The sequence below is a fragment of the Exiguobacterium alkaliphilum 12/1 genome (genome assembly GCF_000714435.1).
In the GTDB taxonomy this organism is placed as follows: Bacteria; Bacillota; Bacilli; order Exiguobacteriales; family Exiguobacteriaceae; genus Exiguobacterium; species Exiguobacterium alkaliphilum.
On sequence record NZ_JJMW01000041.1, the window covers coordinates 229,517 to 286,628 of the forward strand.

The 57,112-nt window shown below is 51.7% G+C and carries 59 protein-coding genes (1 of these 59 only partly in view); 16 read left to right on the forward strand and 43 right to left on the reverse strand.

The window, feature by feature from the left end; translation table 11 throughout:
• Positions 1 to 28 precede the first annotated feature (28 nt).
• Entirely contained in the window at positions 29 to 772 is a 744-nt protein-coding gene (locus RT52_RS09665) for a hypothetical protein (protein WP_051690332.1), read from the reverse strand.
• A gap of 129 nt (positions 773 to 901) precedes the next feature.
• On the opposite strand from RT52_RS09665, the gene RT52_RS09670 reads away from it, so the two are divergent.
• The gene (locus tag RT52_RS09670; protein WP_034816977.1) at positions 902 to 1,333 is read left to right on the forward strand and encodes a MarR family winged helix-turn-helix transcriptional regulator; all 432 of its coding nucleotides are present in this window, start codon (positions 902 to 904) and stop codon (positions 1,331 to 1,333) included.
• Positions 1,334 to 1,439: 106 nt separating this feature from the next.
• Positions 1,440 to 1,964, forward strand: a complete 525-nt coding sequence (locus RT52_RS09675; protein ID WP_081825769.1) for a CarD family transcriptional regulator — start codon at positions 1,440 to 1,442, stop codon at positions 1,962 to 1,964.
• A gap of 88 nt (positions 1,965 to 2,052) precedes the next feature.
• On the opposite strand, the gene mqo is transcribed toward RT52_RS09675, so the two are convergent.
• Positions 2,053 to 3,552 carry a malate dehydrogenase (quinone) gene (gene mqo / locus RT52_RS09680; RefSeq protein WP_034816979.1) on the reverse strand — a complete coding sequence of 500 codons (1,500 nt, stop codon included), beginning with the start codon at positions 3,550 to 3,552 and terminating at the stop codon, positions 2,053 to 2,055.
• A 223-nt stretch (positions 3,553 to 3,775) separates the two neighbouring features.
• Here mqo and RT52_RS09685 point away from each other — a divergent pair, with 223 nt between their 5' ends.
• On the forward strand, positions 3,776 to 4,186 hold the full coding sequence (locus RT52_RS09685; RefSeq protein ID WP_034816981.1) for a (deoxy)nucleoside triphosphate pyrophosphohydrolase: 411 nt from the start codon (positions 3,776 to 3,778) through the stop codon (positions 4,184 to 4,186).
• Between the two features lie 22 nt (positions 4,187 to 4,208).
• Here RT52_RS09685 and RT52_RS09690 read toward each other — a convergent pair whose 3' ends face one another.
• A complete protein-coding gene (locus tag RT52_RS09690; protein WP_034816983.1) occupies positions 4,209 to 7,088 on the reverse strand; it encodes a DEAD/DEAH box helicase in 2,880 nt (959 codons plus the stop codon).
• Between the two features lie 111 nt (positions 7,089 to 7,199).
• Between RT52_RS09690 and RT52_RS09695 the strand changes: the two genes are divergently transcribed.
• Complete coding sequence (locus RT52_RS09695) at positions 7,200 to 7,751, forward strand: histidine phosphatase family protein (RefSeq protein WP_034816984.1); 552 nt, start codon at positions 7,200 to 7,202, stop codon at positions 7,749 to 7,751.
• 46 nt (positions 7,752 to 7,797) lie between these two features.
• On the opposite strand, the gene RT52_RS09700 is transcribed toward RT52_RS09695, so the two are convergent.
• The 4 genes from RT52_RS09700 to RT52_RS09715 form a co-directional block, all read right to left on the reverse strand.
• A complete protein-coding gene (locus tag RT52_RS09700; protein ID WP_034806293.1) occupies positions 7,798 to 8,661 on the reverse strand; it encodes a DegV family protein in 864 nt (287 codons plus the stop codon).
• A 117-nt stretch (positions 8,662 to 8,778) separates the two neighbouring features.
• Entirely contained in the window at positions 8,779 to 9,261 is a 483-nt protein-coding gene (locus RT52_RS09705) for a methylated-DNA--[protein]-cysteine S-methyltransferase (RefSeq protein WP_034816986.1), read from the reverse strand.
• The gene (locus tag RT52_RS09710) at positions 9,248 to 10,147 is read right to left on the reverse strand and encodes a DNA-3-methyladenine glycosylase family protein (protein ID WP_034816988.1); all 900 of its coding nucleotides are present in this window, start codon (positions 10,145 to 10,147) and stop codon (positions 9,248 to 9,250) included. The genes RT52_RS09705 and RT52_RS09710 overlap by 14 nt, the downstream gene beginning before the upstream one ends.
• Complete coding sequence (locus RT52_RS09715; protein WP_034816990.1) at positions 10,134 to 10,691, reverse strand: bifunctional transcriptional activator/DNA repair enzyme AdaA; 558 nt, start codon at positions 10,689 to 10,691, stop codon at positions 10,134 to 10,136. The genes RT52_RS09710 and RT52_RS09715 overlap by 14 nt, the downstream gene beginning before the upstream one ends.
• A gap of 158 nt (positions 10,692 to 10,849) precedes the next feature.
• On the opposite strand from RT52_RS09715, the gene RT52_RS09720 reads away from it, so the two are divergent.
• Complete coding sequence (locus RT52_RS09720) at positions 10,850 to 11,101, forward strand: hypothetical protein (protein WP_034816992.1); 252 nt, start codon at positions 10,850 to 10,852, stop codon at positions 11,099 to 11,101.
• A gap of 44 nt (positions 11,102 to 11,145) precedes the next feature.
• On the opposite strand, the gene RT52_RS09725 is transcribed toward RT52_RS09720, so the two are convergent.
• The 4 genes from RT52_RS09725 to RT52_RS09740 all read right to left on the reverse strand — a co-directional run bounded on the left by RT52_RS09725 (position 11,146) and on the right by RT52_RS09740 (position 15,319).
• Complete coding sequence (locus RT52_RS09725; protein ID WP_034816994.1) at positions 11,146 to 13,536, reverse strand: carbohydrate binding domain-containing protein; 2,391 nt, start codon at positions 13,534 to 13,536, stop codon at positions 11,146 to 11,148.
• Positions 13,537 to 13,730: 194 nt separating this feature from the next.
• Positions 13,731 to 14,297, reverse strand: a complete 567-nt coding sequence (locus RT52_RS09730; protein WP_051690333.1) for a DUF1349 domain-containing protein — start codon at positions 14,295 to 14,297, stop codon at positions 13,731 to 13,733.
• Entirely contained in the window at positions 14,281 to 14,811 is a 531-nt protein-coding gene (locus tag RT52_RS09735) for an NUDIX hydrolase (RefSeq protein WP_034816998.1), read from the reverse strand. The genes RT52_RS09730 and RT52_RS09735 overlap by 17 nt, the downstream gene beginning before the upstream one ends.
• Before the next feature lie 13 nt (positions 14,812 to 14,824).
• Positions 14,825 to 15,319 (reverse strand): LURP-one-related/scramblase family protein, encoded by a 495-nt coding sequence (locus RT52_RS09740; protein ID WP_034817000.1) that lies wholly within the window; start codon positions 15,317 to 15,319, stop codon positions 14,825 to 14,827.
• A gap of 135 nt (positions 15,320 to 15,454) precedes the next feature.
• On the opposite strand from RT52_RS09740, the gene mntA reads away from it, so the two are divergent.
• Positions 15,455 to 15,862 (forward strand): type VII toxin-antitoxin system MntA family adenylyltransferase antitoxin, encoded by a 408-nt coding sequence (gene mntA, locus RT52_RS09745; RefSeq protein ID WP_034817001.1) that lies wholly within the window; start codon positions 15,455 to 15,457, stop codon positions 15,860 to 15,862.
• On the forward strand, positions 15,855 to 16,262 hold the full coding sequence (gene hepT / locus RT52_RS09750) for a type VII toxin-antitoxin system HepT family RNase toxin (RefSeq protein ID WP_081852692.1): 408 nt from the start codon (positions 15,855 to 15,857) through the stop codon (positions 16,260 to 16,262). The genes mntA and hepT overlap by 8 nt, the downstream gene beginning before the upstream one ends.
• Positions 16,263 to 16,417: 155 nt before the next feature.
• On the opposite strand, the gene RT52_RS09755 is transcribed toward hepT, so the two are convergent.
• Positions 16,418 to 19,192: a glycoside hydrolase family 3 C-terminal domain-containing protein gene (locus tag RT52_RS09755; protein ID WP_034817005.1), complete on the reverse strand. Its 2,775-nt coding sequence runs from the start codon at positions 19,190 to 19,192 to the stop codon at positions 16,418 to 16,420.
• The gene (locus RT52_RS09760) at positions 19,189 to 20,268 is read right to left on the reverse strand and encodes an alpha/beta hydrolase (protein ID WP_034817007.1); all 1,080 of its coding nucleotides are present in this window, start codon (positions 20,266 to 20,268) and stop codon (positions 19,189 to 19,191) included. Before RT52_RS09760 ends, RT52_RS09755 begins: the two co-directional genes overlap by 4 nt.
• 194 nt (positions 20,269 to 20,462) lie before the next feature.
• Between RT52_RS09760 and RT52_RS09765 the strand changes: the two genes are divergently transcribed.
• Positions 20,463 to 21,908 (forward strand): DEAD/DEAH box helicase, encoded by a 1,446-nt coding sequence (locus RT52_RS09765; RefSeq protein WP_034817008.1) that lies wholly within the window; start codon positions 20,463 to 20,465, stop codon positions 21,906 to 21,908.
• A 237-nt stretch (positions 21,909 to 22,145) separates the two neighbouring features.
• Here RT52_RS09765 and RT52_RS09770 read toward each other — a convergent pair whose 3' ends face one another.
• Positions 22,146 to 23,339: a DUF4317 domain-containing protein gene (locus RT52_RS09770; protein WP_034817010.1), complete on the reverse strand. Its 1,194-nt coding sequence runs from the start codon at positions 23,337 to 23,339 to the stop codon at positions 22,146 to 22,148.
• Positions 23,340 to 23,590: 251 nt separating this feature from the next.
• On the opposite strand from RT52_RS09770, the gene RT52_RS09775 reads away from it, so the two are divergent.
• The gene (locus tag RT52_RS09775; protein WP_034817012.1) at positions 23,591 to 24,223 is read left to right on the forward strand and encodes an HNH endonuclease family protein; all 633 of its coding nucleotides are present in this window, start codon (positions 23,591 to 23,593) and stop codon (positions 24,221 to 24,223) included.
• A gap of 18 nt (positions 24,224 to 24,241) precedes the next feature.
• Entirely contained in the window at positions 24,242 to 24,484 is a 243-nt protein-coding gene (locus tag RT52_RS09780) for a hypothetical protein (RefSeq protein ID WP_034817014.1), read from the forward strand.
• Between the two features lie 29 nt (positions 24,485 to 24,513).
• On the opposite strand, the gene RT52_RS09785 is transcribed toward RT52_RS09780, so the two are convergent.
• Entirely contained in the window at positions 24,514 to 24,987 is a 474-nt protein-coding gene (locus RT52_RS09785) for a peptide-methionine (S)-S-oxide reductase (RefSeq protein ID WP_034817090.1), read from the reverse strand.
• 95 nt (positions 24,988 to 25,082) lie between these two features.
• Here RT52_RS09785 and RT52_RS09790 point away from each other — a divergent pair, with 95 nt between their 5' ends.
• Both RT52_RS09790 and RT52_RS09795 read left to right on the forward strand, forming a co-directional pair.
• On the forward strand, positions 25,083 to 25,346 hold the full coding sequence (locus tag RT52_RS09790) for a hypothetical protein (protein ID WP_034817016.1): 264 nt from the start codon (positions 25,083 to 25,085) through the stop codon (positions 25,344 to 25,346).
• Between the two features lie 66 nt (positions 25,347 to 25,412).
• Positions 25,413 to 25,787, forward strand: a complete 375-nt coding sequence (locus RT52_RS09795; protein WP_034817018.1) for a VOC family protein — start codon at positions 25,413 to 25,415, stop codon at positions 25,785 to 25,787.
• 82 nt (positions 25,788 to 25,869) lie between these two features.
• Here RT52_RS09795 and RT52_RS09800 read toward each other — a convergent pair whose 3' ends face one another.
• The 19 genes from RT52_RS09800 to RT52_RS09885 all read right to left on the reverse strand — a co-directional run bounded on the left by RT52_RS09800 (position 25,870) and on the right by RT52_RS09885 (position 43,891).
• On the reverse strand, positions 25,870 to 26,823 hold the full coding sequence (locus RT52_RS09800) for a hypothetical protein (RefSeq protein WP_034817020.1): 954 nt from the start codon (positions 26,821 to 26,823) through the stop codon (positions 25,870 to 25,872).
• A gap of 226 nt (positions 26,824 to 27,049) precedes the next feature.
• Positions 27,050 to 27,529: a 23S rRNA (pseudouridine(1915)-N(3))-methyltransferase RlmH gene (gene rlmH, locus RT52_RS09805; RefSeq protein ID WP_034806255.1), complete on the reverse strand. Its 480-nt coding sequence runs from the start codon at positions 27,527 to 27,529 to the stop codon at positions 27,050 to 27,052.
• Positions 27,530 to 27,612: 83 nt separating this feature from the next.
• Positions 27,613 to 27,774, reverse strand: a complete 162-nt coding sequence (locus RT52_RS16205; protein WP_081825821.1) for a CxxH/CxxC protein — start codon at positions 27,772 to 27,774, stop codon at positions 27,613 to 27,615.
• A 37-nt stretch (positions 27,775 to 27,811) separates the two neighbouring features.
• Complete coding sequence (locus RT52_RS09810) at positions 27,812 to 29,077, reverse strand: S1C family serine protease (RefSeq protein ID WP_034817022.1); 1,266 nt, start codon at positions 29,075 to 29,077, stop codon at positions 27,812 to 27,814.
• Between the two features lie 51 nt (positions 29,078 to 29,128).
• Positions 29,129 to 29,920 (reverse strand): MBL fold metallo-hydrolase, encoded by a 792-nt coding sequence (locus tag RT52_RS09815; RefSeq protein WP_034817024.1) that lies wholly within the window; start codon positions 29,918 to 29,920, stop codon positions 29,129 to 29,131.
• 17 nt (positions 29,921 to 29,937) lie between these two features.
• Positions 29,938 to 30,762, reverse strand: coding sequence for a two-component system regulatory protein YycI (locus RT52_RS09820; protein ID WP_034817026.1), 825 nt, complete (start codon positions 30,760 to 30,762; stop codon positions 29,938 to 29,940).
• Positions 30,749 to 32,134, reverse strand: coding sequence for a two-component system activity regulator YycH (yycH, locus tag RT52_RS09825; RefSeq protein WP_034817028.1), 1,386 nt, complete (start codon positions 32,132 to 32,134; stop codon positions 30,749 to 30,751). The genes RT52_RS09820 and yycH overlap by 14 nt, the downstream gene beginning before the upstream one ends.
• Complete coding sequence (walK, locus tag RT52_RS09830; RefSeq protein ID WP_034806241.1) at positions 32,134 to 33,975, reverse strand: cell wall metabolism sensor histidine kinase WalK; 1,842 nt, start codon at positions 33,973 to 33,975, stop codon at positions 32,134 to 32,136. Before walK ends, yycH begins: the two co-directional genes overlap by 1 nt.
• A 3-nt stretch (positions 33,976 to 33,978) precedes the next feature.
• A complete protein-coding gene (yycF, locus tag RT52_RS09835) occupies positions 33,979 to 34,689 on the reverse strand; it encodes a response regulator YycF (RefSeq protein WP_034806238.1) in 711 nt (236 codons plus the stop codon).
• Between the two features lie 120 nt (positions 34,690 to 34,809).
• Positions 34,810 to 36,099 (reverse strand): adenylosuccinate synthase, encoded by a 1,290-nt coding sequence (locus RT52_RS09840; RefSeq protein ID WP_034817032.1) that lies wholly within the window; start codon positions 36,097 to 36,099, stop codon positions 34,810 to 34,812.
• Between the two features lie 228 nt (positions 36,100 to 36,327).
• Positions 36,328 to 37,680: a replicative DNA helicase gene (dnaB, locus tag RT52_RS09845; RefSeq protein WP_034806231.1), complete on the reverse strand. Its 1,353-nt coding sequence runs from the start codon at positions 37,678 to 37,680 to the stop codon at positions 36,328 to 36,330.
• 17 nt (positions 37,681 to 37,697) lie between these two features.
• The gene (rplI, locus tag RT52_RS09850; protein WP_034817034.1) at positions 37,698 to 38,141 is read right to left on the reverse strand and encodes a 50S ribosomal protein L9; all 444 of its coding nucleotides are present in this window, start codon (positions 38,139 to 38,141) and stop codon (positions 37,698 to 37,700) included.
• Positions 38,138 to 40,126, reverse strand: coding sequence for a DHH family phosphoesterase (locus RT52_RS09855; RefSeq protein ID WP_051690334.1), 1,989 nt, complete (start codon positions 40,124 to 40,126; stop codon positions 38,138 to 38,140). The genes rplI and RT52_RS09855 overlap by 4 nt, the downstream gene beginning before the upstream one ends.
• Positions 40,127 to 40,266: 140 nt before the next feature.
• A complete protein-coding gene (rpsR, locus tag RT52_RS09860; protein WP_015880232.1) occupies positions 40,267 to 40,497 on the reverse strand; it encodes a 30S ribosomal protein S18 in 231 nt (76 codons plus the stop codon).
• Between the two features lie 41 nt (positions 40,498 to 40,538).
• Positions 40,539 to 41,048: a single-stranded DNA-binding protein gene (gene ssb, locus RT52_RS09865; protein WP_034806221.1), complete on the reverse strand. Its 510-nt coding sequence runs from the start codon at positions 41,046 to 41,048 to the stop codon at positions 40,539 to 40,541.
• 37 nt (positions 41,049 to 41,085) lie between these two features.
• Positions 41,086 to 41,373, reverse strand: coding sequence for a 30S ribosomal protein S6 (gene rpsF / locus RT52_RS09870; RefSeq protein WP_034817037.1), 288 nt, complete (start codon positions 41,371 to 41,373; stop codon positions 41,086 to 41,088).
• A 130-nt stretch (positions 41,374 to 41,503) separates the two neighbouring features.
• Complete coding sequence (gene ychF / locus RT52_RS09875; protein WP_034817039.1) at positions 41,504 to 42,604, reverse strand: redox-regulated ATPase YchF; 1,101 nt, start codon at positions 42,602 to 42,604, stop codon at positions 41,504 to 41,506.
• Positions 42,605 to 42,756: 152 nt separating this feature from the next.
• Positions 42,757 to 42,960: a DUF951 domain-containing protein gene (locus tag RT52_RS09880; protein ID WP_024371080.1), complete on the reverse strand. Its 204-nt coding sequence runs from the start codon at positions 42,958 to 42,960 to the stop codon at positions 42,757 to 42,759.
• Positions 42,950 to 43,891: a mechanosensitive ion channel family protein gene (locus RT52_RS09885; protein WP_051690335.1), complete on the reverse strand. Its 942-nt coding sequence runs from the start codon at positions 43,889 to 43,891 to the stop codon at positions 42,950 to 42,952. Before RT52_RS09885 ends, RT52_RS09880 begins: the two co-directional genes overlap by 11 nt.
• A gap of 171 nt (positions 43,892 to 44,062) precedes the next feature.
• On the opposite strand from RT52_RS09885, the gene yyaC reads away from it, so the two are divergent.
• On the forward strand, positions 44,063 to 44,689 hold the full coding sequence (yyaC, locus tag RT52_RS09890; RefSeq protein ID WP_034817041.1) for a spore protease YyaC: 627 nt from the start codon (positions 44,063 to 44,065) through the stop codon (positions 44,687 to 44,689).
• On the opposite strand, the gene RT52_RS09895 is transcribed toward yyaC, so the two are convergent.
• The 5 genes from RT52_RS09895 to mnmE form a co-directional block, all read right to left on the reverse strand.
• Positions 44,662 to 45,444 (reverse strand): ParB/RepB/Spo0J family partition protein, encoded by a 783-nt coding sequence (locus tag RT52_RS09895; RefSeq protein ID WP_051622583.1) that lies wholly within the window; start codon positions 45,442 to 45,444, stop codon positions 44,662 to 44,664. The genes yyaC and RT52_RS09895 overlap by 28 nt on opposite strands.
• Before the next feature lie 43 nt (positions 45,445 to 45,487).
• Positions 45,488 to 46,366 (reverse strand): nucleoid occlusion protein, encoded by an 879-nt coding sequence (gene noc / locus RT52_RS09900; protein ID WP_034817042.1) that lies wholly within the window; start codon positions 46,364 to 46,366, stop codon positions 45,488 to 45,490.
• A gap of 77 nt (positions 46,367 to 46,443) precedes the next feature.
• The gene (rsmG, locus tag RT52_RS09905) at positions 46,444 to 47,160 is read right to left on the reverse strand and encodes a 16S rRNA (guanine(527)-N(7))-methyltransferase RsmG (RefSeq protein WP_034806205.1); all 717 of its coding nucleotides are present in this window, start codon (positions 47,158 to 47,160) and stop codon (positions 46,444 to 46,446) included.
• Positions 47,161 to 47,164: 4 nt separating this feature from the next.
• Positions 47,165 to 49,051: a tRNA uridine-5-carboxymethylaminomethyl(34) synthesis enzyme MnmG gene (gene mnmG / locus RT52_RS09910; RefSeq protein WP_034817044.1), complete on the reverse strand. Its 1,887-nt coding sequence runs from the start codon at positions 49,049 to 49,051 to the stop codon at positions 47,165 to 47,167.
• Positions 49,052 to 49,066: 15 nt separating this feature from the next.
• Complete coding sequence (mnmE, locus tag RT52_RS09915; RefSeq protein WP_034817046.1) at positions 49,067 to 50,446, reverse strand: tRNA uridine-5-carboxymethylaminomethyl(34) synthesis GTPase MnmE; 1,380 nt, start codon at positions 50,444 to 50,446, stop codon at positions 49,067 to 49,069.
• 169 nt (positions 50,447 to 50,615) lie between these two features.
• On the opposite strand from mnmE, the gene RT52_RS09920 reads away from it, so the two are divergent.
• On the forward strand, positions 50,616 to 51,371 hold the full coding sequence (locus RT52_RS09920; RefSeq protein WP_034817048.1) for a nucleotidyltransferase domain-containing protein: 756 nt from the start codon (positions 50,616 to 50,618) through the stop codon (positions 51,369 to 51,371).
• A gap of 9 nt (positions 51,372 to 51,380) precedes the next feature.
• On the opposite strand, the gene RT52_RS09925 is transcribed toward RT52_RS09920, so the two are convergent.
• The 4 genes from RT52_RS09925 to rpmH all read right to left on the reverse strand — a co-directional run bounded on the left by RT52_RS09925 (position 51,381) and on the right by rpmH (position 53,645).
• Positions 51,381 to 51,923, reverse strand: coding sequence for an HdeD family acid-resistance protein (locus RT52_RS09925; RefSeq protein WP_034817051.1), 543 nt, complete (start codon positions 51,921 to 51,923; stop codon positions 51,381 to 51,383).
• A gap of 116 nt (positions 51,924 to 52,039) precedes the next feature.
• Entirely contained in the window at positions 52,040 to 52,900 is an 861-nt protein-coding gene (yidC, locus tag RT52_RS09930; RefSeq protein ID WP_034817053.1) for a membrane protein insertase YidC, read from the reverse strand.
• A 119-nt stretch (positions 52,901 to 53,019) separates the two neighbouring features.
• Positions 53,020 to 53,358, reverse strand: coding sequence for a ribonuclease P protein component (rnpA, locus tag RT52_RS09935; RefSeq protein ID WP_034806193.1), 339 nt, complete (start codon positions 53,356 to 53,358; stop codon positions 53,020 to 53,022).
• 152 nt (positions 53,359 to 53,510) lie between these two features.
• A complete protein-coding gene (gene rpmH / locus RT52_RS09940; RefSeq protein WP_015880216.1) occupies positions 53,511 to 53,645 on the reverse strand; it encodes a 50S ribosomal protein L34 in 135 nt (44 codons plus the stop codon).
• A gap of 781 nt (positions 53,646 to 54,426) precedes the next feature.
• Here rpmH and dnaA point away from each other — a divergent pair.
• Both dnaA and dnaN read left to right on the forward strand, forming a co-directional pair.
• On the forward strand, positions 54,427 to 55,803 hold the full coding sequence (gene dnaA, locus RT52_RS09945; protein ID WP_034806190.1) for a chromosomal replication initiator protein DnaA: 1,377 nt from the start codon (positions 54,427 to 54,429) through the stop codon (positions 55,801 to 55,803).
• 208 nt (positions 55,804 to 56,011) lie between these two features.
• Positions 56,012 to 57,112: the 5' portion of a DNA polymerase III subunit beta gene (gene dnaN / locus RT52_RS09950; protein ID WP_034806188.1), read on the forward strand. Its footprint extends 39 nt past the window's final position; 1,101 of the gene's 1,140 nt are visible here — the first part of the coding sequence; it begins with the start codon at positions 56,012 to 56,014; the stop codon falls past the right edge of the window.

Below are 57,112 nucleotides of genomic sequence, written 5' to 3' on the forward strand. Positions count from 1 at the left end.
TCCGCAGATTCTTCCTTTTTTGATGCGCTTAAATCGGATGACGTTTGAAGTGTTCGGCGATGTGGGCGCGCATCGCCTCCCGATTCTCAGCAAAGATGCGATGCCGGTGTCCGTTCCCCCCGGAAGGGTGCGGAAACCCGCTCACGACACGTGCTGGATCGATCACATCGCGGTCGACGAGCGTCTCGACGGCGCGGCGCACGTTGATACCCATCGGCAAGATCAGCGCGTCTTTCAGTAAAGCCATCTCGTCCGCGAACATCCCGTCGATATAGGAGCGGAACAGATCCGTCTTCAACAGGTCCGGGCTCGCCCCATTATAGTTTTTCCCTTTATAGAACACCGGGTACGGCAAGACGGCCGTGTTTTGGACGAGGTGGTTCGCAGGCCCGAACAAGTCGAGCGTCGTCTCGATGCCGAGGTGACGATGTAAGTCCAAGTCGTCGAGCATCGTCACCAAGTTTTTTCGAATCGGCCCTGAGAAACTCCCTCGTTGTTTGACGGACCGGAGCGCCTCCTCCTCCGGGGCATTTGCCAAATCACGAATCGCCTCGAACGACTGACGCATCTGGTACAGGCCCGGCGTGATGCCGGCGATGACGACTTTCGCATCCGGATTGACGTATTCGAACGGCGCGTAATAAATCTCGAGCGGTTTGACCGGGTCTGCTTCGAACAAGAACGTCTCACTCTTCAACGTCGCTTCTTCTAAGTCCGCCAAATCGAGAATCTTTTGTTTATAGGCTTGAAAGTGGTCGGTTCTCATCGGCATGGTCATCCCTCCTTTATTGTCTGTTCTCAATAGTGACTGTATTGAAACGCCGACCGTCGCCTCAGTTTGACGCTTACGCCTTGCTTTTGTATAGTTAGGAACGACAAAAACGAATGGAGGAGTGCCATTTTGACTCCAAACGAAACGAGCTCGACCCGGCTGCTTGATTTGCTCGCCGCACGCCACGATCAAATCCGACGCATCAGCGAGCAGGCTTGGAACGACAAGCACGACATCTATATCTCGAACTCGGAATGGTACGTGCTCGCCCGGATTTATCAAAAGAAACCGACCATCGCCGAGGTGACACGAGGCGTCCACGTCTCCCGCCAGGCCATCCATAAACTCATTAAAAACTTGGACACGAAAGGGCTCGTCCTCGTGACCGACCATCCGACGAGCCGAAAAGATAAATGCATCGAACTGACCGCGCTCGGCGTGACGTGTTACGAACAGAACGAGGCGCTCAAGGCGAGCCTCGAGCGAGACATCGCCAACGCCCTTGGTGACGAGGCGTTCCAACAACTGCAGACGTTGCTTCAAGCCGATTGGAAACTGTAGACCCTTCAACGGAAAGGGTCTTTTTTTCACGGACCACATCTTCCTCTGAATGTCAACCGAGTTGACATTTTACATCATGAACTACTATACTTGATGAAAGGGAGAGGTGATCGATTTGTTCAAAAAAGGTGATTTAATGATTTATTCGACCCACGGCGTCTGTCAAATCGACGACATTTCCGATAAGACAATCGCAGGTGAGACCAAGTCGTACTACACGCTTCATCCAATCAACAACACGCAGAAGCTTCAAATCAGCATCCCGGTCGACAGCGACAAAGTGATGATGTTGACGCTTCTTGAAGCGACGGAGGCAAAATCGATTCTCGAGTCGTTTCGTTCCCCTGGCGTCGAGTGGAATCCCCACCCGAACAACCGGAACCGTGAATTTTTGAACGTCGTCCATTCAGGCAATCGCCAAGAGATTGCACAAGTAATCAACACACTGGCACGTCGGAAGGCAGAGGCCGATTTGTTGAACAAGAAACTGTACGAGCAAGACCGTAAAATCTTAGAGAACGCTAAAACGATTCTCGTCAAAGAGTTGTCGCTCGCGCTCAAGCAGTCAGAAACTGAAATCGAACAACAGATTGCCTCGTATTTAAGCGAAGAAGCCATCGCTTCCGTTTGATTGGACCCTTCCGTGCGAAGCGGTCTTTTTTTATTTGAAAATGTAAAAGAAAAAGCGAGAATCTTTTCGTATTCTCGCTTTTGCTCATTTAATTGTGGACGACGCCTTTCTCTTTCAAACCGAGCACCATCGCCGTCGATTCGTGAATCGTCTTGAACAGCTCCGGATGCTCCGAGAGCGAGACACCGTAAGACGGCACCATCTCTTTGATTTTCGGCTCCCATTCCGGCATACGTGTCGGGAAGCACTGTTCGAGCACTTTCAACATGACGTGAACGGCCGTCGACGCACCCGGTGACGCGCCGAGGAGTGCCGCGACCGATCCGTCTTCGGCGCTGACGACTTCCGTGCCGAACTGTAGCGTCCCTTTGCCTTGTGGTGTGTCTTTAATGACTTGGACACGCTGTCCGGCGACGACGATCTCCCAGTCCTCGTTCTTCGCGGTCGGGATGAACTCGCGGAGCTCGTCCATTCGTTTGTTGTGCGACAAGAGCACCTGCTCGATCAAATATTTCGTGAGCGGCATCTCTTTCGCCCCAGCCGCGAGCATCGTCATGAGATTATACGGCTTGACCGATTGAATCAGGTCGAGGTTCGATCCCTTTTTCAAAAACTTCGGCGTGAAACCGGCGAACGGTCCAAACAACAGCTCTTTTTGATTGTTGATGTAGCGTGTATCGAGGTGTGGCACCGACATCGGAGGTGCCCCGACCTTCGCTTTGCCGTACACTTTCGCGTGATGTTGTTCGATGACGTCACGGTTCTTACAGACGAGGAATAAGCCGCTCACCGGGAACCCGCCGATATGCTTCGATTCCGGAATACCCGTCTTTTGAAGGAGGTGCAAGCTACCGCCACCACCGCCGATGAAGAGGAACGGTGCCGTATGTGTCTCGATCGTGTTCCCTTTCACGTCTTTGACTTTCACTTCCCAGAGCCCGTTCGCGAGCCGTTTGACGTCCTCAACGCTATGGCTGTAGTTGACCTCGACGCCTTGGTCCGTCAAATGATCGAACAGCATGCGCGTGAGCGCGCCGAAGTTGACGTCTGTCCCCGTATCGATTTTCGTCGCTGCGATCGGCTCGTCGACGGGACGTCCTTCCATGACGATCGGCATCCAGTCACGAAGCTGTTCCGGATCGTCCGATAAGACCATCCCTTCGAACAACGGATTCTTTGTGAGCGCTTCCAAACGTTTTTTCAAGAAGCGGATATCTTTCTCGCCTTGCACCATGCTCATATGTGGAATCGAGCGGATGAAGTCTTCCGGTTGTTGAATCAGTCCTTTGTTGACGAGATGCGCCCAAAACTGACGCGAGATTTGGAACTGTTCATTGACGCTGATCGCTTTTGCGATGTCGAGCGTGCCGTCCGGCTTCTCGGTCGTATAGTTCAACTCGCAAAGGGCAGCGTGGCCCGTCCCGGCGTTGTTCCATTCATTCGAACTCTCTTCCCCTGCACTTTCGAGCTTCTCGAACACTTTGATTTCCCACTCCGGTATAAGCTCTTTAAAGAGCGACCCGAGCGTCGCGCTCATCACTCCTGCACCAATCAAAATGACGTCTGTTTTCTTTTGGACACTGCTCATGAAAACCCCATCCTTCTCCCCTGAATTTGTGCGGGAGACCGCCGTTTAAATCCCCATTCATCGGCAGTCCCGTTTATAATCGTTATACTGATTATAACGCTTTTGTGATGAATGATAAGAGTTAAGTACGGAATTCTTTAATTTGATTCCTGCTTAATTCTACATGACGAATAGGAATGATATGATTGACGTAATTGAAGAATAAATAGAGTGGGGCGATTTGATGAAAAAGACGGTAAAAGTTGTGGCAGCGGTGATTGAAAATCAAAATAAAGAAATCCTTTGCGCCCTTCGCTCAACAAATATGTTGATCCCGAACATGTGGGAGTTTCCTGGTGGAAAAGTTGAAGACGGCGAAAATTTGCAAGAAGCACTTGAACGCGAGATTTTCGAAGAATTAGCATGTGAAATCAAGGCGCACGAAGTGATTAATGAACATGTACATGAATATGACACGTTCATCATTCAATTGATTTCATTGCGTGCCGAGTTGCAATCAGGAACGCCTGTTGCGACAGAACACGATGCGTTAATTTGGCTGAAACGTGAAAACTTGCATTCACTTGTTTGGGCTCCTGCAGACATCCCAGCGGTCAATGATGTCATCAACCAAAAAACGAAAGCCGAGACGTGAGTTTACACGTACTCGGCTTTCATTAATGTGTCTGTTCGTGTAAGTAGTCGTAGATTTGTTGATCAACACGTTCTTGGAGAAGTAGATTCATCGTAACAACAGACAATTCTTGTCTGTCTTGACTCATCATAGTCGTATCTCGTACGGATTCAAGATCCGGTGTAACTTCTCCTAAATAGTAGAAGTCTCCACCTTCATCGTCATCTTTTTTCACAAAAAGATGAATATCGATGTTTCTTTCCTTCGATTTTATAATCTTTTGTACTTCCTCCGATTTAGTTGTTCTTCTGCTTCGTGTGTACCAATGAAATACTTCAGGATTAATAAACGCATCGCCATAATTCACACTGGCCTCCACATCTTCGCCTTTATGGTAAGTTACAAAGATTGGACATGTTTGATGCTTAATCTTATAGCCATACATCGTTGACTGTTCTTCTTTGTCCCAATTTAGTAAGCGACAAGCGTCTTTCCTCGTGTATTTTTCAAGTCTCGTTAATGGTTTTGTCTGATCATATCGTTGACCTCTAGCTAAGGAAGCTGTTAACACATCATTAAACAGTTGAGTGAACCATTCATCTTTTAATAAAAACTGCATATGAGATGAAAATCTATACTCTTCATTTTCCCAAGAAATTAGGGAATGCCCTCCATATTTTAATTGATCCGCGTCTTTAAAAAAGTTTAGTGATAGTACGTTTTCTAAAGATTGAATGGTAGCTTTATCACTTCTTATTCCCTGCTCACGCAAGCGATAAATAAAGTCCTCTTTGCTTAAACTTTCTTGCTCCAACAGAAGTTCCATTAACAACACTTCATGTACTCGTTTTCCTGACAATAACTCTTGAGTCACCATCAACAGAACTTTTGAGTGCGCGGAAGAAAGGTCAGGAAGATCGTGCTCCACTATATTTAAAAAGGCACCGTAATGACCCTTCTTTGTTCCAATAACAATGGGATCCATTGAATAATGTGCCACAAAATCGCTTAACATCGGAGGTCGTCCTAAACGGTTTTTTAAATTGTGATAGGCTTCTTTTAAAACCTTTAAGTCAGTTAGTTTTGCTTGATTAATCGATTCGTAAATTCGTTCTTTTGCGATGGCTTCAAAGTTAATGGTCGACGTGCCAGAAATATAGCTACGATCAATTACTTTTCTCCGAATCGAATCTTTGTTTTGAGAGCGGTCTCCGGATAAAGCGATTGGAATCAAATAGTTATTTTTGTAGTTAGCGATGAAATCGATAACGGTCACGTATTGTTTTGAGCTGTGTTTTCTTAATCCTCGTCCTAGTTGTTGAATAAAAATAATGCTTGATTCTGTCTGTCGCAACATGACGACTTGATTAATGCTTGGAATATCAATTCCTTCGTTGAATATATCAACTGTTAAAATGTAATCTAGACGACCCTCTTCCAAATTAGTCACTTCAACTCGTCTCTTTTCTTGCGAATCATCCCCCGTTAAAGCACATGTCCGAAAACCTCGATGATTCAATTCCTCAGAAAGTCGTTTCGCTTCTCGTTTTGAACTACAGAACATCAAACCACATAAACGCTCTCCAGAAAAACCATAGTAATCAATCTTCTCGATAATTCGTTCTACACGTTCCTCTGACACGAGCTGAGTGAATACATCAAATTCAACTTGATTTCCACTCACTTCAAGATCTGTCACTCCAAAATAGTGAAACGGGCATAACATATCTTCTTCAAGCGCTTCTTGTAACCGAATCTCATATGCAATGTTGTAATTAAACAACTTAAATAAATCATATCCGTCTGAACGTTCAGGAGTTGCTGTCATTCCTAATAAAAATTGTGGTTTAAAATGTTCTATAATTCGTTGATATGTAACCGCTCCTGCTCGATGACTCTCATCAATCAATACGTAGTCAAATGCGCCTCGGTCAAACTGATCTAATGTTTCTTGTTTAGAAATTGTTTGGATCGTTGCAAAGACATATCTAGCCCCCATTGCTCGACTCGAACCTGAAAGGATACCAAAATCAGCTTCATCCCCACCAATGACTCGATGAAAATCATTCTTTGCTTTTTGCAAAATCTGTTCGCGATGCACTACGAATAGCATTCGCTTCGGTCGATAACGACGAACGTCAAACGCGGCTAAATATGTTTTTCCGGTGCCCGTCGCTGATACGACAAGCGCTCTTGTATTTCCGTGCGCACGAACGGCCTCAATTCCACTTAAAGCTGCTAGTTGCATCGAATTAGGTTCTACTTGTAACGCTTCTTTTAATCGATTTACTCCATACGAGTCTGGAAACTCAGCTACACGTTCTCCAAAGACTGGACGATACGAACGTTCGTAAGCTGAAATCCATTCAAGTGTCAATGGAACTGAAACACTCCACATTTCTTCAAACTGATCGAGGAAGTGTCCGACAATTTCTCCATTCTCGTGAGAGGTCAACTTCAGATTCCACTCGTAATTTGTCTTTAACGCTCCAGACGTCAAATTAGAGCTTCCAACAATTAATGAGTAGTACTCTTCGTGTTGAAAAATGTATCCCTTAGAGTGGAATGCCTCAACTTCTGAAATGCGAATATCTACATTCTTCAGTTTTAATAGTTCTTTAAAGACTTTAGGTTGATTAAAGTATTGGTACGTTGAGGTCATGATTTTTCCACGGATACCTTTGTCATGTAAGTCGGAAAGCGTAGATTTTAACGTAGCTAAGCCAGCTTCCGTAATAAACGCAACAGAAAATAAGAAAGATTGGCATCCCTTTAGTTCGTCTAGAAGCGAAGTGAGTACATCTTGTCGTTTATGTTTTTCATTCATTAATAACTCAGGTTTAAATGGACTCACGTGATGATGATGCTTATCAATAAATCCCTTTTCTAACGAATTTTTGAGTTGTTCTGTAAAATGAGTCATATGTACCTCCAACATGATTTATACTAAATTCAAATAATTTCAATACCAGTATTTTATTTTACATATATTTCATTATTATCTTCTGCATAAAAATGATCAAGGAGGAACTCCATGTCTACGTTCTATCTCATCCGCCATTGCTCGGCCACCGGTCAAGAACCGGACGCCCGACTCACCGAGGCCGGCGCACAACAAGCCCTCGCTCTCGCTGACTTCTTTCAAGACATCCCTGTCGACCGCATCATCTCGAGCGATTATACGCGAGCTACTGCCTCGATCGCACCACTCGCCACATCCAAGCAACTGACCATCGAGACGGAGCCGAAGTTGCGCGAACGCATCCTCTCGCTCGAACCGCGCGACGATTGGTTTGACTTGCTCCGTCACTCGTTCGAGGATGCCTCATTCGCCTTACCCGGTGCCGAGTCAGGTCAAGATGCGACGGAGCGGATTTTGAGTGTCATCGATTCACTCGACGACGTAAACGGCACGACCGTCCTCGTGACGCATGGCAATCTGCTCGCGCTCCTCCTCCAACATGTGGATAACCGCTTCGACTTCGACACGTGGCACACGCTCAGCAATCCTGACGTCTATTTTCTAAAAATTGTGGATAACTCTTGGGCGGTCGAACGCGTCTGGTCCGTCCGTAGCTGTGGATAACGTTATCCACAGAAAAAGCCGCCTCGACTGAGACGGCTTGCGTATCTTACTTTTCCACGAAGAACATCGAGATGGCGCCGAGCCCGACGTGCGTCCCGACCGAGACACCCATCTGCATGAGGTAAATCTCCCCATCAAAGTCTGTCTCCGCCTCGATTTTCGCTTTTAAATTCTCGGCAATCTTCTGATCTGACGTATAGCCGATGATGATGAAATTCGTGATGTCGCGATCACAACGTTTCACGAACTGTTCGGTGTAATGCTTGAGCACTTTGCGCGTGCCGCGTTCTTTGGCGACGACGGCACCTTTGCCGTCCTTCATGCTCATAATCGGCTTGACCATGAGTAGCTTGCCGATGATGGCGCCCGCGTTCGAGATGCGACCGCTCTTAATCAAGTGATCTAAGTCGTCGACCGACAAGAAGTGCTTCACTTTCATCTTATATGCTTCATTGAACGCCACGAGCTCTTCGAACGTGGCCCCTGCTTCGCGCATTTGGGCACTCTTCATCAAGAGCCAACCGCTCCCGTGGCTCATCGAACGGGAGTCGACGATATGAATCTTCACCGGTGAGTCCGGATGCGCCTCCTCGAAATACTCTTTCCCGAGCACGGCCGATTGATACGATCCGCTCGTTCCGCTCGACATACAGATGCACAAAATCTCATCGTGTCCCGCCTCGACGGCGTCTTCCATCAATTTCATGAACGTGGCCGGACTCGGCATCGCCGTCGTCGGGAACTCCGGTAGCGCTTCCAACATTCCGTAAAACTCATCGGGCTGGATGTCGACGCGGTCCTCGTACGATTTGTTCTCAATCGTCACGATGAGCGGGGCGACCCCAATCTCGTATTTCGCTAAAATCTCATCTGATAAATCGCATGTTGAGTCTGCTAGTAGTTTAATCATAGTACCTCCAAAAATCTTTCCTCAGTGACGGGAATCATCCTAGACCACTTCGTCGATTCAGACGTCACGATAGGATTCCTCTATTGTATCAGAAATAGGAGGCGAGATGTTTTTTTGCTAGGCTCGAACGTGCGATTCCTGCTCGTGACGCAGCAGCCATTCTTTGCGCCATAATCCCCCTGCATAGCCGGTCAACGTCCCGTTCGAACCAATGACGCGGTGACACGGAACGACAATCGTTAAGCGGTTGCGACCGTTCGCACTGCCGACGGCACGCATGGCTCGCTCCCGTCCGATGTGTCGGGCTAATTCTCGATACGACATCGTCTCGGCATAAGGGATGATCGTCAGCGCCTGCCAGACGTCACGTTGAAACGTTGTACCTGCCATCGTGACGGGGAATGTGAACGTCCGTCTGTCCTTTTTGAAATAGTCATCGATTTCGCGATAACACCACTTCAACACGTCCGGTGTGTGAGCATTCACTTCGAACAACACCTCGTCCCGCTCGACGAAGAGGATGGACTCGACCGCGGCTTGTGTCGCCACCAGCTCCATCATCCCGATTGGACTCATGTAGTCCAGTTTATACATTTCCATACAACGACCTCCATAGATAGAACGTCGCGTACGCTTCCCAACCTGAAAATCGTACACGCATCTCCTGCATCTGTTCTGCCGTCAGCTTGTCGGTACGTTCGAGATGGAACTTGAGCGCTTGATGCAATCCAGCGTCCGTAGCAGGGAAGGCCTGCCTGTCTTGAAGACATTTCATCCGGACGTACTCGGCCGTCCACTCCCCGACCCCACGAATCGACAGCAGGCGAGCATGAACGACCTCCCGGGATTGTTGCCGCAACGCTTGTTTGGACAGCGTTCCGTTCGCTATTTCCCGGGCAATCCCGATTATATACTCGGCTTTCCGCGTACTGAACTGCATGGCCCGTAAATCGGCCGGCACGAGTAAAGCGATGTCTTCAGGGCGCGGGAACGCCCAGTACGTCACGCCGCCCGCTTCTCGAGCATACCCGTATCGTTCGACGAAGCGCCGCTTCAACGTATAGGCGAACGATAACGTGATCTGTTGACCGATGACCGCCCAAGCGAGCGCCTCGAACAAGTCCGGGAACCCGATTAGCCGGAGCCCCGTGTAACGCTGGACGATCGGACGCAACAAGTCATCGTTTAAGGCGAAGCGTTCGAACGCGGCGACATCTTGATCGAGATCGAACCATTCGCGCACGTACCGTTCCACGACTAATTGTTCTCCGGTTGTCACTTCTTCGTCGTGAAGCGTGACGATGAGGCCTTGTCCATGTGCTTTGATTTCACCCAACCATAGCCGGCCATCGATGTCGAACAGTTTCCATAAAGCGTCTTCTGTCGCGACGTGCATCACTTCGTCGTCCGAGCGCCGCAAAAACGTTAAACACTGCTCGAAATCGAACGGGCGGGCGACTGGAAGGATGAGACTATTCGGTGGCATCGTCTCGCTCCTTTCGATAGGCGTTCGGGGAGGCGCCTTTCCAGCGTTTGAAGACGCGATAAAAATTGGACGGCGTGCTCAATCCGACAGCAGCCCCGACTTTTTCATTTTTCCAATCGGTCGTTTTCAATAGATAGGCCGCTTGATCGATTCGGATTCGTTCTAACCGTTGCCGCGGCGTCTCGCCGGTCGTTTCCGTGAAGGTACGTTCGACATAGAATGGGCTCATGTTGACGTGGGCCGCGATGTCGTCTAATTTCAACGGTCGCATATACGCCTCGAGCAAGAACGTCGTCACGTCATGCACGAGCGCACTTGACGGGCTGCGTGCGATGTCAGGCTGGCATCGTTTGCACGCTCGGTATCCGGACGTCTCTGCTTCTTGTCTCGTCTTATAAAATTCGACGTTTTCCCGTTTCGGCTTTCGTGACCGACACGACGGCCGACAATAGATTTTTGTCGTCTTCACGGCCGTGTAAAACTGACCGTCATATGCCGCGTCACAGGCGAGTACTCTTTCCCACATCATCTCAAACGTCAGCATCGCTTCGCCTCCTCTCTTCTACTGTACCAAATTCAGTTCTCCTCTTTCTTGCGCTTACGGTCTAACAACTTTTGAAACGGTTCCGATATATATCTCGTAATAGGATTACCACGTTTCATCCGGTACAATGCGAGCATGACGAATAAGGAGAACATCAGATGCACAAGCGAATGTCGTGGAAACAACTGAAATGGTTGATTCCTTTTCTATTGATTGGACTCATTCTTTATCAAAGCGGTCAAGAGTTGAGGCAATTCTCTTTAGCGGCCGCCTTTCGGACACTCGAATCGCTGACCGGGCTTGAACAGTTCAGCCCGACGTGGGACGCCCGTTATTTGGCCATCCGTAAACGAAGGAAACTACTCCCGTCCTTGCTTCGGACGGCCCGATTGATTAGCCGGAAAAAATGACCACAGCAAAAAGGGCGACGCTCATCATCAGCGTCGCCCTCGTTTTATTTCACTGCGAGTTCTACGTTATCAATCGTCACATCATGCGCACCGAGCGGTGAACCGTCCGTGCGACCGAGGAGGAACTTGAGCGCCGTCATGTCTTTTTGTGGCATGACGAGCTCGAACTCGAACGTCTTCGCATCCGGTCCGAGCGCGACGACCTCGCTCAAGTAACGCGTGTACGACGCGTTCTCGACCGTCACTTCCATGTTGCGCGCGGTCGTTGACGAAGCGTCGAAACGGACGACATACGTCTGGCCTGGATGCAACTCGAGGCCGCCCTGCTCCATGAGCACGCTCCACGGCTCTTGGCCTTCGTTCGCAATCGCAAGGCGGGCCGCTTCATTCACAGCCTCGACCGAAGCTTGCGCGTCATAGTGGACGTATGACCCCCAATGCGTCAACCCTTCTGTAAACGTGCCGTTCTTGAGCGGCGCCGGGTCGAACTCGATTGGCGTCACGTCGAGCAACTTGACGTCATCAATCGAAATCTCGCCTTTCGCCGAACCGAGAACGAAGCGCAATTGGCTCAACAAATCTGTTTCCGCGTTCATCGTGAACGGGATTTCAAACGTCTCAAACTCGCGTGTCAACGCAACGTCTTGGAGCGGTACATAGGCTGCGCCGTCTAGACCTGTGAATCCGACTTGGAGTGTGTTGATGCGTTCTGCTTTCGCTTTGAAGCTGAGTACATACTCGTGTCCTTCTTGCAATTGAATCCCGTTTTGAACGAGCGTTGCCGGCTCACCTTTTTTCGGGTTCGCCTTGAACAAGAAATGGCGGAGTTCCGCATCGACCGTTCCGGTCCCTTTCGTCGCACCGGCGTCGAACTGCCAGAACGTCATCCGGTCCATCGCACCTTGGTCGAACGTGCCGTTGTAGACGTGGTTGCCGTCACCGAGCGCCGGCTTCGTCGCGTTCGGGTCAAGCGCCTGACGTTCGGCTTGCTCGACACGGACGTTCCCGATTTGGACACCTGCCGTGCTGAGGCCGACGTTGAACTCGAGGCGTGCCGCGAGGTCCGTGTCTTCCGTCATATCGAACGTCATCGAATACGTCTGGACGCCCGTCGTCAAATCGAACGAGCCTTCATCCGAATATTTCGCGTAGCCACGGTCTGGCCCGCCGCCGACTTTCACCGCAATCGAGCGGGCCGAATCGGCGCTCGCGTCGAACGTCACCTTATAATGACCGCCTTTGCCGAGCGAGACGTTTTGAATCAATTGATGTGAGTAAGGCTGGCTGCCGGCTTGACTGATCGAGATGTCCGCGAAGCGCGCGCCTGCCTTCTCGATGACGTCAACCGTTCCGACACCGCCAAAGTCGGGAAGCGCCACGTAGTTCCAGTACGTCGGATCCAGTGCTTGCGCCCCGTTCGTCACCGTCGTAATCGGTTTTTCGTAAGCTTGGTCGTAGACGAGGTTGCCGTCTTCAGACGGTTGTTTCGCTCCGTCCGGAAGTACGATTTCTTCATCTGTGTAGACCGGTTCGACCGCTTGACGATAGTCGCGGTTTTTCAAATCGTAGACGCGAACGTAGTCGACTTCCATATCGGCCGGGAACGGTGTCGTCTCGTCCGGGTCACCATCGAACCAACCACCGACGGCCAAGTTCATGATCAAGTAGAAGTTCTGGTCGAACGGCGCCGGATAGCTGAACTTCGTTGCCTGATTCAACCCTTTTGTATACCAATCGTTCTGTGTTTGATAGAGCTTCCCGTCAACATACCAACGCAACTCGCCTGGCTCCCATTCGACCGCATATGTATGCCACTTGTCGATGCCGTCGCCTTCAGCGAAGTGATAGTCTTTGCCTGTATATTTGTTGTTCGGCCACGTCTCACCGTAGTGGATCGTCCCGGCCACTTGATCCGGACGACTGCCCCAGGCTTCCATGATGTCAATCTCACCAGAAGCGGCCCAGCCGCCGTAACGATCCTGTTCTGGCATCATCCAAAACGCCGGCCATAATCCTTTGCCGAGCGGAAGTTTCGCGCGCATCTCGTAGCGGCCGTATGTTTTGCTGAACGTCCCTTTCGTCGTCAACTTCGCCGACGTGTAGTCATACGAGCCGAGCGCATCGGTCGTCTGCTCCTTTTTCGCCCGGATGATAAGCTTGCCATCTTTTACGAAAGCGTTTTCGTTTTTGTCCGTATAAAACTGCTTCTCATTGTTTCCCCATCCCGGCGCGACCGGATTTCCGTCCTTATCCTTCAGCCAGTTGCCTGTATCGAAGGTCCATTTCGTCCGATCGATCTCAGGCTTGTCAAACTCATCGGACCAGACGAGTTTCCATTTCGTATTATCTTTGTTCGCTGGCTTTTCGGCGTGCGTGCCTTGAGCGAACGAGAGAGCTAGACCGGTACCAAGTGCGAGGGCGACCCATTTCTTCATTCCATTTCCTCCTTTGAGATGTCTGAAGGCAAGGTCGATTCGCTCGTCCGTGCCTTAGCTTCCGTAATGCTCATAAATTGAAACCGCTTACCGAAAGCGCTTTCGTTATCCTTATTATATTTTTTTCTGCCGTTTGAATTCAACTATTTTCTTGAAGTGACATGTAAATGACATATAAAAAAGCATCACCCATTTTAGGTGATGCTTGGTTGCCAGTCTGTAAACGTGACCGTGAATCCCGGCGCATCGGTGTCTGGGCTACAGGCGTACGGCCCGACTCGAAGCGTCGACACGTCATGCAAGTGCGCGATACGCAATTGCTCGCGCCTCCCGTTCCCAAACTCGAAAAAGACTTCCACGTCGCCGTCCGTATAGACGAGCTCGAACGTGAGCGACCCTTCGATGTCTTCGTTCGAAAAATCGCGCGTCGACCAATCCGAGTAGCCGTATGACGTGACGACGGCGCCGAGATGCGACGGTCCGTCCGGGATGTACTCGACGGACGTCTTCAGCCAATGATCGTCGTTGACGTATAAGAAGATACCGGCCTGATCGTACATCGCGTTCGGTTTCATTTCAAGCGTCGCCCGGCATGTGAACCGCTTCGACGTGACGTCCGTCAATAGGGCGTGGGCTGTCATCCGGTTGAACCCGTAGTGCGTGTTACGCCAAAAGTCAGTATCGGGCAACGTGTGAAACGTCAGGCGTTCATCCATTTCCACGTCACTCGGTTGATTCATCCATTCATAGTGTTTCCACATGGTTAATTCCTCCCCATTGTCCTCGCATCGCAAACAGCAGTGGAATCATCGGTTCATAATACGGGATGAACGTCCCATCTTGAATGCGCTCGAGAATGGTCGCCTCATCCGCCCATTGTACAGCTTGCACCTCTGATTCCTGTAATGTCAACTCGTCAAGGTCGATGTCCGCCTCGACGAGATAGATGTCATCGAACCCTTCGTCAAAGTTGACCGTCAAATGCGGTCGTGTGTTGGATAAATCGAGTTTCAGCCCAATCTCTTCTTCGAGTTCACGCATCGCTGCCTGTTGACTCGTATCCCCGACCGTGGCGCTGCCGCCGACGGTGATGTCCCACATGTTCGACCAACCGTCTTTAAACGGCTGGCGCTGTTGAATCAACATCTGTCCGTCTTTGTTGAAGATACAGACGTGGATGACGAGGTGATAGTCACCGTTCACGAGACGGTTGCCCCGTTGCCATGTCCGCCCTGTTTTCTCGCGATCGACCGTGTACACGTCCCATAATTCCATCTTGTGTCCCCCTTTACGTCGCAGCGCTCGAAGATGCCGCTTGGTCGGCTTTGACGCAGTCGATGGCGACGACGATTGAGATGAGCAAATGTTCCATCGCGTCATCCATCACTCGAATCTCGTACGTATCGCCCCACGTCAGCCATTTCTTTTGGACGCTGCCGATGACATGCCCGTCCTGCTTCACTTCGAAGTCCATGTCCCACCAGTTGCCGTCGACTTCAATCCCGGCCGCGTCAATCGTATAGCGAGGTTTGAAGAACGTGAACTCTTTTGAAATCGTCAACGTCTCTTCTCCCTCGACGTCGACGTAAAACGTCGGCAAGAAACTGAACGTCTTCTTTGTGATCGTCGTGATTTCGCGTCCGCTCGTATCCGAGATGGTGAACGATTTCGGTAGCTTCATGAAGCTCCCTTCGACAACATACATGTCATGCTCGTCGGCATCCTTGATGGTGAAGCGTCCGCGCAGACTAAACACTTTCTGTTTCATGTAGAGCGTGTTCATGTTCATCCCTCCGGTTCGTTGATTATTCTTTTCTCTATACGACTGTTTACCCGAATATGGTTCAACCTTTCATGCTGCAAAACAACTGTTTATACGAAACGTGAAGAGCGTATAATGAGATAAGGGGGTGGGAACATGGTTTCTGACGTGATTAACCAAGAAGTCATCGAAACGATTCGACAGAAGACAGACGCGGATTTCATTTTGTTGTTCGGTTCGTTCGCAAAAGGGACAGCTCGAGATGACAGTGACGTAGACCTCGCATATTTCAGTCAGAAACGCCTCTCACCTTATGAACGATTCACGTTGGGGAACGAAGTGGCCCTCTTATGCGGTCGAGACGTCGATCTGGTCGACATCCGTGAAGTGGACACCGTCTTCGCCATGCAGATTTTCTCAGAAGGCATCCCTCTGCTCGTGCAGGACGAAAATGAATGGGTCCGGCAACGGATCAAAGCATATCGAATGTATGCCGAGTTGAACGAACAGCGCCAAATGATAGTAAACAATATTCAATCTAGGGGAAGTGTGTTTGATGAATGATGTGATTCTAAACAAAGTGACGACAATTGAGCGTTGTATCAAACGGGTTCATGAGGTCTATGAGGGAAATCCAGAGCACCTTCACGATTTCACGAAACAAGACAGCATCATCCTCAACATTCAACGCGCGTGCGAAGCGAGTATCGACATCGCGATGTACCTCGTCAGCCAAAAGAAGCTAGGGGTGCCAAAAGCGAGCCAAGACGGGTTCATCATGCTCGCGGACGCAGGAATCATTGATCACGACCTAGCCAAGACGCTCATCAACATGGTCGGCTTCCGCAATGTCGCGGTCCATGACTATCAAGCGCTCCAACTAAATATTTTAGAGGCGATTCTTGAGAAACACATTGATGATTTCAAAGCGTTCACAAAAGTTATTCTCCAGTTGGATGTGTGACAATCATGGGGGAGCAAATTTCAATTGAACTAACGATTGATTCATTAACTTATGACACCCAAATCGTTGGCAACATCGCCTTCGTCATCAATTCGCAAAATCCATTGAACGCATATAAAAAAGCGCCGCCTCTTTTCGAGACGGCGCTTCGTTCGTTATCCGTTTTTCATGCTGAACGAGTCGGCGAGCGTGAACGTGATGTCTTTCACGTCGAGTCCACCGAGCGCGAAATAGAGCTGCAAGTAGTTGTGTTGATTCAAGAAGAACACTTGCTTTGTCTGTGTCACCCATTCCCCGTCCGTCCCATTGAACGTGAACGTCGGTCCTGGGATGTTATTCGCGAACAGCGTCACCGGCATCTGGGCGAGTTCGCCCGCGTCCGACTTGGCCGTAATCGTCACGTCATACGTCCCCGTCTCATCGACCGAGACGGCGAAGACGTGCATGCTCCCTGTCGATGTGTCGGCATCACTCAGGCTGACGGGCTCGCCGCTTTCAAGATGACGATACGTCACATCGAAGTCGATGGCCTGGTCGGCTTCCTCGTCGAGTCCGATCACTTCGACCGAGCCGTCGTGGATGCCGAGCGCACGCTCCATCGCCGGCGACGTCAACACGAACCGACAGATGTTCGCCGCGCTCCGGAGCAGTTCTCCGCGTGTGAGCGAGCCGTCGGCGAGTGCCGCCGCCGTGTTATCGTCGAACGAGTTCGTGTCCGGACGGTCGACGACCATATACAAGTCGTTTTGTGAGCGCACCATCGCCGCCGTGTTCTGGCGGTTCGCCGGCTCGTCTTCATGATGGTTCACTTTCGCCCACCAGTCGGTCATGACGATGCCGTCAAAGCCCCACTCGTCGCGAAGGACGCGCGTGTTCTGGTCATACAGACCGGCCGTCCAGATGCCGTTGACGGCGCCATACGTCGTCATGATTGAGGTCGCCTTGCCTTCCTTCACCGCCATCTCGAACCCTTTCAAATAAATCTCACGAAGCGCCCGCTCCGAGACGACCGAGTCGATGTCGTGGCGATGGGCTTCTTGGTTGTTGGCGCTGAAGTGTTTGAGCGTCCCCGTCACCCCGACACGGTGCATCCCGTTCAACTGGGCGACCGCCATCTTGCCGGTCACGTGCGGGTCTTCCGAGAAGTACTCGAAGTTCCGGCCGTTGAGCGGGTTGCGGTGAATGTTCATCCCTGGTCCGAGGAGCGTATCGACCCGGTTCTTCCGCATCTCAAGCCCTGTCATCTCGAACAAGTCTTCCACTAATCGCGTGTTGAACGTCGAGGCGAGCAGCGTCCCGTTCGGAAGCGCGAACGCTTTCGTCCCGATGTCCATGCGGATGCCGGACGGGCCGTCCGCACAACAGGCGGCCGGGATGCCGAACGTTTCGAGACGGTCCGACACCCCGCCGAACGCGGCGGCCGTCCCCGGCGTCACGCGTGGTGAGTTCATGCCTTGACCGCGGACGATGCAGGCGAGGTCCTCATCCGTCAGTTGGTCGAGGAATGTCTCGAGGTCTGCTTTCCCGTGATAGACGTCTGCGAGCTTCACGCCTGTGTCACCCGTTTCTTCACGCACGACCGGACGTTCTGCTAGATAACGTGCCTCGACGTCGACGCTGCGGAGCGGTGTCGCCTCGTAGCCGACCGTCAAGCCAGACTCGGTCGCACGCGGTTTGATGCGCTCGAACGATGTGACCGGAGCCATATTCTCGCTGAGCGTCTCGACGACCTCGAGCGCCTCGACCGCATAGTCGTAGAACGCCTCGGCCGAACGGACGTCGGTGCCGGCGTAGAGGCGATACATGCCGGCCTCTAACACGAAGCTTGATTCGTGACCGGTCGCACCATTGTCGTCATAGCTCGCGAACTCTGTGACGGGAACGCTCAGCGTGAGCGTCTCCCGCTCACCCGGCGCCAAGAGATTTGTTTTGTCGAAGGCGACGAGCGCACGGGCCGGGTTGCCGAGCACGCCTTGCGGCTTCTCGACGTACAGCTGCACGACTTCTTTCCCGGCGACGTCTCCCGTGTTCACGACGTCAATCGTCACCGTGATGACCCCGTTCGTCTCATCTGAAGACACGACGTCCGTGGCGAACGTCGTATACGACAACCCGAATCCGAACGGATAGAGCACATCGTCTTTCGCGAACGTCTCAAAGTAGCGATAGCCGACGTAGATGTCTTCTTGATAAATGCCTTTGTCGGCATGTCCGAAGTTTTTCGTCGACGGATAGTCGTCAATCGATTTCGCGATCGTGTCGGTCAACTTACCGGACGGGCTGACCGTTCCCGTCAGTACATCGACGAGCCCGGTGCCACCTTCAAGACCCCCTTGCCAGGCGTAGAGGATCGCGCTCGGTTCGTTCGCCCAACGCATATCGATGATGTTGCCGACGTTCAAGACGACGGCCGTCTTCGAGAACGTCCGCGAGACCTTTTCAATCAACTCCAGCTCGATGTCGGTCAACAAGTAGCTGCCCGGGTCGGCCGTGTTGTCACGGTCTTCCCCAGCCGTGCGCCCGATGAAGACGAGCGCGACGTCTGATGCGGCAGCCGCTCGCTCAACGAGTTCATCTGTCACCGCCATCTCCGGCTGTGACCACGGTTCGCCGGCCCAGCCGACACCTTGGTCGAACGGGTTCTCCTCGACCCACGCCTCGTACGTTTCGAGGAGCGACTCGTTGACGTCGATCCCTTCTGTCGCTTGAAGCGCCTCGAGCGGGCTCGTCACGTGGGAGACGTTGACCATCCCGCCAGAGCCGGTGCCGCTCTTGTAGTAGTTGAATTGACTGCGGCCAAAGACGGAAACGGTCGTCCCCGCTTTTAGTGGGAGCGTCGCCTGCTCGTTCTTTAAGAGGACCGCCCCTTCTGAAACAGCTGTCCGTGCCAGTTGCTTATATGTATCCCAGTTCAATGTATATGTCTTCATCTTGTCATCTCCTTTAATCCATTTGCGATTTCAGCCAGGCAATCTTCTGCTTGGGGATAGTCACCGAGTTTGTCCATGAACGCGTGGTCCACCCCCCGGTATTGAATCAACCTCGTCTTCACCCCATCACGCGCCAACTTCCGCGCGTACGCCTCACCTTCGAGCCGAAGGTAATCGTATTCGGCCGTGATGATCAAAGCCGGCGGCAAGCCTGTGACGTCTTCTGCGAAGAGCGGGGAGACGAGCGGGTCGGTTAGCTCGGCCTTGCCTTGTAGATAGATTTGGTTCAACAGATTTTCTGAATCTCCGAGTGCCATCACGACGCCACGGATCAAGTCGTGATGATGCTTGATTTCATAGCGGTCGAGCGTCCATTCGTAATCTTCTGTCGGAATCGACCCTAAATTGACGACCGGATAAACGAGCGCTTGGAAGGTGATCCAGTTCGTCCCTTGCGCCCGGTCCATGAGACAACACGCCGTCGCCAAGTTCCCACCGGCACTGTCACCGGCGACCGCGATTTGATGGCGATCGACGTTTAACTTTTCTGCCTGCAGATACACCCATTCGACGGCGGCGAAGCAGTCGTCTAGCCCCGCTGGGAACGGATGCTCCGGCGCGAGCCGGTAATCGACCGAGACGACGAGAGCGTTCGCCTTCTCGGCGAGCCTTTTACACGGGTTCTCGACCGTATCGAGCGTGCCGCCGAAGAAGCCGCCACCGTGGAAAAAGAGGATCGCCGGTAACGTCTCGGTCGTGTCCGGGCGATACATCCGGGCCGGAATATCCCCGTCTCCACTTGGAATGGTGACTGTCTCCGTCGTGATGACGGTCTTGGTGACGTCCCGGTTCGGCCAGCCCATGCTCGCCCGGGCACTCGCCAAATCGAAAATCTCGGGTCCGTCAGACGGCACAAAGACGCGCATCGTGGCGAGCACCCTCGGGTCGAGATCACCCGGGACGTCCGAATCCGGGATCGGTTTTGTGATCGTCTCGACACCGTCAATCGTCTGAGACGGACGTGCGGTTTTGAGTCGATCGACTAACCGTTCATACACTTCAACATCGTTCGACATATGGATTAGCCCCTTTCAGTTCAACGGTAGTCACATGGATACAACCGTTTCCGTACCTTTTATCACGCTTCTGCTTGGCCCGTTTTCAGGCATGAACGACGAACTGCCTCGTTTCGTGTATAATGAGGCGTAATCCAAATCGCTAATGAAAATTTCGAATACAGAAGTTTCTTACATGAAAACGAGGTAAACACATGAATCAACCACAATTTGCAGACTACCGCTTAAGCGAAGAAATTCAACGCGCACTCGGTATTATGAAGTATGTCGCCCCGACCGAGGTCCAACAAAAAGTCATCCCGCTTGCACTCGAGCGTCAAGATCTCGTCGTCAAAGCGCAGACCGGGAGCGGGAAGACAGCCGCCTTCGGGATCCCAGTCACGGAACTGATCGATTGGGCCGAGAACAAGCCGCAAGTCTTGATTCTCACGCCGACGCGCGAACTCGCCGTCCAAGTCCGGGAAGACATGACGAACATCGGCCGTTTCAAGCGCATCAAAGCGGCAGCGGTCTACGGGAAAGAACCGTTCTCGAAGCAACGTGAAGAATTGAAGCAAAAGACACACATCGTCGTCGGGACACCGGGACGCGTCATGGACCACATCGATCGTGAGACGCTCGCTTTAGACAAAATCGAATACTTGATTATCGATGAGGCGGACGAGATGTTGAACCGCGGCTTCCTCGCCGACGTCGAAGCGATTCTCGAACAGTTGCCGACAGCGCGCGTGACGATGGTCTTCTCGGCCACGTTCCCGAACGATATCGAGCGTCTCTGCCAAAAGCATATGAATGAGCCAGTCCGTGTCGCGATCGAATCTGCTGGCGTCACCGCCTCAACGATTGAGCATCGTTTGATCGAAGTCCGCCGCGAAGAGAAACTATCAGTCTTAAAAGACGTCACCGTCGTCGAGAACCCGGACAGCTGTCTCATCTTCTGTCGGACGAAAGAACATGTCGACACGGTGTACAGCGAACTCGACCAAGCTGGCTACTCGTGTGAGCGACTTCACGGCGGGCTCGAGCAAGAAGACCGCTTCGCCGTCATGAACGGCTTCAAGATGGGCAACTTCCGCTATCTCGTCGCGACCGATGTCGCCGCTCGCGGCATCGACGTCGACAACGTCGCGCTCGTCATCAACTATGACGTGCCGATGGAAAAAGAGAGCTACGTACACCGGACGGGCCGAACAGGGCGCGCCGGGAAGCAAGGAAAAGCGATCACGCTCGCCACACCGTATGAAGGCAAGTTCGTCCACGCCATCGAGTCGTACATCAAGTTCGAAATCGAAGAGATGGACGCGCCGACCGAGAGTGAAGTCGCGAAAAACCAAGCCGCGTTCGAAGAGAAGTTGAGCGGGCGCCGCGTCGTACGCAACAACAAGACGGCGCGCATCAACCAAGACATCATGAAGCTTCACTTCAGCGGCGGGAAAAAGAAAAAGCTCCGCGCCGTCGACTTCGTCGGGACGATCGCGAAAATCCCAGGCGTCACGGCCGACGACATCGGCATCATCACGATCACCGATCAGATGACATACGTCGACATCTTGAACGGCAAAGGGTCGCTCGTTCTAGAAGCGATGGAGACGACACCGATTAAAGGGAAGAAGTTGAAAGTAAGCAAAGCCCGGAAATAAACGATGCCTTGGAGGACGTGTTCCTCTAAGGCTTTTTTATTGTCATCCACATAACCGAAAGCGCTTTCGATAAGGTGTAAAAAAATAAGATTGATCGAGAGAACGCTTTCAAGAGCATCATACCGATATTGATGTCTAAATTCAACTGCCCTTACGCGATTGTCATAAAAAAGCCCAGGAGGAAATCGCCTGGGCTCGCTTCATAGAAACAATCTCTGCCTCTCTGTGAATCTCAAATCAGTCAAGCAACTCTTCCGAGATCAACTTGAATCCTTCAATCTCCGTGTCGTCCTCCACTTCAATCAACAGGCACGGTCTTCCTTTATAGTTCACTTGCTTCACGTATTTCAAGTCTTGTGGGCTGATAGCGATATTGGCGACTTTCGTGTTGATTTTAATCGATTTCGACGTGTATTTCGGGATGACGCTGCTCGCTTTCATCTCGTATTGGCGGTCGTCGACGACTTGTTGGAACGCCGCTTCGACCTTTTCCGTCGTCACGTCCTCGACCCCGCTCGCCTTCAATACGATCTCGACCGTGCGGGCATCCATGACCGGTACCGTCTGGTCCTCTTCCTCGCGCTCGGCCTCGGCGACGATGATTTGGTTAATCTCGTCATACACGGTCGCGAGCGTCGCTAAGTTAACCTCTTCGCCGATGACGGTTTTGACGACTTCTTCGAACATCGCCTTCTCCTCGACCGCCGTCACGATATCGGTGCCGTTCAACACGTTCTCGATGAAGCGATAGTCCGGTTGATGCGGTTTTTGCGCCGCATACAAGATATGGTTGACGTCGGCCGCGTTGTCCGTGAAGCTCGGGAACATGAACCCGCCGACCGGCGCGTCGAGCTTGATCACCGGATTGATGAAGATGTTCGACTTGAACTCGCGTTCGATGAAGTCGAAGACGAGCGATTGTTTCGGCAACTCCGTCTGGTTGATGCTGCAGAGGATGAACCGGGACGTCCACACCTCGTCACGCATGTCGATCTCCGTCTCCTCCGAGTGGCGGCGTGTCGGTTTATTGTATTTGAAGCGGATGAACGTGATGACCATGTCCTTCTCGAACGTGGCGTCCTGTACCGTCTTCAAGGCGACCTTTTGCATCGAAGACGCCCATCCTTCGATCTCGTCCGTCTTCAACCCCTCGTAAAGAAGCGTCTGCGTATGGTCACTCTGCCCAGGTTCCGGATGTTGGAACTTCACCTCGAACAGCTTCTCGTCCATCTTCCCGCCGAGCACTTTCTTGAAGTTTGCGAGGAACAGCTCTTGGTGCTCCTGCTCGAGAAACGGGAACGAGCGCAACTCCTCATGGAAGATCTCATTGCTGTCCTGTCGGATATAAATATTATAAATGTCGGCGATTTTGACCGCCTCGGCATTCAATTTGAAATGTTTGCGGATTGCCGCGACTTCTTTTTGATTCATTCATCCCCACTCCTTCGTTCTTTCCTACGAACCGACTCCATTATACCAATAGTTGCGACTCTCGCGAGTATGACTAGGGCTAAAGCCGGGACGTCTGATGTCATATATTATGTCTCTCATCTTAACTTTTCTAATCTTTCTATTCATTTTTGTAAATTTCACACTTTCTTCATCCCAGCCCATGTATAGTCGATGTGCGTCCACCGATTGGGCGCTTGATTTCGTCGTCATACATATGAGGAGGCTCACCCATGTTGAAGAAAATGCTCAGTTCTTTATTCGCCATCGTTCTCGTTTTGACCACGCTCCACTTCAGTACACCGACCGCTTCGGCCTTGCCGCCGAACATTCCGTCGAAAGCCGACGCACTCACGAAACTGAACGCGTTGACCGTCCAAGCGGAAGGGCCGATGACCGGCTACAGCCGTGACTTGTTCCCCCATTGGAGCAGTCAAGGGAACGGCTGTAACACCCGTCACGTCGTCTTGAAGCGTGATGCCGATTCAGTCGTCGACACTTGCCCGGTCACGACCGGAAGATGGTACAGTTACTATGACGGTCTCGTCTTCACGTCCGCTTCTGATATAGACATCGACCACGTCGTCCCGCTCGCGGAAGCGTGGCGTTCAGGTGCGAGCAGCTGGACATCGACGAAGCGTCAAAGCTTCGCCAACGATTTGAACGGGCCGCAGTTGATTGCCGTATCCGCGACATCAAACCGTTCCAAAGGGGACCAAGACCCGTCGACATGGCAGCCGCCGCGTGCCGGTGCGCGTTGTGCCTATGCGAAGATGTGGGTTGAGACGAAGAGCCGTTGGGGACTCACGCTCCAATCGTCAGAGAAAGCAGCGCTTCAAACAGCCATCAACGCCTGCAGCTATTGATTCAAAAAGGAGGCCATTATGGATCAACAATCGTCTATCTTTAAAGCTTCTCACGGTGTCATGACCGAAGAAGTCGGCGTCATCAGCGGAGAACTCGAACTGAAGACGTCGTGCCATGATGATGGCACACTCGAGCTCGCCGTCACGTACGTCGGGGCAGCCGAATGGTACACATTACCCGGGAAAGACTACAAGCTTCACGACGTGCGCGACCACGCCGTCGTCCATCAACTGCTCGTGAACGTGCTCGAGCGGGCATAACAAATGAGCCGACACGATGCCGTGTCGGCTCATTGCTTGTACTTGTCTAATAACATCTTAGGAATGTGGCAGTAATCGTCCGGACATCGTGCGAGCCGGTCTTGATGCTCGTCCGCGCTTCGGACGTAGTTCGTGAGCGGCAATACTTCGACCGCGATTCGGTCCGCATCGCTCCGACTATTGATAAACGTGCGCGCGACTTCCAAATGGCGTGGGTCTGCACTATAGACACCGGTCCGATACTTTTCGCCGACATCTTCGCCTTGGCGATTGACGCTGTATGGGTCGATGATTTCAAATAAGTAATTCATCAACTCCTTCATCGTGACAACGCTCGGATTGAACGTCGTTTTGATGCATTCGGCGTAGCCGTCATACTCTCCGTCAAGCGTGTCCGTCGTTCCGTTCGCCCGTCCGGCCTCTGTTTCGATGACACCGGGTAACGTCTTGATGAACGCTTGGACGCCCCAGAGGCAACCACCTGCTAAATAAACGGTTTCGATCAGTCTCACTCCTTGTCTGTCAGGTTTAGGCAATTCTAGTTATACTATCGTTATACTATCGTTATACATGATTATATCCAAAAAGGAGCACCATTTTGAAAACAATCAGACTCGCTCTTCTTCTATCCACAGCACTCCATCTGATTTATGTTGTCGCCACCTTCGGAATCGGCTTCATCCGCACGCTCAATTATGAACCCGACATCATCGCCGAGGCGGATAACGTCACTATGCTTCAAAACGAGGCGGCCATCGGGACGACCGGTTCACCCTTCTATTTGGGATTCACGTTCATTGTCCTAACCGTCATTTTGGCGCTCGGACTATTCATGGTTCAACGGATTCGCCAAACTCGTTAAACAGGAAGGGAATCCAGGATAAATTCACTACACTCGTGATAGAACCCAATTTAGGAGGGATGTCGTTTGAATCTCATTCAACAAATCAGACAAATCTATGTGCCGGTGCACGACTTGGATCGCGCGGTACGTTTCTATCGGGACACGCTTCAACTTCCGCTCTTATTCCAAACAGGCAACCTCGCCTTTTTAGAATGTAGCGGTGTGCGGCTCATTCTGTCGCGTCCCGAAAATGAAGACTTTGCGAAAGCGAGCTCTGTGCTATATCTCCAAGTGAACCATCTCACCGAGGCGTATGAACAGCTTTTGGCGAAAGATGTTCAGTTTATCGACGAGCCGCACCTCGTCGCGAAAATGGAGAACCTCGAGACGTGGATGGCTTTTTTCAAGGATTCTGAGGGTAACACGCATGCGTTGATAAGTGAGATTCATACAAAATGATAGGTTACGGCTGTTCGGTGACCTTTCTTATATTTTTTTAACTAGTTTCTAGTGGCTTACTCAATCGTTCCTTTACCATTTTTTAATCTGTTTGAATTACTTCAGCCAACCTCACGACTTGAAGCTCAGTTTTCACTTCATTGATGGAAGAGATTGTTCGCTTCGATCGTTCGGCCATTTCTTCAGGAAGATCTTTTAGACGTTCTCTTGAATCTGCTAACTCTTTTTCAATTCGATCGTACTTGTCCTGATCAATTTTATTTTCATTCTTTTCTTCTTTCCAAAATTGCAGTGTCTCGATGGCTTTTCCACCCGTCCTTTTCACCTTTTGATAGGAAGAACTTGTATAGTTCGCCGTTACAATGACATTTGTAGATAATTCTAGAGCTTCCCTAGCTTCGATTGTCGAGGTTCGAACGTCCTCAATTTGATAAACGAGTTCCGTATCCAATTCGTGCTCCATTTCTAATAGCAATGCTGGATCATTCTCAGTTTGGTAGGTCTCATATAATTGACTCACCCGTTTACGCGTCTCAGCCATCTCTTGTTTGATACTCGATAAGTGTTCTAGTCGAAATAAAACGTCATCCACTTCATTTAACGTGCTGTTGGCAGAACTTAAATAAGAACTCATTTTACCTAACACCGGACTACTAACCACACTGTTAACTCCTGAAATGACAAGCGTCGCTGAATTGATATGTTCTAAAATGCTACGGACAGGGACCATATTTTCTTTTAACCAATCGACTTGTTGGACGAGTTGGGTTAAATCTTGATCGTATTCTTCTAAATCATTAATGATTTGCGGTACTTCTTTTTCAATGGTTGTGACAGATTCTGCTTGCATATCGTCGACGCGCGATTGCATCTCCGCTTGAGAAATAGACTCGTTCGTATCCCGATTCATATTAAATTGACTAACGAAGTATCCGACTGTACCAGATACGACTACAGACGAAGCGATTGTGATTGGGATCAAATATCTTTGAAAAAATGATGTTCTTCTTGTCGTTCGTTCTCGTTTCGATTCCATTTTTGGAAAGCTCCTCTGCGCTTAAAAATATGATTTTTTATAAAAAATACCATTTTATGATGATTTTTATCTATATTGTAAATTCGAAACTGATTATCGACAATCCTTTTTAAATTGGATATAAAAAAGATTGGATTATGGTCTTAGTCTCTATTTAAAAATGTCTTCAGGACAAAATAAAAGGTTGATGAGCGCTGGCTCATCAACCTTTTTATTTGATTTCACTTTATTTATGGTACGGTTCATTCCGATTGATTCGGTACGCGCGATAAATCTGCTCGCACAAGACGAGTTTCATCACTTGATGCGGGAACGTCATCTTCGAGAATGAGATCGTATCGTTCGCGCGTTTCATGACGTCCTCGGATAAGCCGAGCGAGCCGCCGATCACGAAGGCGATTTTACTTTTCCCATACGTGGCGAGTTGATCGAGCTCACGGGCGAACTCTTCACTCGTCCGTTGTTTGGCGTTGATGGCGAGTGCGATGACGTGCGTATCCGGACTGATTTTGGCCAAAATTCGCTCGCCTTCTTTTTGTTTTACTAGTATCATATCCGCGTCACTTAAATGCTCAGGCGCTTTCTCGTCTGCGACCTCGATTTCCTGCACTTTTGCATAGGCAGACAGCCGTTTCGTATACTCGGCAATTCCTAGTTTCAAATACTTCTCTTTTAGTTTGCCGACCGTGATAATTGAAATATTCATCCAATTCTTCCTTTTTCCACAGTTTTTTCGGAGTTATCCATAGGGTTATCCACAGAGTTATCCACAAATCCACATGTTGATAATCATTTTTTGCTTGACACAACATATGTTGCATCGGCGTCACAGAACGCACACGTCACTTGTCCACTTGTGGATAGCTCTTCGAGCACCGGGTATTCCCCCGTCTCATCGACGATGATGTCTAAAGCGATTTCAACATGTTCCTTGCATACTTTTTTTTCCACAGGTTTTCCTCCTTAAAAAAGAAGCGTCGCCGCTTCTTTATCTCGCTTCTGTTAGCGTTGCCTCGGTCTCGTTCCGCTCACCGCGCCGCGTATATTCGATCGTGACCGTATCCCCGACCGTCGCGTCGCGGTAGAGCGCGTCCCGTAAGTCGACGTACCGTTTAATCTCCCGGTCGCCAATCTTCACGATGACGTCCCCGACTTGAAGCCCCGCCTGTTCGGCCGGACTGCCGGGTGTGATCTCTTCGACGAAGACCCCGTCCTCATTGTCAAAACTGATGCCATACTCTTCCCGGACGTTGCCCGGGACCGCGATGACCTCTTGAATCGTGACGCCGAGCTGGGCCCGCGTCACGCGCCCGTCCCGTTCTAGCATATCGATGACGGGGAGCGCCACGTTGACGGGAATCGAGAACCCGACCCCTTCGACGCTCGCTTCCGCGATCTTCATCGAGTTGATGCCGACGAGTTCGCCTCGGATGTTGATGAGCGCCCCGCCGGAGTTGCCCGGGTTGATTGCCGCATCGGTCTGGATGACCTCGGCGTTGTAATCCATGAGCCCGTCACTATTCGTGTCGACCGGCACGGTGCGTTCGACACCACTGACAATACCACGGGTGACCGAGTTTGAAAAGACACCGAGCGGATTGCCGATCGCCATGACCGTCTCGCCGGCTTGAAGCGTCGTCGAATCGCCGAGGACGATCGGTGTCGCCTCGATGTTGTCCGGTAACTCCACGGCCGCGACGGCCAAGTCGTTCAGCGGATCTTCGCCGAGGACGGTCGCCGTGGCGACTTGTCCGTCCGAGAAGGCGATGCTAATCTCATCGGCCTGTTCGATGACGTGGAAGTTCGTGACGATATAGGCCGTGTCGTCCTCGACTTTATAGATGACGCCGGAGCCTGCGCCCGCCTCCCACTGCGAGTTCGATGTAAAGGCACGCTGGATGTTCGTGATGCTGACGACGGACGTCTTCGCCCCGGTCACGGCCGTCGTGATATCCGACTCGGTGAACGTGACGGCCTGTTCGGTCCGAATCAACTCGTTCGTCACAAAACGAGAGGTCGGCGAATCCCAGAGCATCATCGCCAAAAAGAACAAAGCCGCTCCTAAGAATCCGCCAACCCCTCCGAGTAACAACGGTTTTATATTCGTTCGCGGCTTGTGGCGCACGCGTTCCTCACTTTTCGGACGCCAGTCGCTGCGAGATGGGTAAGTCGATTGATTGTTCATCGTGTCTGCTTCGTGCGGTAAAGGTTCGACGTCTTGAGGTTCATACTCATGGTGTCTCTCTTCATTCACGACGCGTCCCCCCTTTAAGACAGTGTGTTATCTGTCTTTTCCCAACTTCGCTTATAAAGAAACGAGGGAAGTCGGAACGGTTGGGTCGGTATCGCACAATTTGATGCGACCGAGGTCGACATCGCGCATGCCGAGCGTCTGAGAGACGCTCATCTGGGCGAGTTCTTTCATGTTGTTGTCTTTGCTCAAATGGGCCAAATAAATCCGTTTCGTCCGCTCTCCGATGACCTCGCTCATGGCGATGGCCGCATCCTCGTTCGAGACGTGGCCGTAATCACCGAGGATCCGCCGTTTGACGCTCCATGGATAACGGCCCATCTGCAGCATCGACACGTCATGGTTCGACTCGAAGATGAAGTCGTCCGCGCCGCGAATGACCCCCTTCATCCGATCCGACACATAACCGGTGTCGGTGATGTGGGCGAGCCTTCTGCCATCATGGGCGAACTGGTAGAACATCGGGTCGGCGGCGTCATGGCTGACGTTGAACGACTCGATTTCGATATCCCCGAACTGTTTAATGTCCCCGACCTCAAAGTGGAACTTTAAGGACGGGTCGATCTTCCCGATATTCGCCTCCATCGCGTCCCACGTCTTCGCGTTCGCGTAAATCGGCAAGTTGAACTTACGGGCCAAAATTCCGACCCCTTTTATATGGTCGGAGTGCTCATGGGTGACGAGCAGTGCGTCGATGCCTTCGAACGACCGGCCAATCTGATGGATGCGCTCTTGCATCGCCTTCCCGGTCAATCCGGCATCGACGAGCAGCTTCGCCCGTTCCGTCTCAATGTAGAGCGCGTTACCGGTCGAACCGCTCGCAAGTACACTATAGCGTAAAGTCACGCCATCACTCCTTTCTTTCATTCTTCCGTTAAAAACTCGACTCGCTCGACCGTCCCGTCAATCGCGTTGACGAAGTAGACGTTCTCGTCAATCGCAATCGACCAGAGCGGTGGCATGATAATCAAACTGCCCGAGCTGTCGAGCGGGAGGCTGTAAAAGCCTGTATTGATGGCCCGCATCTCTTGGTTCGGCTGGAAATACTTCCTGGCCGCGAGTTGCGAGATGGCCTCGCTCGCCGTCAAGACGAGATCGTCTTGCGACTTCGACGACAAGTTCGTCAAATGACGTTGTTTGTAGTCGGTCACTTCGTATGCTTCGTTCAATTGGAGCAATAACAGCGACGGACCGATATATTTCTCTGTATCGGCCTCGATTTCAGGGTTTGAGAAAATCTTGTTGTTCTCATACGTCTGCACGAACGCGATTTGACGCGTCGCTTCATCGAAACGCCAATACGCATACTCGGAACCGAACGGCACGTACTCGGCGACGAACGTCGCCGCTGTCGTCCGTAAGTCCGCCTCATCGAGCGGGACGGGCTCCTTCAACTCGACTTCGAGCTGCATGTTGTCGAGCGTCGTCGCGAGCTGGGCTTCCCGGTTTTTCGTAATCATCGATGCCGACATCTGCTCGGACGAACCGGTCAAATAACCGATATCTCGGCCCATCCTCGGCAGTTTGGACGCATCGACGTCACGTTGATTTAAGATTTGCGCAATCGACGTATTGTCGTTTGAGACGACCTCGGTCGCCCACGTCTCGGTCAAGAGCTGGAACAACAGGTAGATGTTCAGCGCGAGGAAGGCGAATAAGAGAATCGTTTTCGCTTTACTCCAATCCACGGTACATCATCCTTTCTGTCCAGTCTCCCGGTTTATCATAAGGAATCCAACGACCCGCCTCACGGACGAACCAGTTCGGCGAGAACGTGACGTAACGGCTCGTATCCTCATTGTATTCAATCTCATACCCGAGGCGAATCTCCGTGACGTTCTCGAACCGTCCCGTGTTGACGAGCATGTCAATCACGTCTTGGCCGTCCGCGAGTTTCGTCGTTCCGACCGAGATCATCCGATCGATTTCAAGGTGGTGCCGTGTGACAGATCGGACTTGCGCCCCGTCGTTCTCGACGCGAAGCGTCGACAAGTCGACCGCGTCGTTATTGATGAACGCTTCCCGTTGACTAAACACCGGATAGCCGTTCACGTGAAACCGGAAGACGGTCGTCTCGAACCCTTTATTCGCGGGTGTGATCGCATCGAACCGGAGCGATAACCCTTGGCCCTCAGACGTCTCGTCGACCCAACCGCCGTGGAAGTTGACGAACTCGACGATCGTATCGAGTCCGATAGCGGATTCACGCTCGGTGCTGTTACGCGACAAATTCCGGTAGCGGCTCGCGTTCAGTTTCGCGTCGTATTCAGCGACGCTAATCCCGTTCGTGAGGGCCCCGACCGAGCTCGCTGGGTCGACTTCTTGGACGTTCGGGTCTCCCGGGAAGAACGTATCCCGCATCCAATCGAGGCGGGCCGCGATTTGAATTTGTGAGACGTCATACGCGAACAGTTCGTTCATCTCTGGTCCGACGACCGGGATATAGTTCACCCGGTCCTCCGTATACGTGACGCGCTGCATTGAACGGCTCGAGTCTTTCAAGAACAGGCTGTTGACGTCGCCGTTGCCGACTTTGGCCAATCGTCCTTCCCAAATCGACTGGTCGCTCATGATCGCCCGAATCTTCCACACGTCACTGTCTACGAACAAAAGGGCGCGCTGCGGCACTTTTCCGGACAGGCTGTACGAGCCCGGCACGATATAGCTGAGCGTATCCGCGTAATACGGTTCCGGCAACACGAGTTCGAGCGCCTCGTTAATATCCGTGTACAAACTCGGCACGTTTTTCGCGGCGAGCGGCTTGAACTCGTTCGCTTCGAACGTGTCGCGGATGACCCGGGCGATCTGTTTCGGCGTATTCTTCGTCGCAAAGACGGCGTTATTCTCATGGACGACCGTTTGCGCTGGGATAATCACTTGACTCGCCCGACGTTGGAGCGACGTGTCGACCGTCGCGACTTGCGTCTCCGACTGGACCGACTGGTATTTCGGATGATAATCCCACAGGATGATCGTTTGGACGATGGACGTGACGATCAAGGTGAGCAAGACGAGCGATTTCACTAGTTCTGGCTTTCCCCAAAAACGTTTGCGTTCCATCAGTCATTCACCTCCACAATCGTGTCGAACGGGATGGTGAAGTAAATCGTCGTCCCGCGGCCGAACTCACTTTCCGCCCAAATGTCCCCACCGTGCGCCGAGACAACTTCTTTGGCGATCGACAGACCGAGCCCGGTCCCCCCGATGTTACGGGCCCGTGCCTTATCGACACGGTAGAACCGCTCAAAGATTTTCTTCAAGTTCGATTTTGGGATGCCGACGCCTTCGTCTTTAATCCCGACGACGAGCCGTTTCGCCCGAAGCATCGTACGGAACGTGATCGTCCCGCCTTCTGGAGAGAACTTGATCGCGTTCGTGATGATGTTGTCAATCACTTGCGTCATCTTGTCTTGATCGGCGTGCACGTACACACGGCGCTTCATGAGCTTCCGACGAAACTCAATCGTCTCCCCTTTCGTCATCTCGTGACGGTCGATGATGTCGTTGAAGAACTGGATGAAGTCGAACTTCACTTTTTGCATCTTATACTCTTTACTGTCCATTTTCGAGAGCTGCAACAAGTCGTTGACGAGGCGAATCATTCGCTCCGTCTCGTTTTGCGTCGTCTCGAGGAACCGTGGTGCGAGCTCATCGTCTTTATACGCGCCTTCGGCGAGTACTTCGAGATAGCTGCGCATCGTCGTCAATGGCGTCCGAAGCTCATGGCTCACGTTCGCGACGAACTCACGACGGTCCTGCTCGACTTGCTCCTGTTCGGTCACGTCGTGCAAGACGACGATGAGACCGGTGATGGGACCGCTATGCTTTTGAATCGGCGAGAAGTAGGCGCGCACAAGGAACAGCTCATCGTCCGTACTGAGGTCGATCAGTTTCGGCGGCATCGTCCCATCTTCCGGGATGACGATCTCGTCGTCAAACTCGAGCAAGCTCTGAAGGTTCGCCCCCATCGCTTCTTCCTCGTCGACACCGATCATGTCGCGGGCCTGGTCGTTCATGAGAATGACACGGAGCGAACGATCGGTCGCGACGACCCCGTCCGACATGTTCTCGAGTACGCTCGTCAAACGACGGCGTTCGGCCTCGGTCGTGGCGTTCGCTTCCATCAATTCATCGGTCAATTCGTTGAACGCGTAAGCGAGCTGTCCGACCTCGTCGTCAGAGTACACTTTAACCTTTCGGGAGAAGTTCCCTTTTCGCATCTCGACGGCTTGACGACGCATATCCGCAATCGGCCGCGTGATCGTCCGTGACAGCAAGATGCCGAGAATCGAGGTGATGATGAGGGCGATGAGCGTCCCGGTCGCAAGGATTCGGGTCACCTGCTCCATCTGGTTATAGATGGACTGCATCGATGCCTCGATGTAAATCATGCCGGTCGTCGTGCCGTCGACTTCCGATTTGACCGGAACGGCGACGACGCGCATCCGTTCGTTCGAGTCCTCGTAAACGACCGTCTCTTGGGCGCCGCTCGTCGCGAACGATTTTTGGATAAACGTGCTCGCCGTCCGTTGCCCGACGAGACTTTGATTGTTCGGGTTCGACGTCGCCCGGACGACACTGTTCGTGTCGATGATTTGGACTTCGCGAATGTCGTCAGCTAGCGTCGTGCTCTCCGTAAATTCAGACAGCAGTTGATCCAGTACCTGGTTCAACTGCTGATCGGAGGTCGAGTCGCCGCCGTTCGATGCCACCCCTTGGCTGACGTTATAGCTCAGAAGGTTGGCCCGATCGACGAGCGACTGCGAGAAGTTGTTGATGTATTGCCGTTCAAGGGAACGTACAAAGTACACCCCGATGACTTGCATCGCAACAAGGATGAGCAGCGCATAGATGACGACGAGCTTCCACTGGATAGATTTAAAGAAGTTCGTCCGTTTCATCGTTTAGTCTTCTTCTCCTGCTTTTAAATAGTAGCCGACCCCACGACGCGTGATGATGTACGTCGGCGTCGACGGGTTGTCTTCGACTTTCTCACGAAGACGTCGCACCGTCACGTCGACCGTCCGGACGTCACCGAAGTAATCGTAACCCCATACGGTCTGGAGCAAATGCTCACGCGTCATCACTTGCCCGATGTTTTGGGCGAGGTAATGGATGAGCTCGAACTCACGATGTGTCAGTTCAATCTTCTCTTCCCGCTTCGTCACCATGTACGAATCGGGGTGAATCGTCAAATCTCCGATGACGATATCATTTTCATTGGCACCTTTCGTCTCCGGCGCCGGTGCCGTCGCATGACGGCGCATGTTCGCCTTGACGCGTGCCAACAGCTCGCGTGAGCTGAACGGTTTCGTCACGTAGTCGTCGGCGCCAAGTTCGAGACCGAGTACTTTGTCGATCTCTGAATCTTTCGCCGTCAACATGATGATTGGCATGTCGTATTTCTTCCGGACTTCCCGGCAGACTTCCATCCCGTCTTTGAGCGGAAGCATGATGTCGAGTAAGATCAAGTCTGGCTTGACCTCCTCGACTTTCACGAGCGCCTCTTCCCCGTCGTATGCGACGTGGACTTGGTACCCTTCTTTTTCAAGTTTGAATTTCAATATATCAGCGATCGGTTGTTCGTCATCTACCACTAAAATCGTACGATCCATTCAGTGAGTCCTCCTCTATCATTAAACGTACATGTCTATATTGTAACTCTTTTTCTATAGGTTAGAAAGCATGGGTCATTTCCGTGGAAATGAAAAAGAGAGCCGCGCGGGCTCTCTTTCTTATGCTTCGTAAATGTCACGCAAGATGACCGTCTGCTCACGTGCCGGTCCGACCGAGAACGTCAACAACTCGATGCCCGTCAACGCTTCGATGCGCTTGACGTAGTTCTGTGCGTTCACCGGTAAGTCCTCGAACGCGCGGACGCCTGTGATGTCTTCTGTCCAGCCCGGGAGCTCTTCATAGACCGGGACACACTTCTCGAGGACACGGAAGTTTGGCGGGTACTCATCGAGGAGCTTGCCTTCATACTCGTACGCCGTACAAATCTTCAACGTCTCAAGTCCCGTCAACACGTCAATCGAGTTGAGACAAAGGTCTGTGATTCCGCTGACGCGACGTGAGTGGCGAACGACGACCGAGTCGAACCAACCGACACGACGCGGACGTCCCGTCGTCGTGCCGTACTCTTTTCCGACTTCCCGGATCATGTGGCCGATCTCATCGTCGAGCTCGGTCGGGAACGGGCCGTCACCGACGCGCGACGTGTACGCTTTACACACCCCGACGACGTGATGAATCTTCGACGGGCCGATTCCGGCACCGCTCGACACGCCGCCAGACGCCGCGTTCGATGAGGTGACGAACGGGTACGTCCCGTGATCGATGTCGAGGAGGACGCCTTGCGCGCCTTCGAAGAGCACTTTCTCGTCTTCGTCGAGCGCGTCGTTCAAGACGACCGACGTATCACAGACGTACTTGGCGAACTGTTGGCCATACGCATAATACTCTTCGAACACGTCATCGAACGCAACCGCGTCGACTTCGTACATCTTCACGAACATGCGGTTCTTGATCTCAAGAACGGTCTTGAGCTTCTCGGCGAACACTTCTTTATCGAGCAGGTCGGCGATGCGAATCCCGATGCGCGCCGCTTTGTCCATGTAACAAGGACCGATGCCTTTTAACGTCGTCCCGACTTTCGCGTCGCCTTTCGCATCTTCTTCAAGCTTGTCTTGAAGCTGGTGATACGGCAAGATGACGTGCGCCCGGTTCGAGATACGGAGGTTGTCCGTGCTCACACCGCGCTCATGCAAGTAGGCGAGCTCTTTGACGAGCGATTTCGGGTTGACGACCATCCCGTTCCCGATGACACACGTCTTATCCGAGTAAAAGATCCCCGATGGAATCAAATGAAGTTTGTATTTCGTATCATTGAAGACGATTGTATGACCAGCGTTGTCTCCCCCTTGATAACGCGCGACGACGTCGGCTTGTTTCGACAAGAAATCGGTAATCTTCCCTTTTCCTTCATCGCCCCACTGCGTTCCCACTACGACTACTGATGACATAATGAATCCTCCTTGTAAATAAACGTTCTGTTCAAACCATCCGTAAGTGTACACCTGACACTTCAGAAAGTCAACCTAATACCGAACGATATTTTTATACTGTAATCTTTCGTTCGTTATTGACTTAACTTTCTTCGCTCACTTCTCGAATTCTTGATTTTCCGAAGACGTTTGGGTATAAAGTCGGACAAAAAAAGCGACGCCTCGTCGACGTCGCTTGATTCGTCGCTACATCGGCGGCGCAAAGGCTTGCGTCTCCATGTTGACGAACTTGTTGAATTCTTTTCGGAACGAGAGTTTGACCGTACCGGTCGGACCGTTACGCTGTTTGGCGATGATAATCTCGATCGTGTTCGCATCTTCACTCTCTTTGTCGTAGTAATCGTCACGATACAAGAAGGCGACGATATCGGCATCTTGCTCGATGGCTCCGGATTCCCGGATATCCGACATCATCGGCCGCTTGTCTTGCCGGCTCTCTACACCACGCGAGAGCTGGGACAAGGCGATGACCGGAACTTGAAGCTCACGCGCGATCGCTTTGAGCGTACGTGAGATCTCCGAGACTTCTTGTTGCCGGTTCTCGCCCGGTTTCCCGTTCCCGACGATGAGCTGCAAGTAGTCAATCATGATCATGCCAAGGCCATGTTCTTGCTTCAAGCGGCGGCATTTCGCACGAATCTCGTTGACCCGGAGTCCCGGCGTATCATCGATATAAATCCCTGCTTGAGACAACGAGGACATCGCGAGCGAGAGCCGTCCCCAGTCCTCGGCCTCGAGCCGTCCGGTCCGGAGACGCTGGGCATCGATATTGCCTTCCGCACAGAGCATCCGCATGACGAGTTGCTCGGCGCCCATCTCCAAACTGAAGATGGCGACGTTCTCGCCGGTACGGACCGCGACGTTTTGCGAGATGTTGAGCGCGAACGCCGTCTTCCCGACCGAAGGACGAGCCGCAACGATAATCAAATCGTTTCGTTGGAAACCGGCCGTCATCTTATCCAAATCGGTGAACCCGGTCGCAATCCCTGTGATCTCGCCGCTCGACTGGTGTAACTTTTCAATCGTCGAGTAGGCGTCCGATAAGACCGACCCGATCGGGTGGAAACTCGACTGTCCTTTTCGTTGCGACACTTTTAAGATGTTCCGCTCCGCGTCGGATAAGACCGCATCGACTTCGTCTTGGCGCTCATACCCGTCCGAGACGATGTTCGTCGCCGTACGAATGAGCCGGCGGAGCGCCGCCTTTTGGTCGACGACGTTCAAGTAGTAGCCGATGTTGCCGATGGCCGGAACCGCTTCGGCGATTTCGGCCAAATAGTTCAAGCCCCCGATCTCATCGAGAATACCTTGCGCTTGAAGCTCGGAACTGAGTGTGACCAAATCGACGAGTTCACCGCGGTCATTGATTTTCAGCATCGCCTCAAAGATGCGTTGATGGCTGACCCGATAAAAATCGTCCGGGTCGACCCGTTCCGAGGCAGTGATCAGACGGTCCGAGTCAAGGATGACGGCTCCGAGGACGGCTTGCTCCGCCTCTACGCTATGCGGCGGGGTATTCACTTGAATCGCATCACTCATCCGTCATTCCCTCACCTTCACGCTTCTTGGACATGGACGTTCAACGTGGCCGTGACGTCCTGATGCAACTTCACTGGCACTTTTGTGAAACCGAGCGCTTTAATCGGGTGCTCGAGCTCGATTTTACGCTTGTCGAGCTTGTAGCCCATCCCTTTCAACGCCTCGGCGATTTGTTTGCTCGTGACCGAACCGAAGACGCGGCCACCTTCACCTGACTTCGTCTTGACGACGATCGTCTCTTTCTCGATTTTGGCTTTGAGTGTTTGGGCTGCTTTCAACTCTTCTTCAGCCGCTTGCTCGGCCCGGCGCTCTTTCGCCGCGAACGCCTTCAAGTTGCCCGGCGTCGCTTCGACGGCCAAGTTCTTTTTGAAGAGGACATTCTTCGCGTATGCGTCGGCGACGTCTTTCACGTCGCCCGCTTTCCCTTGCCCTTTAACATCTACTTTTAAAATGACTTTCATTCCGTTTCCTCTCCTTCGGTTTCATCTGTCAAATAATGATCAATCGCTTCTTTCAACAGTTTCTTCGCTTGGTCGCGATTGACGTCAAGCTGCGTCGCCGCATTCGTCAAATGACCGCCGCCTTCAAGCATCTCCATGACGACTTGGACGTTGACGTCTCCGAGCGAACGGGCACTGATGCCGGTCCGTCCGTCCGGCAAGACAGCGATGACGAACGACGCTTTGACGCCTTCCATATTGAGCAGTTGGTCGGCCGATTGGGCGATGAGCACTTGATGGTGCGGTTCATCGTCCGGCGCGACGGCAATCGCCATCCCATCTGAGTAAATCTCCGTGCTCTCGAGGATGTGCGACTGTTCGATATACGAATCGAGATCTTGCCGCATGAAATGTTGAACGAGCACCGTATCCGCCCCTTGAATCCGCAGGAACGACGCGGCGTCAAACGTCCGCGATCCCGTCCGGAGCGTGAACCCTTTCGTATCTACCATGATGCCCGCGAGGAGGGACGTCGCCTCTAAAATCGACAGTTTGCGCGTGCCGGCCTGATACTCGATCAGTTCCGTCACGAGCTCGCACGTCGACGATGCGTACGGCTCCATATAGACGAGCACCGGGTCTTCGATGAACTCTTCGCCCCGGCGATGGTGATCGATGACGACAACGCGCTCGGCCCGGTCAAGAATCTCGCGTGAAATGACGAGCGAAGGCCGGTGCGTATCGACGATGACGAGTAAGGTCTGCTCATCGATGAGCGGTTGGGCCTCGAACTCGGTCAGGAAGCGGCTGTAGAGCTCTTCATCGTTCTCGACCTCATGGACGAGACGCTGGATCCCGACACTCGTCTCACCGGCCGGGATGACGACATACGCCTCACGGCCGACGAACTCGGCGAGCTTCATGATTCCGATCGAGGCGCCCAGCGAGTCCATATCCGGGTTTTTATGGCCCATGATGAGCACGCGGCTCGATTCTTTAATCAAGTCTCGCATTGAGTTCGAGATGACACGGGCCCGGACGCGCGTCCGTTTCTCGGTCGGGTTCGTCTTGCCGCCGAAGAAGCGCACTTTCCCGTTATGCCGTTTGACGACGACTTGGTCGCCGCCGCGGCCGAGCGCTAAATCGAGGCTCGACTGGGACAAGTTGCCGAGTTCCGTCAATGACGTCTCGCCGCAGCCAATCCCGATTGAGAGCGTGAGCGGAATTTTATGTTCTTTCGTCGCTTCCCGGACCTCATCTAAAATCGCGAACCGATTGTTCTCGAGTTCAGAGAGCGTCCGCTCGTTCATGACGAGGAAAAAGCGGTCGGCCGCCGTCCGGCGCATATAGATGTGATATTTTTGCGCCCATTGATTGAGCAACACGGTCACACGGCGATTGATTTCGCTGCGAATCTGCTCATCGACGCCGGTCGACATCTCGTCATAGTTATCCAAATACAAGACGCCAATGACGGTCTGTGTCTCCGAGTATTTCTGTTCAATCTCGGCCTCATCCGTCATATCGAACAAGTACAACGTCTGATACTCTTGATTGTATAGCACGCGATAGACCCGGTCCCCGACTTCAATCGTCGCTTCGTCTTCTTCTTCTTCAATCAACTCGGTGAACGCCGAATGAATCGCATCGAGCGGGATGCCGAGTTCCATCTCAAGCTCGAAGATGAGACGGGACTGCTCGTTGAACCAGCTGATGCGACGCGCCTCATCAAAGACGAGAATCCCGATCGGCATCCCGGTCAACGCTTCTTTCCCGACGTCTTCAATCCGGTGGGACAACGAGTGAACGTATTGTTCCCATGCTCGGCGTTCCCGACGAATCGTCACTTGCTGATAGATGAAGAAAATCAGCGTGAAAACGAACAGGGTGACTGCTGCCACGATGCTGTAGAACGCCAATCCAAGCGCAGCGAGGACGCCGAACGCGTATGGGAACGCGTGCTTTGAATGGTTCTTCACGGATGTTATTGCTTCACCACTGTGCATGTATGCCTCCTAAAATGAGTGTCAAACACCCATGATGTCGAAATGGTTTCTGCTTTATCATACCATATCCGTCTATTCGACTTACACTCCGACGATAAACAAAAAACGACCTATCCCGAAGGATAAGTCGTGCGCCAAGATTACTCTGCAACGTATGGAAGCAAAGCCATTTGACGTGAGCGCTTGATAGCGACAGTAAGTGGACGTTGGTATTTCGCTGAAGTACCAGTCACACGACGTGGAAGAATTTTACCACGCTCCGAAACGAAGCGTTTGAGCAATTCTACGTCTTTATAATCGATATGAGTGATGTTGTTCGACGTAAAGAAACATACTTTACGACGACGACGACCTCCTGGACGACGTGCCATGTGAAGACCTCCTTTATTAGTTTAGTTTCGAATCGGCTCGATCAAAATGGTAGATCGTCATCCGATAAGTCGATTTTGCCTCCGCCCGAGAACGGGTCGGCGTCAAAACCTTTGTTTGAGTTCGAGGACTGAGATGAAGTCGAAGAAGCGGCTGCGCCCCATCCTGACCCACTTGACTCACCACCACCGAAGACATCTCCAGCCGGTGCTGTATCACGTTGCCCTGAGGCCCCGCGTGGTTCAAGGAAGCGTACGCTATCGGCTACGACTTCTGCCCGGTAACGACGTTGGCCATCTTGACCTTCGTAACTACTGATTTGAAGGCGACCGTCTACGCCGGCCATGCTGCCTTTTTTCAAATATTGTGCCACGTTCTCTGCTTGTTTGCGCCATACGACACAATCAATAAAGTCCGCCTCACGCTTCCCATCTTGTCCAGTGAATGGACGATCGCAAGCGAGAGTGAAGCGAGTTACGGCGATGCCGCTCTGCGTATAACGCATTTCTGGATCGCGTGTCAATCGACCAACTAACACAACTCGGTTAATCATCTCAAAGCTCCCCTTTCGCAATATGAAGCGTCAAGAATCAACGCTCGTCTTTAGTTGTCATTTGACGGACAACGTCATCAGAGATCTTCATGAGACGCTCTGTTTCTTGAATCGCTTTCGGCTCAGCAGTGATGTTAAGAAGAACGTAGTGTCCTTCGCGCATCTTGTTGATTTCGTAAGCGAGACGACGTTTACCCATGTCTGTTGTTTTATCAACAGTACCACCGTTGTCAGTGATGACGTTGTTGAAGCGCTCGATCAAAGCTTTCTTCGCTTCCTCATCAACTGATGGACGGATAATGTAAAGAAGTTCGTATTTACGCATTATCTTTCACCTCCTCTTGGACTAACGGCTCCTACCGGTTGTAGGAGCAAGGAGCAAACAATTGTTTTACTCACGTCATAATATACTATCAAACTTCTCTTCGTTTTACAACACGTATTCGTAAATTGTCTTAGACGTTGAAACGGAACGTGACGACGTCGCCATCGGCGAAGACGTACTCTTTTCCTTCTGAGCGAAGTTTCCCTTGCTCTTTCACCGTCGCCATGTTGCCCGCGGCTGAAAGATCTTCAAACGAGACGACTTCCGCACGGATGAATCCGCGTTCGAAGTCCGAGTGGATGACGCCTGCACATTGCGGTGCCTTCATGCCTTGTTTGAACGTCCACGCGCGCACTTCTTTCTCACCGGCCGTGAAATAAGTCGCAAGGCCGAGCGTCGAGTAGGCGGCACGAATCAATTGATCGAGACCCGACTCTTCGATACCGAGGTCTTGTAAGAATTCAAGACGCTCTTCTGGTTCGAGCTCTGAAATCTCTTCTTCGATGCGGGCACAGATGACAATGACTTTTGCACCTTCTGTCGCTGCGTGCTCGCGAACCGCTTGTACGTATGGGTTGTTGTCCGAGTCTGCCACTTCGTCTTCGCTCACGTTCGCGACGTAAAGCATCGGCTTCATCGTGAGCAGTTGGAAGTGCTTGACGATGGCGAGTTGCTCATCCGTCAATTCCGCGACACGAGCTGGGCGCTCTGACTCGAGCACCGCTTGCACGATTTCAAGTGCCTCGAGTTCTTGTGCGGCGCCTTTATCTTTTGACTTCACCATCTTTTGAACGCGCGTGATGCGTTTCTCGACGAGTTCAAGGTCCGCCAAAATCAATTCGAGGTTGATGGTCGTGATGTCATCGATTGGCGACACTTTTCCGGCGACGTGCGTGATGTTGTCGTCTTCAAAACAACGGACGACTTGGCAAATCGCATCGACTTCACGAATGTTGGCGAGGAACTTGTTGCCAAGCCCTTCCCCTTTTGACGCTCCTTTGACAATTCCGGCGATGTCCGTGAATTCGAACGCGGTCGGTACCGTCTTTTTCGGTTGAACGAGTTCCGTCAACCGATCAAGGCGTGAATCCGGTACTTCGACGACACCGACGTTCGGGTCGATCGTAGCGAACGGATAGTTGGCCGCCTCTACACCTGCTTGCGTAATCGCGTTAAATAATGTCGATTTCCCGACGTTCGGCAATCCGACGATTCCTGCTGTTAATCCCACTTGTATGTCCTCCTCATCCGGGTTTCCCGGGAAATGTTGATCCGTCTGTGGAGTGGGTACATTGAGTACACCACACCGTCACATCCTTCACAATTATAGTTAGTCCACGATTAAACCGCAACTCAACACGTGAACGTAAAGAAAAACGCCTCTTATTCAGCGGCGTTTTCTTCTTTAAGCACTTTCTTTAATCGCTTATCAAAATCGCGACGTGGCATGAGCACGCTCGCACCGCAGCCTTGGCATTTGATGCGGATGTCCATCCCGACCCGTGTCACTTGCCAACGGTTCGTCTTGCAGGCGTGCGGCTTCTTCATTTCCACATAATCGTTTAACTCATACGATTTAGCTTGCATCTCCAGGCGCTCCTTTAGTCGAGGTAGTCGGCGACATCATGACCGTGCGTGGGTACGGAATCTCGATGCCACGCTCGTCTAGTCCCGCCTTCAATTCTTTATGCAAAATGCGGCCGGCCGCGAAGTGTTGTGTCGGCGGCACCTCGGCCATGAGCCGATAGACGACTTCAGACGGCCCGAGCGATTGGACGCCGGCGAGCGTGATCGGTTGAATGAACAAGTCGTGATATTTCGCTTCGACCGTCTTCGCGATCTCTTTTAGCGCCGTCTCGACTTTACCCATATCTTCTTCATAGGCGACACCGATATCGACGACGGCGACACTGTTCTCAAGCGAATAGTTCGTCACTTGCATGATTTGACCGTTCGGGATAATCGTCACTTGGCCGTTCAAACCTTTCAGCTTCGTCGTCCGAATCCCGACTTCGATGACCGTTCCATCGACTTGCTGGTTCAAGTTGACGTAGTCCCCGTTCTTATATTGGTTTTCAAAGATGATGAACGCGCCCGTGATGACGTCCTTGACCAAGTTCTGCGCGCCGAACGAGATCGCAAGACCGGCAACCCCGGCCGACGCAATCAAACCGGCGATGTTGACGCCGAACTGGCCGAGCACCGTCAAAATCATGACGAGGCCGAGCACGTAACGAATCGTATTTTGCGCCAGTTTCAATAACGTCTCGTTTTGGCGCTGGGCGACGATGTTGTCTTCATGGATTTTGCGTAACGTGAAGACGCGTTGTACCATCGACGTCAAAATGCGTGATGCGATATAGAGTGCCAAGATGATGAGCGCGACGCCGGCGAGCTTGAAACCGAAGCCGATCCACATCTCGGTATCTTGAAAGTAAGCGACGAACCGGTTGACGTTCTCAATCGTCTGATCCGCCACTGATGACAAATCAGTTGGGTCTGTATTTTGTGAAGCCATGTTTTCACCTCGTAAAATCGTATATTCTAACCCATCAAAACATACTTTACGACTTTTCTCAAACGCTACATCCAGACGTTATAAGTTTCAACGTTTTGGGAATGGGATAGTACGGTATCTTTCCGACAAGGCAACTAGACGTTCTGCAGCTCAGAAGAGAGGATGAGATTCATGCCGTTTCGCTTAAAACCACACAAACCCTACTCGTTCTTCATCGAACATACCGAACGGAGCGGTTCACAGCTATTCGCTGACCAGCTGCACGAGCAGTTGGCGAGCGAGGCGCATCGTCCCATCGTCCTCGTCTGCATCGGCTCCGATCGTTCGACCGGCGACTCGCTCGGTCCTCTGGTCGGTACGTTTCTCGAAGAAAAGTCGGTTCGTAATTTATACGTCTATGGGACGCTTACGAAGCCTGTCCATGCGTTAAACCTCGTCGAGACGCTTCACGAGATTCAGACCCGCTTTCATCGGCCGCTCATCATCGCCATCGACGCCTGTCTCGGTCGATTGTCGAGCGTCGGGTACGTCTTCTTCTCAGAAGGACCGCTCGCCCCGGGCGCCGGTGTCCAAAAGGAGTTACCTGCCGTCGGTGAATACAACATTAAAGCCGTCGTCAACGTGAGTGGTTTCATGGAGATGATGATTTTACAAAACACACGCCTCCACCTCGTCTATGAGCTCGCCCGTTTCATCACGGAAGGGTTTGCCGAGTTCGATGCACGCATCGGTCGGCTCCATCATGAAGAAGCGGCGATCACCCGGCTCCGTCAATCCCGTGACGAATCGAAATCTTGAGGCGACAGGAGCGTCAACAGGTGCTCGAGGTCGTCCTGTGAGAAATATTTCAGTTCGAGGACGCCACCTTTTCGTCGGGGGCGAATCGATACATCCATCTGAAGACGTTCCGCTAGAACCGCTTCGACAGCTTCGACGTCGGCGCTCGAGCGTTTGAGCGTCTTTTTTGCTGTCCGCTCTTTTTGCAAGAAGCGTTCAAGTCGACGTACCGTCCATTGTTCGGCGATGACCCGGCGTGCGATTTGTTCCATCGCTTGTTCGGACTTCATCCCGGTGATGGCACGCGCATGCCCCATCGTCAATTCTCCGACCATGACGGCATGTTGAACGGCGCTCGGCAGACGGAGTAGGCGCAAACTGTTCGTCACGTGGCTCCGGCTCTTGCCGACGCGTTCTGCGAGTTGCTGTTGCGTCAGCCCGAGCGTCTGCATGAGCTGTTCATAGGCGAGCGCCTCTTCAATCGCGTTCAAGTCGGCGCGTTGAATGTTTTCGATGAGGGCGAGTTCCATGACCCGGTCCGAGTCGGCCGTCACAATCAATGCCGGAATTTCTGATTTGCCGGCGAGCTTCGCCGCTTGATAACGTCGTTCTCCGGCGATAATCTCATAAAATCCGCTCGCCTTACGGACGACGATCGGTTGTAACACCCCGTATCGCTCAATCGACTGGCGCAACTCGTCGAGCTGTTGCGGTTCGAATTGCTTCCTCGGTTGGTTCGGGTTCGGGCGGATGAATTTAATCGGTAACCGTTCCATGCTGCTCCTCCTTTTTATTTCGATGATTGAAAAAAGCACGGGCTCACTGTTGTGGCCGTGCTTTTGGGATTCGAATTCGAATCTCGACGAACCCGTCTTCTTCGACTTCTTCTGTTTCCACTTCGATGCCGGTCTTTCCGATCAGTTCGACCGAGTCACGAATCGTATTGATGGCGATTCGTGTGTCACGGGCAAAACTCTTCGTTCGACGCGGCCGTTTTTTCGGCTTGCGCTTCTCTTCCTCAATCGGTGTGAGTAAAAATTCGACGCGTTGCTCCGTCTCTTTGACGTTGTACTCTTGCTCGATAATCTCGATGAGCACTTCTAATTGCAACCGTTCGTCTTTTAACGGCAACAAGGCACGGGCATGCCGCTCGTTGATTTGACGGTCGCGCAAGCAATGTTTGACGTCTTCCGGCAATTTCAACAGACGCAACTTGTTCGCGATGGTCGACTGGCTCTTTCCGAGACTTTTCGCAAGCGCGGCTTGCGTCAACCCGTTCATCGCCAACAGACGCTCGTACGCCTCCGCTTCTTCAATCGGGCTGAGCTGCTCGCGCTGCAAGTTTTCGATTAATGCGAGTGCGGCGGTCGTATCGTCATCCATATCGCGCACGATAGCCGGAATCGATGACCAACCGAGCGATTTGGCCGCACGAAAACGTCGCTCCCCGGCGATGATTTCGTAGCGGTCGAGTTCGACCCGTCTGACGACGATCGGTTGGAGCAGACCATGCTCTTGAATCGTCACGGCCAGTTCTTCAATTTTAGCCGGCTCGAACACTTTACGCGGTTGATAGCGGTTCGGAAGCAAAAGCGACAATTGGATCTCTTCTACTTGGTCGTGCGGCTTGACTTGCGCCATTTCCGTGACGGCCACTTCTTCTCGATTTCCAAACCACTTGGCAAATGTTTTCTTCAACGTCGGCACCCCTTATGTAAAAAAATAAGCAGACTCCCACCGGAATCTGCTTTTAGTTTCACGTGAAACACTATTACTCAGATTAGTGGCTCTTTCGCCGGTGTCCCCGCTTTACGCGGATATTTCCCAGGCGTTTTTCGTAATTTATCTACAATTACGATATTACGCTCACTCATCTCTCCTGGCAATAGGAACTGGTGTGTCGCTTTTACCTTCCCACCGAGTACCGCCAAGGCGTTTTTCGCGTCCACGAGCTCGTCGGAAACTTTCGCCGCTTTGAGCGCTACGAACGTTCCACCGACTTTTGCAAGTGGTAAACAGTACTCGGCGAGCACCGTCATTCGGGCGACGGCACGGGCCGTCACGACATCAAATTGCTCACGAAATTTTTTATTTTTTCCAAATTCCTCGGCCCGTCCGTGATGGAACGCGACGCCTTCAAGTTCAAGCGCGAGCGCGAGCTCGTTCAAAAACGTAATGCGCTTGTTCAAGGAATCGATAATCGTCACATGAAGGTGCGGGTATAGAATTTTGAGCGGCAAGCTCGGGAATCCGGCGCCGGCTCCGACGTCACATACCGTCTCGACGGTCGTGAAGTCAAAATGAAACGCTGCGCTGAGCGAGTCATAAAAATGCTTCAAATAAACTTCTTCTTGATCGGTGATGGCCGTCAAGTTCATCTTCTCGTTCCATTCGACGAGCATCTCGAAATAGCGTTTGAACTGAGCGAGTTGTTTCTCACTCAATTCAAACCCTTCTGCTTGTAACGCCTCAATAAATTGGGATTCGTTCATCGTCTCACTCCACCGTCGCGTATTGTCCTTGCTCGATGTAGACGAGTAAGATCGACACGTCAGCCGGGTTTACCCCGGAAATACGTGACGCTTGCCCAATCGAGAGCGGACGCACTTGTTTCAACTTTTGTTTTGCCTCTGTCGCTAAGCCGCCAATCGCGTCATAGTCGAGGTTTTCAGGGATTCGTTTTTCTTCCATACGCCGCATCTTCTCGACTTGTTCAAGTTGTTTTGAGATATACCCCTCATACTTCACTTGAATCTCGACTTGTTCGGCGACGTCAGCCGGCAATTCGACCGGTGCCGGCACGACGGTCATGAGTGCCGCGTACGTCACTTCCGGTCGCTTCAACAAGATGTTCGCATGTGTCGCTTCTTTCAGCGGGTTTGCCCCGACTGATTCGAGCATCGCGTTCATCTCTTCCGTCGGCTTGACGACGAGCGACTCCAATCGTTTCACTTCTGTCGCGATCGCTTCGCGCTTCTCGTTCAATTGTGTTTGACGCTCTTCTGAAAGCAAGCCGATGTCATGACCGATATCGCTCAAGCGAAGGTCAGCGTTGTCGTGACGCAACAACAACCGATACTCGGCCCGTGACGTCAGGAGACGGTACGGTTCGTTCGTTCCTTTCGTGACGAGGTCGTCAATCAAGACGCCGATATACGCTTGTGAGCGATCCAAGATGACCGGGTCTTTCCCGAGCACCTTACACGCGGCGTTAATACCGGCCATGACGCCTTGTCCGGCCGCTTCCTCATATCCGCTCGTCCCATTGATTTGTCCGGCCGTGAACAGTCCTTCGATCGCCTTCGTCTCGAGTGTCGGCCAAAGCTGAGTCGGGACGACCGCATCGTATTCGATCGCGTAGCCCGGTCGCATCATCTCGGAGTTCTCAAGTCCCGGAATCGTCCGGAGCATTTGATGTTGTACGTCTTCTGGCATACTCGTCGAGAAGCCTTGCACGTAAATCTCTTCCGTGTCACGCCCTTCCGGCTCGAGGAAGATTTGGTGACGTGGTTTATCGTTGAAACGGACGACCTTGTCTTCAATCGATGGACAATAGCGTGGACCGGTCCCTTTGATTGCGCCTGAGTACATCGGTGAACGATGCAAGTTCTCGTCAATCAATTGATGGGTCCGCTCGCTCGTGTACGTGAGCCAGCACGGAATCTGTTCAATCGGGTCGAGGTCTTTTGACGTGTACGAGAACAGCGACGGATTGTCGTCACCCGGCTGAATCTCCGTCTTCGAATAGTCAATCGTCTTCCCGTCGATACGAGGCGGTGTGCCGGTTTTGAAACGGACGAGCTCGATCCCGAGTTCTTCGAGATGCTTCGACAGTTCGACCGATGGCATCTGGTTGTTCGGGCCGCTCTCATACGACAGTTCGCCGATGATGATTTGACCGCGCATGAACGTCCCCGTCGTGACGATGACCGCCTTGGCGCGATATTCCGATCCCGTGTTCGTCACGACACCGGCGATTTTCCCGTCCTCGATGAGGAAGCGTTCGACGAGCGCTTGACGAAGTAATAGGTTCGGTTCGTCTTCAAGCACTTTTTTCATATGATTTTGATATTGGAACTTGTCCGCCTGGGCACGTAGCGCGCGTACCGCCGGACCTTTCGAAGTGTTGAGCATCTTCATTTGAATGTATGTCGCGTCAATCGCTTTCGCCATCTCGCCGCCGAGCGCATCAATTTCGCGGACGACAATCCCTTTCGCCGGTCCGCCAATTGACGGGTTGCAATACATGAACCCGACCATGTCTGGGTTCATCGTCAGCATCGCCGTTTTCGCGCCCATGCGCGCCGACGCAAGTGCCGCCTCGATGCCTGCGTGCCCGGCTCCGATGACGATGACGTCAAACTCGCCTGCCGTGTAAGCCATAGTATTTCCTCCTTATTATTTACCAAGACAAAACTGTGAAAAGAGTTGGTCAATCAAGCTTTCTTGGACCGTATCTCCATTGATTTCGCCGAGCGTATCCCACGCTCGTCGTAAATCGATTTGTACCATATCGATCGGCATGTTCATGAGGGCGCTACCGAGCGCCTCATCGATTTGCTCAATCGTCTGTTTGATGAGTTGAATGTGTCGTGCGTTCGAGATATACGTCATGTCCTGTGACTCGACCCCTTTAGCGAAGAACAAGTTCGAAATCGCCTTCTCGAGCGCATCGATTCCTTCTTCTAGTAACAGCGAGGTGGCGACAATCGGACGCCCTGCCGCTAGTTTCTCTAGCTTAGAAGAATCCATGTTTTGTGGCAAGTCCGTCTTATTGATGATAATGATGGCGTTCATGCCTGAAATCGCTTCGAATAACGCCTCATCTTCCGGTGTCAGTCCTTCGTGCCCGTTCAAGACGAGTAGAATCAAGTCTGCGCCGGCGAGTGCTTGCCGTGACTTCTCAACCCCAATCCGTTCGACGATGTCTTCGGTTTCCCGAATCCCGGCCGTATCGATCAGTTTGAGCGGTACCCCTTTGACGTTGACGTATTCTTCAATCGTATCGCGCGTCGTCCCGGCGATATCCGTCACGATCGCTTTCGTCTCTTGCACAAGCGTGTTCATGAGCGACGACTTTCCGACGTTCGGGCGACCGATGATCGCCGTGGCGAGGCCCTCCCGCAGAATCTTGCCTTGACGGGCCGTCTCAAGCAGTTGCTCGAGAATCCGCTTCACTTCTCCGGCCTTCTCTTCGACGATCGCTTGCGTCATTTCTTCAGCGTCATACTCCGGGTAGTCGATATTCACTTCGACGGCCGCGATGGTCTCGAGCAACTGCTGGCGCAATTCACGGACGAGACGGGACAAACGTCCCTCCATCTGAGACATCGCCACGTTCATGGCCCGGTCCGTCTTGGCGCGAATCAAGTCCATAACAGCCTCGGCTTGTGACAAGTCGATGCGGCCGTTTAAAAAGGCGCGTTTCGTGAACTCGCCTGGTTCTGCTAAGCGGACGTTCGGTTGTTCGAGGATCAACTCGAGGACACGATTGACCGCGACAATCCCACCGTGGCAATTGATTTCGACGACGTCTTCTCGTGTGAACGTCTTCGGCGCCCGCATGATGCTGACCATCACTTCGTCCACGACTTCTTCCGTGTCCGGACGCTTCAATTTGCCGTAATGAATCGTATGTGACTCGACTTCCGTCAAGTTTTTTCCAGAAAATACGCGTGCCACCGTCTCGACGGACCGGTCCCCGGACAAGCGGACGATTCCGATTGCCCCTTCACCCATCGGTGTCGAGATGGCTGTAATCGTGTCAAACTCTAGCATCGTTCTCTCCCTCCAAACTCCAAAGCTTCTTCTATCATATGCATAACGAACCTACTATACACGATATTTGACTTGAACGAAAGGGTCGGACATCTCAGGATTTCATTGCATTCCCCCGACTCATTTTCGTACAATAAAGTAATATATTTCCAACGGAGGAGTGGATTTGATGCGACAACAAGTAGCCATCCAAACACTGACGGAGGCGTTACGTAAGGATGACGCTGTCGAAGCGATTTTTTTGAAGGGATCGTTCGGCCGCGGTGAAGGGGACGAGCATTCCGACGTCGACTTATACGTCCTCGTCGCTGATGGGGACGTGGCTTCGTTTTTAACGCGACGGCGTTACCATCTCGCCGCGTATCGTCCAATCTTATTAACCGATGAGATTCATATCGTCGCCCCGCAGCTCATCGTCGTGTATGACGATTTCTTACACGTCGATTTGTTCACCGTCACGATCGAAACGTTGAACGATCAGGACGAGGTGACCGTTCTGTACGACCCTGAGGCGCGACTGAAATCGCACCGCTCGAAGCTGACGTTGTCGGACGACGCGCTCTTCAACCATGCGTTTGACGCGGTTTGGTTCTTTTTCCAATATACGAAAGCACGTGACCGTGGCAATGACATCTGGGCGACCGAGATGCTCCGCCAAGGCATGAGTCATTTCGTTTACGCGCTCGCCGCCCATTACGATTCGTCCCGTTCGACGCTCGGCTTGAAGGATGTGGCGGCTCGTAGCCTCATCCCGCTCCGTGATTGGTACGAACGGTTAACCCCGTCGCAGCATGCTTCCGCTGCCGCGGAATACGTCCGTCGCCTTGAATCAGAGGAGACGTTCTTGACTTCCATCGTGGGCTTCGAGCGAATCGAGACGTTTTATCGACAGTTGCTACATCGTGAAAAGAGCCGCCTCGCGTGAGGCGGCTCTTCATACGACTTGGCGTCTCGATCGGCGCAGCGTGAAATACAAGACGAGCTCCATCATCCCTACGGCAATCAAGAAGCCGCCGAACAATTGGAACAAGACGAGCAGGCTACTGAACGGGTTCGTCAATAGGAGAAGTCCGATCCCGATCCATAATATACTCGTCACTAGAAAGTACATCCACCGGTTCGCCATCACACGGCGATAGCCGAGTGCTTGAACGAGTCGGATGATGCCTCCGAACAAAAACAGTAAACCGATAAAGATTGGGAGTAGGCTCGCGAGCACTTCTGCGAAAAAGAAGACGATGAGCGCCATCACCAAATAAATGATGCCCATAAAAAAGGATGGAGGCAAGCCGTCGCGACGATGGCGCATCCCTTGCACGATGGCCCAAAGTCCGAGAATAGCAAAATAGCCAGCTACCAAATAGACGATGATGTCAAAGAAGAAACGCGGATTCCATAAAATGAATAGGCCGATGAGCACATAAACCGCTGCCTGGACGAGCGTCGAACGCTCCAACCGCTTAATTAACGTCTCCATAGGAAAGACTCCTTTCTTCAGCTATCAACACCCTTTCTCTCTTCTATTCCCGCCTTTGCTCAAACTTACGTCATAAACAAAAAAGACTGCGAATTCACGATTCGCAGTCTGGCATATTATTTACGTTTTTTCTTTTTGTTCTTCTTTTCTTCTTCCGCGAGGGCGGCACGTTCTGCTTCTTTCGCCGCAATCTTCGCTTCCGCTTGAACCTTCATCTTCTCACGCATCGGGAGCATGATGGCCATCGTCACGATAATCGAGATGATGTAACCAACGACCCAGTACATCGAGAGCGCGGCCGGAAGGGTGATCGACATGACGAAGATCATGACCGGGAAGATGTAGAGCATCATTTTCAACTGCGGGTTCTGTTCTTGACCGGCCATCGAGATTTTTTGTTGGGCGTATGTCAATACAGCCGCTAAGATCGGCAAGATGAACGTCGGGTCTGGTGCCCCAAGGTCGAACCAAAGGAAACGGGCTTCGAAGATTTCAGGCGTCCGACGAATCGCGTCATAGAAAGCGAAAAGAATCGGCATTTGAATCAAGATTGGCAAACAACCTGCGAGCGGGTTGATTTGGTACTCTTGATACATTTTCATCATTTCTTCTTGCAGTTTACGCTGTGTCTCTTGGTCTTTTGAGCTGTACTTCTCACGAAGCTTCAACATTTCCGGTTGCAACACTTGCATCGCACCCATGCTCTTCGTTTGTTTGATCATGAGCGGTAAAATCAACAGACGGACGATGATCGTCGCAACGATAATCGAGTAACCGTACTGCCATGTCCCGCCAATCAAGTACGCTGCTTCTTTCAATAACCAGGCAAGTGGCCAAACAAAGTATTTCGCCCAAAAGCCTTCTGTCTCAGCCGTGATCGGCTCTCCTTGGATCGTCGAAGGGTCGACACAACCGGCCATCAATAAAATGGCACCGGTCATAACGGCTAACAATCCTAATTTTAGCTGTTTGCTCATAGTTCCTCCTACACTTTCTGTATCGATTCTTTTTTGCTTCATCCCACGTCTATCGGTCAATCCTGATTCGTTCGCGTTATATATGAAAGAACAAGTCCGAATTGTCATGAGCGGTCGGCTTATCTTGATTTCCAAACTTTCGCACGTTTAAACACATGCTTCAAGCTCTCCGTCACTTCATCTTGCGTGAGCGTCGTCGCCGGTTTCCGCGCGATGATGACATATTGATGAGGAGCGACGTTCGGTTCAAGCAAGCGAAGCGATTCACGCATGAGTCGTTTCATCCGGTTTCGTTCCACAGCGTTTCCTAACTTCTTGCTGACGGAAAGACCAACTCGAAAATGCGCTTGATCCGCTTTGAGCGTGTAGACGACAAACTGACGATTGGCCACGGAGTGTCCTTCGCGAAACACCGCTTGGAACTCTTCATTCTTTTGCAAACGGTATTCTTTTTTCAAAATTCTCACTCCATCCTTCGGTTCAAAAATCGTCAACTAACATCATACCATATCCCTTTCGATTCAACGAGGGCGAATCAACGTTTTCAATGCGATTGTGACAAAAAAAGATTGCCCGAGGAGAGATCCTCAGGCAATCTTGTGAGTTTACATTAGACAGTCAAGGCTTTGCGGCCTTTACGACGGCGAGCTGCAAGAATGTTGCGGCCGTTTTTCGTCGCCATACGCGCACGGAATCCGTGAACTTTTTTACGCTTACGGTTGTTCGGGTTAAACGTTGGTTTCATGGTTAAGCACCTCCTCAAGGTTAACGCTCTATTAGCAAGTTATAGTTTCATTTAAGGCAGTCTTTAAGATTATATAAACTGTTACTCTGAATGTCAATCCATTTTCCTGAGGTTTTCGTGGGAAAGGAAGACAACGAAGACCGATCATCCGATTTGGACGATTGTGGTGGTCCTTCCAATGGTTTGCATCCACAAAGGAAGGAAAGATTGACGAAACGTTAACACGATTATGGGTGTCTTCTTTACAAATAGCCCAACGAAGCCATTTTATCCACATTCTTTATTAGTTATCCACACCTATATGTGAATAACTCCTCTTTTTTCAACAAAATAAACGCGTTGATTTTAATATTTTCGTTTTCCTCTCTTACAAAAACTTTCTCTACTTTTGCCGCTTCCTCTTTTGTGTATAACTTTTTTCATTTCTCATTCTCTATCGCTCGTTATCCACAACATATCCACAGTTTATCCACACTATACACAGCATGTGGATAACTGCCTGTGGATTGTTTTTCTTATCTGTGGATAAATACCGAAAAGCGTTGCCACGTCTATTTTATTTTGATAAACTGAATGTGCACAAACTTGTGGATGAACTTTTAGGCAAAACAAGATATACACAGACTGTGGATAACTGTTATCCCCAACATGAACACCGTGTGGATAACTTTATCCACAGTTTTTGTTCTCTGTGGATAATCCTAGTATCTACTATAGAATAGTGATTGTGTATATCGTGTGAATAAGTTTCGCCTACATAACCGGTAAAGGAGGTCTTTCATTGAACAATGCTCAAGAGATTTGGAGAAACGTGTTGTCGTTGATTGAAGAAGAGGAACGAACACCGAAAGCAAGTTTCGATATGTGGTTGAAATCGACCGAAGGCATATCTTTGATGGGGACGACGCTCGTCGTCTCGGCGCCAGCTAGCTTCATCGTGACGTGGCTTGAGCGCCAATACTTGTCGCTCTTGCAAGATACGATTGAAGAAGTGACGAACAGTCAACTTGAGATTCATTTTATTGAAGAGTCACAAGCACACAAGTATGCACCTGCGGACGGACGGGTAAAAGAGACGATCGCGGTCACGGAAACGAAAGAGCAACCGATTCCAGTTCAATCAAAAGAGGAGGCAAGTCTCGGTCAACTGAACGACAAATACGTCTTCGAGACGTTCGTCATCGGTTCAGGAAACCGGTTTGCCCATGCTGCGTCGCTTGCCGTCGCGGAAGCACCGGCACGAGCATACAACCCGCTCTTCATTTACGGGGGTGTCGGGTTAGGCAAGACCCACCTCATGCATGCGATTGGGCATTATGTGAAAGGGCAGAAGCCCGGGGCCCGTATCGCTTACGTATCTTCTGAGAAGTTCACGAACGAGTTCATCAACTCGATTCGGGATAACAAGACGGAAGAGTTCCGCAACCGTTACCGGAATATCGACGTCCTCTTAATCGATGACATTCAGTTCTTGGCCGGTAAAGAGCAGACGCAGGAAGAGTTTTTCCACACGTTCAACGCGCTCCACAACGATCAGAAACAAATCGTTATCTCGAGTGACCGTCCACCGAAGGAAATCCCGACGCTTGAGGATCGTTTGCGCTCACGTTTCGAGTGGGGACTCATTACGGACATCACGCCACCCGACTTGGAAACGCGAATCGCTATCCTGCGTAAAAAGGCGACGGCGGAAGAGCTCGACATCTCGAACGACGTCATGTTGTATATCGCCAATCAAATCGATACGAACATTCGTGAGCTCGAAGGGGCGTTGACTCGAGTCGTCGCTTACGCGAAACTCGTCGGTCGTCCGATTGATCCGGATGTGGCCGCTGAGGCGCTTCACAACATCATGCCGGTCCAAGAAGCGAGAAAGATTGTCATCCGAGACATCCAAGAGATCGTCGGACGTCACTTTAATATAGAAGTCGACGAGCTAAAAGCGAAGAAACGGACGAAGACGCTCGCTTTCCCGCGCCAAATCGCGATGTATTTATCACGGGAGATGACGGAGAGTTCTTTGCCAAAGATTGGGGAAGAGTTTGGGGGACGCGATCATACGACGGTCATCCATGCCCATGAGAAAATCAGCACGTTGTTGAAGAATGATCCTGAGATGCAAGAGACGATTCAAACGTTAAAGAAAGCCTTGTCGTAAACAAGATGTTTTTTTCTTGTGGATATCCTGTGGATAAACCACCTTAGTTATCCACAAGTTATTCACAGGCGAAATGGCTTAACACGAGTGGTTGAAGGCACTTATCCCCAGTATCCACAGCCCTTATTACTATTATGACTTAATTAATACTATTATAATTACTATGAATCATGACTTTGACTCATTTCACTTAGGAGGAATTATCCACATGCATTTAACGATTCAACGCGATGTATTCATGCAAGCCGTACAAGACGTATCAAAAGCAGTCGCTTCTCGAACGACGATTCCGATTCTTACGGGATTGAAACTTGAAGCGCATGCAGATGGGTTAACGTTGACTGGAAGTGATACAGAGATTTCGATTGAACGATTGATTCCTGTAGAAGAGGGTGGGATTGAACTCATTCAAATCAAACGCGCAGGTAGCGTCGTCTTGAACGCTCGATTCCTCGGTGAGATCGTCAAGAAATTGCCAACGAATGAAGTGACGCTCGAAGTGTCACCGAACTTCATGACGCGGATCGAATCAGGCCAAGCCGAGTTCCATTTGAACGGGCTCGACCCAGACGAGTACCCACGTCTCCCTGAACTCGCGAGTGACCGTCGCTTCTATCTTCCAGCGGATCTCTTGAAGACGATTATTCGTCAGACGAGTTTCGCCGTGTCGTCACAAGAGACACGGCCCGTTTTGACTGGCGTGAACTTCTCGGCTGAAAAAGGGTTCCTCACATGTGTCGCGACTGACAGCCATCGTTTGGCGCTTCGCCGTGCTCGTTTCGAGACAGACAACGACTTGACGTTCCAAAACGTCGTCGTCCCGGGCCGCTCGCTCAACGAACTCGCGAAATTGCTCGATCGTGAAGAGTTGCCAATCGAAATCGTCTTGACGGACCAGCAAATCTTGTTCCGCATGAAGAACATTTCCTTCTTCTCGCGCCTTCTCGATGGGGCGTATCCGGACACGTCACGCTTGATTCCGGAAGAATATCGGACAGCGGTCCGCATGAATGCGAAAGACTTCCTTCAAGCGATTGATCGTGCTTCACTTTTGGCTCGTGCCGACCGCAATAACGTCATCAAATTCGTTGCCGAGGAAGCGACGACGGTTGAAGTGAGTTCACATTCGCCAGAGGTCGGGAAAGTATCGGAGCGCGTCAGCATCTTGTCGCTCGAAGGGGAAGAACTGAAGATTTCGTTCAACTCGAAATTTGTCATGGATGCCCTCCGCGCCCTCGACGCTTCAGAGATTGAGATTCAATTCACGGGTTCGATGCGTCCGTTCATCTTGCGTCCGGTCGAACAAGAT

Excerpts from the sequence above, each read along its gene's own strand:
- RT52_RS09665 (WP_051690332.1), bottom strand. The coding sequence starts at position 772 with ATGCCGATGAGAACCGACCACTTTCAAGCCTATAAACAAAAGATTCTC.
- mqo (WP_034816979.1), bottom strand. The coding sequence starts at position 3,552 with ATGAGCAGTGTCCAAAAGAAAACAGACGTCATTTTGATTGGTGCAGGA.
- RT52_RS09685 (WP_034816981.1), top strand. The coding sequence starts at position 3,776 with ATGAAAAAGACGGTAAAAGTTGTGGCAGCGGTGATTGAAAATCAAAAT.
- RT52_RS09690 (WP_034816983.1), bottom strand. The coding sequence starts at position 7,088 with ATGACTCATTTTACAGAACAACTCAAAAATTCGTTAGAAAAGGGATTT.
- RT52_RS09695 (WP_034816984.1), top strand. The coding sequence starts at position 7,200 with ATGTCTACGTTCTATCTCATCCGCCATTGCTCGGCCACCGGTCAAGAA.
- RT52_RS09700 (WP_034806293.1), bottom strand. The coding sequence starts at position 8,661 with ATGATTAAACTACTAGCAGACTCAACATGCGATTTATCAGATGAGATT.
- RT52_RS09705 (WP_034816986.1), bottom strand. The coding sequence starts at position 9,261 with ATGGAAATGTATAAACTGGACTACATGAGTCCAATCGGGATGATGGAG.
- RT52_RS09710 (WP_034816988.1), bottom strand. The coding sequence starts at position 10,147 with ATGCCACCGAATAGTCTCATCCTTCCAGTCGCCCGCCCGTTCGATTTC.
- RT52_RS09715 (WP_034816990.1), bottom strand. The coding sequence starts at position 10,691 with ATGCTGACGTTTGAGATGATGTGGGAAAGAGTACTCGCCTGTGACGCG.
- RT52_RS09720 (WP_034816992.1), top strand. The coding sequence starts at position 10,850 with ATGCACAAGCGAATGTCGTGGAAACAACTGAAATGGTTGATTCCTTTT.
- RT52_RS09725 (WP_034816994.1), bottom strand. The coding sequence starts at position 13,536 with ATGAAGAAATGGGTCGCCCTCGCACTTGGTACCGGTCTAGCTCTCTCG.
- RT52_RS09730 (WP_051690333.1), bottom strand. The coding sequence starts at position 14,297 with ATGTGGAAACACTATGAATGGATGAATCAACCGAGTGACGTGGAAATG.
- RT52_RS09735 (WP_034816998.1), bottom strand. The coding sequence starts at position 14,811 with ATGGAATTATGGGACGTGTACACGGTCGATCGCGAGAAAACAGGGCGG.
- RT52_RS09740 (WP_034817000.1), bottom strand. The coding sequence starts at position 15,319 with ATGAACACGCTCTACATGAAACAGAAAGTGTTTAGTCTGCGCGGACGC.
- mntA (WP_034817001.1), top strand. The coding sequence starts at position 15,455 with ATGGTTTCTGACGTGATTAACCAAGAAGTCATCGAAACGATTCGACAG.
- hepT (WP_081852692.1), top strand. The coding sequence starts at position 15,855 with ATGAATGATGTGATTCTAAACAAAGTGACGACAATTGAGCGTTGTATC.
- RT52_RS09755 (WP_034817005.1), bottom strand. The coding sequence starts at position 19,192 with ATGAAGACATATACATTGAACTGGGATACATATAAGCAACTGGCACGG.
- RT52_RS09760 (WP_034817007.1), bottom strand. The coding sequence starts at position 20,268 with ATGTCGAACGATGTTGAAGTGTATGAACGGTTAGTCGATCGACTCAAA.
- RT52_RS09765 (WP_034817008.1), top strand. The coding sequence starts at position 20,463 with ATGAATCAACCACAATTTGCAGACTACCGCTTAAGCGAAGAAATTCAA.
- RT52_RS09770 (WP_034817010.1), bottom strand. The coding sequence starts at position 23,339 with ATGAATCAAAAAGAAGTCGCGGCAATCCGCAAACATTTCAAATTGAAT.
- RT52_RS09775 (WP_034817012.1), top strand. The coding sequence starts at position 23,591 with ATGTTGAAGAAAATGCTCAGTTCTTTATTCGCCATCGTTCTCGTTTTG.
- RT52_RS09780 (WP_034817014.1), top strand. The coding sequence starts at position 24,242 with ATGGATCAACAATCGTCTATCTTTAAAGCTTCTCACGGTGTCATGACC.
- RT52_RS09800 (WP_034817020.1), bottom strand. The coding sequence starts at position 26,823 with ATGGAATCGAAACGAGAACGAACGACAAGAAGAACATCATTTTTTCAA.
- rlmH (WP_034806255.1), bottom strand. The coding sequence starts at position 27,529 with ATGAATATTTCAATTATCACGGTCGGCAAACTAAAAGAGAAGTATTTG.
- yycH (WP_034817028.1), bottom strand. The coding sequence starts at position 32,134 with ATGGAACGCAAACGTTTTTGGGGAAAGCCAGAACTAGTGAAATCGCTC.
- walK (WP_034806241.1), bottom strand. The coding sequence starts at position 33,975 with ATGAAACGGACGAACTTCTTTAAATCTATCCAGTGGAAGCTCGTCGTC.
- yycF (WP_034806238.1), bottom strand. The coding sequence starts at position 34,689 with ATGGATCGTACGATTTTAGTGGTAGATGACGAACAACCGATCGCTGAT.
- RT52_RS09840 (WP_034817032.1), bottom strand. The coding sequence starts at position 36,099 with ATGTCATCAGTAGTCGTAGTGGGAACGCAGTGGGGCGATGAAGGAAAA.
- dnaB (WP_034806231.1), bottom strand. The coding sequence starts at position 37,680 with ATGAGTGATGCGATTCAAGTGAATACCCCGCCGCATAGCGTAGAGGCG.
- rplI (WP_034817034.1), bottom strand. The coding sequence starts at position 38,141 with ATGAAAGTCATTTTAAAAGTAGATGTTAAAGGGCAAGGGAAAGCGGGC.
- RT52_RS09855 (WP_051690334.1), bottom strand. The coding sequence starts at position 40,126 with ATGCACAGTGGTGAAGCAATAACATCCGTGAAGAACCATTCAAAGCAC.
- rpsR (WP_015880232.1), bottom strand. The coding sequence starts at position 40,497 with ATGGCACGTCGTCCAGGAGGTCGTCGTCGTCGTAAAGTATGTTTCTTT.
- ssb (WP_034806221.1), bottom strand. The coding sequence starts at position 41,048 with ATGATTAACCGAGTTGTGTTAGTTGGTCGATTGACACGCGATCCAGAA.
- rpsF (WP_034817037.1), bottom strand. The coding sequence starts at position 41,373 with ATGCGTAAATACGAACTTCTTTACATTATCCGTCCATCAGTTGATGAG.
- RT52_RS09880 (WP_024371080.1), bottom strand. The coding sequence starts at position 42,960 with ATGCAAGCTAAATCGTATGAGTTAAACGATTATGTGGAAATGAAGAAG.
- RT52_RS09885 (WP_051690335.1), bottom strand. The coding sequence starts at position 43,891 with ATGGCTTCACAAAATACAGACCCAACTGATTTGTCATCAGTGGCGGAT.
- yyaC (WP_034817041.1), top strand. The coding sequence starts at position 44,063 with ATGCCGTTTCGCTTAAAACCACACAAACCCTACTCGTTCTTCATCGAA.
- RT52_RS09895 (WP_051622583.1), bottom strand. The coding sequence starts at position 45,444 with ATGGAACGGTTACCGATTAAATTCATCCGCCCGAACCCGAACCAACCG.
- rsmG (WP_034806205.1), bottom strand. The coding sequence starts at position 47,160 with ATGAACGAATCCCAATTTATTGAGGCGTTACAAGCAGAAGGGTTTGAA.
- mnmG (WP_034817044.1), bottom strand. The coding sequence starts at position 49,051 with ATGGCTTACACGGCAGGCGAGTTTGACGTCATCGTCATCGGAGCCGGG.
- mnmE (WP_034817046.1), bottom strand. The coding sequence starts at position 50,446 with ATGCTAGAGTTTGACACGATTACAGCCATCTCGACACCGATGGGTGAA.
- RT52_RS09920 (WP_034817048.1), top strand. The coding sequence starts at position 50,616 with ATGCGACAACAAGTAGCCATCCAAACACTGACGGAGGCGTTACGTAAG.
- RT52_RS09925 (WP_034817051.1), bottom strand. The coding sequence starts at position 51,923 with ATGGAGACGTTAATTAAGCGGTTGGAGCGTTCGACGCTCGTCCAGGCA.
- yidC (WP_034817053.1), bottom strand. The coding sequence starts at position 52,900 with ATGAGCAAACAGCTAAAATTAGGATTGTTAGCCGTTATGACCGGTGCC.
- rpmH (WP_015880216.1), bottom strand. The coding sequence starts at position 53,645 with ATGAAACCAACGTTTAACCCGAACAACCGTAAGCGTAAAAAAGTTCAC.